General features: G+C 55.5%; 51 protein-coding genes (2 of these 51 cut by a window edge). 26 read left to right on the top strand and 25 right to left on the bottom strand.

Annotated elements, in window-relative coordinates; translation table 11 throughout:
* On the bottom strand, positions 1-219 hold the beginning of the coding sequence (gene araA, locus OMR58_RS18630) for an L-arabinose isomerase (RefSeq protein WP_264546646.1). 1,284 nt of this gene lie to the left of the window's left edge; the window shows 219 of its 1,503 coding nt (coding positions 1-219); its start codon is at positions 217-219; the stop codon falls past the left edge of the window.
* The gene (locus OMR58_RS18625; protein WP_264546645.1) at positions 216-1,913 is read right to left on the bottom strand and encodes a ribulokinase; all 1,698 of its coding nucleotides are present in this window, start codon (positions 1,911-1,913) and stop codon (positions 216-218) included. Before OMR58_RS18625 ends, araA begins: the two co-directional genes overlap by 4 nt.
* A gap of 359 nt (positions 1,914-2,272) precedes the next feature.
* Between OMR58_RS18625 and OMR58_RS18620 the strand changes: the two genes are divergently transcribed.
* The 5 genes from OMR58_RS18620 (at position 2,273) to OMR58_RS18600 (ending at position 7,953) form a co-directional block, all read left to right on the top strand.
* Positions 2,273-3,256: an arabinose ABC transporter substrate-binding protein gene (locus tag OMR58_RS18620; RefSeq protein ID WP_105595514.1), complete on the top strand. Its 984-nt coding sequence runs from the start codon at positions 2,273-2,275 to the stop codon at positions 3,254-3,256.
* 125 nt (positions 3,257-3,381) lie between these two features.
* The gene (gene araG / locus OMR58_RS18615) at positions 3,382-4,905 is read left to right on the top strand and encodes an L-arabinose ABC transporter ATP-binding protein AraG (protein WP_200544746.1); all 1,524 of its coding nucleotides are present in this window, start codon (positions 3,382-3,384) and stop codon (positions 4,903-4,905) included.
* Positions 4,906-4,921: 16 nt separating this feature from the next.
* A complete protein-coding gene (gene araH, locus OMR58_RS18610; protein WP_200544747.1) occupies positions 4,922-5,905 on the top strand; it encodes an L-arabinose ABC transporter permease AraH in 984 nt (327 codons plus the stop codon).
* Positions 5,906-5,919: 14 nt separating this feature from the next.
* A complete protein-coding gene (araC, locus tag OMR58_RS18605) occupies positions 5,920-6,837 on the top strand; it encodes an arabinose operon transcriptional regulator AraC (protein WP_105595511.1) in 918 nt (305 codons plus the stop codon).
* Between the two features lie 75 nt (positions 6,838-6,912).
* Positions 6,913-7,953: an oxidoreductase gene (locus OMR58_RS18600; protein WP_264546644.1), complete on the top strand. Its 1,041-nt coding sequence runs from the start codon at positions 6,913-6,915 to the stop codon at positions 7,951-7,953.
* A 337-nt stretch (positions 7,954-8,290) separates the two neighbouring features.
* On the opposite strand, the gene add is transcribed toward OMR58_RS18600, so the two are convergent.
* From add to manA, 3 genes are all read right to left on the bottom strand, one after another.
* Complete coding sequence (gene add, locus OMR58_RS18595; RefSeq protein ID WP_200558695.1) at positions 8,291-9,289, bottom strand: adenosine deaminase; 999 nt, start codon at positions 9,287-9,289, stop codon at positions 8,291-8,293.
* 801 nt (positions 9,290-10,090) lie between these two features.
* Positions 10,091-11,650, bottom strand: coding sequence for a YdgA family protein (locus OMR58_RS18590; RefSeq protein ID WP_264546643.1), 1,560 nt, complete (start codon positions 11,648-11,650; stop codon positions 10,091-10,093).
* 139 nt (positions 11,651-11,789) lie between these two features.
* Positions 11,790-12,974 carry a mannose-6-phosphate isomerase gene (gene manA / locus OMR58_RS18585; RefSeq protein ID WP_264546642.1) on the bottom strand — a complete coding sequence of 395 codons (1,185 nt, stop codon included), beginning with the start codon at positions 12,972-12,974 and terminating at the stop codon, positions 11,790-11,792.
* 234 nt (positions 12,975-13,208) lie between these two features.
* Here manA and fumC point away from each other — a divergent pair, with 234 nt between their 5' ends.
* Entirely contained in the window at positions 13,209-14,606 is a 1,398-nt protein-coding gene (fumC, locus tag OMR58_RS18580; RefSeq protein ID WP_264546641.1) for a class II fumarate hydratase, read from the top strand.
* Between the two features lie 73 nt (positions 14,607-14,679).
* On the opposite strand, the gene tus is transcribed toward fumC, so the two are convergent.
* Both tus and OMR58_RS18570 read right to left on the bottom strand, forming a co-directional pair.
* Positions 14,680-15,609: a DNA replication terminus site-binding protein gene (gene tus / locus OMR58_RS18575; RefSeq protein ID WP_264546640.1), complete on the bottom strand. Its 930-nt coding sequence runs from the start codon at positions 15,607-15,609 to the stop codon at positions 14,680-14,682.
* A 196-nt stretch (positions 15,610-15,805) separates the two neighbouring features.
* Positions 15,806-17,059, bottom strand: coding sequence for an MFS transporter (locus OMR58_RS18570; RefSeq protein WP_264546639.1), 1,254 nt, complete (start codon positions 17,057-17,059; stop codon positions 15,806-15,808).
* 104 nt (positions 17,060-17,163) lie between these two features.
* Between OMR58_RS18570 and OMR58_RS18565 the strand changes: the two genes are divergently transcribed.
* The 4 genes from OMR58_RS18565 to OMR58_RS18550 all read left to right on the top strand — a co-directional run bounded on the left by OMR58_RS18565 (position 17,164) and on the right by OMR58_RS18550 (position 21,906).
* A complete protein-coding gene (locus tag OMR58_RS18565; RefSeq protein ID WP_264546638.1) occupies positions 17,164-18,054 on the top strand; it encodes a LysR family transcriptional regulator in 891 nt (296 codons plus the stop codon).
* Between the two features lie 142 nt (positions 18,055-18,196).
* Positions 18,197-19,414 carry a sugar metabolism global transcriptional regulator Mlc gene (mlc, locus tag OMR58_RS18560; protein ID WP_200558708.1) on the top strand — a complete coding sequence of 406 codons (1,218 nt, stop codon included), beginning with the start codon at positions 18,197-18,199 and terminating at the stop codon, positions 19,412-19,414.
* Between the two features lie 119 nt (positions 19,415-19,533).
* Positions 19,534-20,199, top strand: coding sequence for a dethiobiotin synthase (bioD, locus tag OMR58_RS18555; RefSeq protein ID WP_264546637.1), 666 nt, complete (start codon positions 19,534-19,536; stop codon positions 20,197-20,199).
* A 252-nt stretch (positions 20,200-20,451) separates the two neighbouring features.
* A complete protein-coding gene (locus OMR58_RS18550) occupies positions 20,452-21,906 on the top strand; it encodes an MDR family MFS transporter (RefSeq protein ID WP_264546636.1) in 1,455 nt (484 codons plus the stop codon).
* 48 nt (positions 21,907-21,954) lie between these two features.
* On the opposite strand, the gene OMR58_RS18545 is transcribed toward OMR58_RS18550, so the two are convergent.
* The gene (locus tag OMR58_RS18545; RefSeq protein WP_370569394.1) at positions 21,955-22,254 is read right to left on the bottom strand and encodes a DUF1161 domain-containing protein; all 300 of its coding nucleotides are present in this window, start codon (positions 22,252-22,254) and stop codon (positions 21,955-21,957) included.
* 144 nt (positions 22,255-22,398) lie between these two features.
* The gene (locus OMR58_RS18540; RefSeq protein WP_105595497.1) at positions 22,399-22,746 is read right to left on the bottom strand and encodes a DUF1283 family protein; all 348 of its coding nucleotides are present in this window, start codon (positions 22,744-22,746) and stop codon (positions 22,399-22,401) included.
* Positions 22,747-22,881: 135 nt separating this feature from the next.
* Between OMR58_RS18540 and OMR58_RS18535 the strand changes: the two genes are divergently transcribed.
* Positions 22,882-23,211: a YnfA family protein gene (locus OMR58_RS18535; protein WP_105595496.1), complete on the top strand. Its 330-nt coding sequence runs from the start codon at positions 22,882-22,884 to the stop codon at positions 23,209-23,211.
* An 80-nt stretch (positions 23,212-23,291) separates the two neighbouring features.
* Here OMR58_RS18535 and ydfG read toward each other — a convergent pair whose 3' ends face one another.
* Positions 23,292-24,038 carry a bifunctional NADP-dependent 3-hydroxy acid dehydrogenase/3-hydroxypropionate dehydrogenase YdfG gene (ydfG, locus tag OMR58_RS18530; RefSeq protein ID WP_200544760.1) on the bottom strand — a complete coding sequence of 249 codons (747 nt, stop codon included), beginning with the start codon at positions 24,036-24,038 and terminating at the stop codon, positions 23,292-23,294.
* Between the two features lie 479 nt (positions 24,039-24,517).
* On the opposite strand from ydfG, the gene guaD reads away from it, so the two are divergent.
* From guaD to OMR58_RS18515, 3 genes are all read left to right on the top strand, one after another.
* Positions 24,518-25,849 (top strand): guanine deaminase, encoded by a 1,332-nt coding sequence (guaD, locus tag OMR58_RS18525; RefSeq protein ID WP_264546635.1) that lies wholly within the window; start codon positions 24,518-24,520, stop codon positions 25,847-25,849.
* Between the two features lie 105 nt (positions 25,850-25,954).
* On the top strand, positions 25,955-28,099 hold the full coding sequence (dcp, locus tag OMR58_RS18520) for a peptidyl-dipeptidase Dcp (protein ID WP_264546634.1): 2,145 nt from the start codon (positions 25,955-25,957) through the stop codon (positions 28,097-28,099).
* Positions 28,100-28,151: 52 nt separating this feature from the next.
* A complete protein-coding gene (locus OMR58_RS18515; RefSeq protein WP_200558712.1) occupies positions 28,152-28,784 on the top strand; it encodes a hypothetical protein in 633 nt (210 codons plus the stop codon).
* Here OMR58_RS18515 and OMR58_RS18510 read toward each other — a convergent pair whose 3' ends face one another.
* The 3 genes from OMR58_RS18510 to OMR58_RS18500 are packed head-to-tail and all read right to left on the bottom strand — an operon-like array spanning position 28,785 to position 32,943.
* The gene (locus OMR58_RS18510) at positions 28,785-29,972 is read right to left on the bottom strand and encodes an MFS transporter (protein WP_200558713.1); all 1,188 of its coding nucleotides are present in this window, start codon (positions 29,970-29,972) and stop codon (positions 28,785-28,787) included.
* Positions 29,969-30,976, bottom strand: a complete 1,008-nt coding sequence (locus OMR58_RS18505) for a methyltransferase domain-containing protein (protein ID WP_264546633.1) — start codon at positions 30,974-30,976, stop codon at positions 29,969-29,971. The genes OMR58_RS18510 and OMR58_RS18505 overlap by 4 nt, the downstream gene beginning before the upstream one ends.
* Positions 30,973-32,943, bottom strand: coding sequence for a TonB-dependent receptor (locus tag OMR58_RS18500; protein ID WP_264546632.1), 1,971 nt, complete (start codon positions 32,941-32,943; stop codon positions 30,973-30,975). Before OMR58_RS18500 ends, OMR58_RS18505 begins: the two co-directional genes overlap by 4 nt.
* Positions 32,944-33,063: 120 nt before the next feature.
* Between OMR58_RS18500 and OMR58_RS18495 the strand changes: the two genes are divergently transcribed.
* Together OMR58_RS18495 and OMR58_RS18490 are read left to right on the top strand one after the other, a co-directional pair.
* A complete protein-coding gene (locus OMR58_RS18495; RefSeq protein ID WP_200558718.1) occupies positions 33,064-33,990 on the top strand; it encodes an AraC family transcriptional regulator in 927 nt (308 codons plus the stop codon).
* A gap of 71 nt (positions 33,991-34,061) precedes the next feature.
* On the top strand, positions 34,062-34,508 hold the full coding sequence (locus OMR58_RS18490; RefSeq protein ID WP_200558720.1) for a DUF441 domain-containing protein: 447 nt from the start codon (positions 34,062-34,064) through the stop codon (positions 34,506-34,508).
* 20 nt (positions 34,509-34,528) lie between these two features.
* Here OMR58_RS18490 and catC read toward each other — a convergent pair whose 3' ends face one another.
* Positions 34,529-34,819 carry a muconolactone Delta-isomerase gene (gene catC, locus OMR58_RS18485; protein ID WP_200558722.1) on the bottom strand — a complete coding sequence of 97 codons (291 nt, stop codon included), beginning with the start codon at positions 34,817-34,819 and terminating at the stop codon, positions 34,529-34,531.
* Between the two features lie 208 nt (positions 34,820-35,027).
* Between catC and OMR58_RS18480 the strand changes: the two genes are divergently transcribed.
* Positions 35,028-35,447 (top strand): hypothetical protein, encoded by a 420-nt coding sequence (locus OMR58_RS18480; RefSeq protein ID WP_105595487.1) that lies wholly within the window; start codon positions 35,028-35,030, stop codon positions 35,445-35,447.
* A gap of 135 nt (positions 35,448-35,582) precedes the next feature.
* On the opposite strand, the gene OMR58_RS18475 is transcribed toward OMR58_RS18480, so the two are convergent.
* The 3 genes from OMR58_RS18475 to OMR58_RS18465 form a co-directional block, all read right to left on the bottom strand.
* A complete protein-coding gene (locus OMR58_RS18475; RefSeq protein WP_200544777.1) occupies positions 35,583-36,410 on the bottom strand; it encodes a sugar phosphate isomerase/epimerase family protein in 828 nt (275 codons plus the stop codon).
* Between the two features lie 269 nt (positions 36,411-36,679).
* Complete coding sequence (locus tag OMR58_RS18470; protein WP_200544778.1) at positions 36,680-37,705, bottom strand: LacI family DNA-binding transcriptional regulator; 1,026 nt, start codon at positions 37,703-37,705, stop codon at positions 36,680-36,682.
* 271 nt (positions 37,706-37,976) lie between these two features.
* Positions 37,977-39,251 (bottom strand): Glu/Leu/Phe/Val family dehydrogenase, encoded by a 1,275-nt coding sequence (locus OMR58_RS18465; protein ID WP_200544779.1) that lies wholly within the window; start codon positions 39,249-39,251, stop codon positions 37,977-37,979.
* 401 nt (positions 39,252-39,652) lie between these two features.
* On the opposite strand from OMR58_RS18465, the gene OMR58_RS18460 reads away from it, so the two are divergent.
* The 3 genes from OMR58_RS18460 to OMR58_RS18450 all read left to right on the top strand — a co-directional run bounded on the left by OMR58_RS18460 (position 39,653) and on the right by OMR58_RS18450 (position 43,046).
* Positions 39,653-40,993, top strand: coding sequence for a D-serine ammonia-lyase (locus OMR58_RS18460; RefSeq protein ID WP_264546631.1), 1,341 nt, complete (start codon positions 39,653-39,655; stop codon positions 40,991-40,993).
* A 113-nt stretch (positions 40,994-41,106) separates the two neighbouring features.
* Positions 41,107-42,306: an enoyl-ACP reductase FabV gene (fabV, locus tag OMR58_RS18455; protein WP_200558728.1), complete on the top strand. Its 1,200-nt coding sequence runs from the start codon at positions 41,107-41,109 to the stop codon at positions 42,304-42,306.
* Positions 42,307-42,668: 362 nt separating this feature from the next.
* Positions 42,669-43,046: a hypothetical protein gene (locus tag OMR58_RS18450; RefSeq protein ID WP_200558731.1), complete on the top strand. Its 378-nt coding sequence runs from the start codon at positions 42,669-42,671 to the stop codon at positions 43,044-43,046.
* A 34-nt stretch (positions 43,047-43,080) separates the two neighbouring features.
* On the opposite strand, the gene OMR58_RS18445 is transcribed toward OMR58_RS18450, so the two are convergent.
* Positions 43,081-44,100, bottom strand: coding sequence for a LacI family DNA-binding transcriptional regulator (locus OMR58_RS18445; protein WP_264546630.1), 1,020 nt, complete (start codon positions 44,098-44,100; stop codon positions 43,081-43,083).
* Positions 44,101-44,210: 110 nt separating this feature from the next.
* Between OMR58_RS18445 and OMR58_RS18440 the strand changes: the two genes are divergently transcribed.
* Positions 44,211-45,215 carry a Gfo/Idh/MocA family oxidoreductase gene (locus OMR58_RS18440; RefSeq protein ID WP_264546629.1) on the top strand — a complete coding sequence of 335 codons (1,005 nt, stop codon included), beginning with the start codon at positions 44,211-44,213 and terminating at the stop codon, positions 45,213-45,215.
* A 244-nt stretch (positions 45,216-45,459) separates the two neighbouring features.
* Here the strand turns inward: OMR58_RS18440 and OMR58_RS18435 are convergent, their stop codons facing one another.
* A complete protein-coding gene (locus OMR58_RS18435) occupies positions 45,460-46,494 on the bottom strand; it encodes a Gfo/Idh/MocA family protein (protein ID WP_264546628.1) in 1,035 nt (344 codons plus the stop codon).
* Positions 46,495-46,701: 207 nt separating this feature from the next.
* On the bottom strand, positions 46,702-47,616 hold the full coding sequence (locus OMR58_RS18430) for a bestrophin family protein (protein ID WP_200546355.1): 915 nt from the start codon (positions 47,614-47,616) through the stop codon (positions 46,702-46,704).
* A gap of 127 nt (positions 47,617-47,743) precedes the next feature.
* On the opposite strand from OMR58_RS18430, the gene OMR58_RS18425 reads away from it, so the two are divergent.
* On the top strand, positions 47,744-49,081 hold the full coding sequence (locus OMR58_RS18425; protein ID WP_264546627.1) for an LLM class flavin-dependent oxidoreductase: 1,338 nt from the start codon (positions 47,744-47,746) through the stop codon (positions 49,079-49,081).
* On the opposite strand, the gene OMR58_RS18420 is transcribed toward OMR58_RS18425, so the two are convergent.
* Entirely contained in the window at positions 49,069-50,004 is a 936-nt protein-coding gene (locus OMR58_RS18420; RefSeq protein WP_264546669.1) for a LysR family transcriptional regulator, read from the bottom strand. The genes OMR58_RS18425 and OMR58_RS18420 overlap by 13 nt on opposite strands.
* 82 nt (positions 50,005-50,086) lie before the next feature.
* Here OMR58_RS18420 and OMR58_RS18415 point away from each other — a divergent pair, with 82 nt between their 5' ends.
* From OMR58_RS18415 to OMR58_RS18405, 3 genes are all read left to right on the top strand, one after another.
* Positions 50,087-50,566: a GNAT family N-acetyltransferase gene (locus tag OMR58_RS18415; protein ID WP_264546626.1), complete on the top strand. Its 480-nt coding sequence runs from the start codon at positions 50,087-50,089 to the stop codon at positions 50,564-50,566.
* Between the two features lie 594 nt (positions 50,567-51,160).
* Positions 51,161-53,560, top strand: coding sequence for a TonB-dependent receptor domain-containing protein (locus tag OMR58_RS18410; protein ID WP_264546625.1), 2,400 nt, complete (start codon positions 51,161-51,163; stop codon positions 53,558-53,560).
* 315 nt (positions 53,561-53,875) lie between these two features.
* Positions 53,876-54,775, top strand: a complete 900-nt coding sequence (locus OMR58_RS18405; protein WP_264546624.1) for a tetratricopeptide repeat protein — start codon at positions 53,876-53,878, stop codon at positions 54,773-54,775.
* A 127-nt stretch (positions 54,776-54,902) separates the two neighbouring features.
* On the opposite strand, the gene OMR58_RS18400 is transcribed toward OMR58_RS18405, so the two are convergent.
* The gene (locus OMR58_RS18400; RefSeq protein ID WP_105595663.1) at positions 54,903-55,199 is read right to left on the bottom strand and encodes a SelT/SelW/SelH family protein; all 297 of its coding nucleotides are present in this window, start codon (positions 55,197-55,199) and stop codon (positions 54,903-54,905) included.
* Between the two features lie 163 nt (positions 55,200-55,362).
* On the opposite strand from OMR58_RS18400, the gene OMR58_RS18395 reads away from it, so the two are divergent.
* Entirely contained in the window at positions 55,363-55,932 is a 570-nt protein-coding gene (locus OMR58_RS18395; RefSeq protein ID WP_200558747.1) for a hypothetical protein, read from the top strand.
* Positions 55,933-55,968: 36 nt separating this feature from the next.
* On the opposite strand, the gene OMR58_RS18390 is transcribed toward OMR58_RS18395, so the two are convergent.
* From OMR58_RS18390 to OMR58_RS18380, 3 genes are all read right to left on the bottom strand, one after another.
* Positions 55,969-56,445, bottom strand: a complete 477-nt coding sequence (locus OMR58_RS18390) for a hypothetical protein (RefSeq protein ID WP_264546623.1) — start codon at positions 56,443-56,445, stop codon at positions 55,969-55,971.
* Between the two features lie 219 nt (positions 56,446-56,664).
* Entirely contained in the window at positions 56,665-57,147 is a 483-nt protein-coding gene (locus OMR58_RS18385; RefSeq protein WP_200558750.1) for an Hcp family type VI secretion system effector, read from the bottom strand.
* Between the two features lie 233 nt (positions 57,148-57,380).
* Positions 57,381-57,671, bottom strand: partial view of a hypothetical protein gene (locus OMR58_RS18380; protein ID WP_264546622.1) — the final stretch only. 402 nt of this gene lie beyond the right edge of the window; 291 of the gene's 693 nt are visible here — the last part of the coding sequence; the start codon falls outside the window, past its right edge — the gene reads right to left on this strand; the stop codon is at positions 57,381-57,383.

Here is a 57,671-nt window from a genome sequence, read left to right as displayed (position 1 = left end):
ACACTGCTGGTCGTGGTTGGCATCGCGGCACAGCGCCAGCGCCTCGTCCGGACTTTTGACCAGCGGCTTAAGCTGGAGCTGGAAGGGCAGTTTTCCTTCGCGGTTAAGCTGGTCGACGACCTCTTTGCCGTGCTGTTCAACCTGACGCAGAGTTTCCGCGCCGTACAGATGCTGGGTGCCAATCACAAACCATACGGTTGCGGTGTTTAACAGGGTCATAAAACCACTCCTTCACTGACGGATGACTGTTGTGGCGCAAACTGCGGTTCGGCAACTTCGCACCATTGAAGATAACGCTGATAAAGCTGTTGAAAACGGGCGACGCGGGCAGGATCGGGCTGTAGCGTCTGCTCCAGCGGGCTGGCCATCTGCTGCTGCGCGGCCGGAATATCGGCGTAGACGCCTGCGGCAACGGCGGCAAAAATGGCGGCACCCAGCGCGCAGCACTCGTCGGAAGCCACGATGTCCAGCGGGCGGTTCATCACATCGCAGCACACCTGCATGATGGCCGGAGACTTGCGTGCAATGCCGCCGAGCGTCAGGATCTGCTGTACCGGAATATCCTGATTTTCGAAGCATTCCATAATGGTTCTGGCCCCGAAGGCGGTGGCGGCAATAAATCCGCCGAACAGCGTAGGGGCATCGGTGCCCAGATTCAGGTCGGTAATCACCCCCTTCAGGCGCTGATTGGCAAACGGCGTACGGCGGCCGTTAAACCAGTCCAGCACCACCGGCAGATGATCGAGCTGCGGATCGCTGGCCCAGGCTCTGGTTAACTCCTCCAGCAGGGCGCGGCGGATCGGTTCCAGCTGGGTTTTCAGTTCCGGCTGCTGCTGCATCGCCTGCACCAGTGGCCAGCTGAGCAGGCGGCTGAACCAGGCATACATATCGCCAAACGCCGACTGACCGGCTTCAAAGCCGATCATCCCCGGCACTACGCTGCCGTCCACCTGGCCGCAGATGCCTTTAATCGCCCGATCGCCCACGCGCTCGGGATCGGCAATCAGAATGTCGCAGGTGGAGGTGCCGATGACTTTCACCAGCGTGTAGGGCTTCGCACCGGCCCCGACCGCGCCCATATGGCAGTCAAAGGCACCGCCGGAAATCACCACGCCGCTCGGCAGGCCAAAGCGTTCAGCCCATTCGGCGGTGAGCTCGCCCACCGGCAGGTCGGCGGTCCAGGTATCGGTAAACAGGGGAGAATCCAGCTCGCGGGTCAGCAGCGGATCGAGCGCATCGAGGAATGCCGCCTCAGGCAGACCCTGCCACAGCGGATGCCACAGGGATTTATGCCCGGCGGCGCAGCGCCCACGGCGCAGATCGGCCGGAGCGGTGGTGCCGCTGAGCAAAGCCGGAACCCAGTCGCACAGCTCAACCCACGAGGCAGCGGCGTCACGCACTGCGGCATCCTCACGGCTGACGTGCAGGATTTTGGCCCAGAACCATTCCGAGGAGTAAATCCCGCCGATATAGCGTGAATAGTCTTCGAATTCGCCGCTGTGGCACAGGCGGGTGATGGCTTCCGCCTCTTCAATGGCGGTGTGATCCTTCCACAGCACGAACATTGCATTGGGGTTATCGGCAAATTCCGGGCGCAGCGCCAGCACCCGACCTTCACGATCGATGGGCGCAGGGGTAGAGCCGGTTGAGTCGACGCCAATTCCTACCACGTTCTGGCTGTCGCTACCGAGCTGAGTGACAACGTCACGGATGGCCTGCTCCAGCGCTTCGATGTAGTCCTCAGGATGATGGCGGAACTGATTGCGGTTGGGCTGACAATAGCGGCCCTCCTGCCAGCGCGGATAGGCAACGACCTGCTTCGCCAGTTCACGTCCGCTGGCACATTCCACCGCCAGCGCCCGAACCGAGTCGCTGCCAAAATCCAGACCGAGGGTTATGGCACCCTTGTTCATAGTTGTTCTCCAGAGACGATAGTCAAGTCTCTCTATCCTGGGAACATGGCGCGGAAGCGGTTAGGTGTGAGTGGCTGCAAATATGCACTTTTCTGCCATCAGATGCGGTTATGTGATGCGCTTCAAATGTTACTTTCCGGTTAAATCAGCTGAATGCATGGACAAAACGCCTGTAATTCCAGTGTGTGATAGCGCTCTACAAATTTCCGTTTGTATGCGGGTAAAACTAATTAACCGCCGCCGCAAAAAACACGACGGTTTTATATAAGTTACTGTTTATACGATTTTAATTATTGCATCTTCCGATTGTTACCGTTTACACAACCCCGTCAAAAGCGGGCACTGAGCCGGAGAGCCTCATGCACAAATTTACTAAAGCACTGGCCGCAATCAGCCTTGCTGCCGTTATGTCACAATCCGCTATCGCAGAGACAATGAAACTCGGTTTTCTGGTGAAGCAGCCGGAAGAACCCTGGTTCCAGACCGAATGGAAGTTCGCTGACAAAGCAGGCCAGGAGCTGGGCTTTGAGGTGATCAAAATTGCCGTGCCGGACGGCGAGAAAACCCTTAACGCCATCGACAGTCTGGCAGCCAGCGGTGCCAAAGGCTTCGTTATCTGCACCCCGGACCCGAAACTGGGTTCCGCGATTATGGCGAAGGCACGCAGCTACAACCTGAAAGTGATTGCGGTGGATGACCAGTTCGTGACCGCCAAAGGCAAACCGATGGATACCGTGCCGCTGGTGATGATGGCCGCGACCAAAATCGGCGAGCGTCAGGGGCAGGAGCTGTATAAGGAGATGCAGAAGCGCGGCTGGGACGTGAAAGACACCGCAGTAATGGCGATTACCGCTAACGAGCTTGATACGGCGCGCCGCCGCACCGGTGGTTCAATGGACGCGCTGAAAGCGGCAGGATTCCCGGAAAAACAGATTTATCAGGTTCCCACCAAATCTAACGATATCCCCGGTGCGTTCGATGCCGGTAACTCGCTGCTGGTGCAGCATCCTGAAGTGAAAAACTGGCTGATCGTCGGCATGAATGACAACACCGTGCTCGGCGGCGTGCGCGCAACTGAAGGCCAGGGCTTCAAGGCGCCTAATGTTATCGGCATCGGTATCAACGGTGTGGACGCGGTCAGCGAACTGTCAAAAGGCCAGGCCACCGGCTTCTACGGCTCGCTGCTGCCAAGCCCGGACGTTCACGGCTACCGCAGTATCAAAATGCTGCATGACTGGGTGACCAACGGCGCGGAACCGGCGAAGTTTACCGAAGTGACCGACGTGGTGCTGATCACCCGCGACAACTTCAAGGCCGAGTTGGCCAAGAAAGGGCTGATGTAATGCGTTGTTAGTGACAATGTCACTTAATGTGGGTCGATCGCTGCAACGGTCGGCCCACGGTCTGATTATTTGTATTACGGGACGTATATCGCCGTTACCGTCCCACACCGTTTCAGGGGAGTGATATGACCAGAGAACCCGCTTATCTCAGCTTTCACGGCATTGGTAAAACCTTTCCCGGCGTGAAGGCACTGCAGGACATCAGCTTCGACTGCCATGCCGGAGAGGTCCATGCGTTGATGGGGGAAAATGGTGCCGGGAAATCAACGCTGTTGAAAATTCTCAGCGGCAGCTATCGCGCCAGCAGTGGAGAAATTCGCCTTAAGGGCCAGCCGGTCAACTTTCAGCACACCACCGATGCGCTGAATGCCGGAGTGGCGATTATTTATCAGGAACTGCATCTGATCCCGGAAATGACCGTGGCAGAGAATATTTTTCTGGGCCAGCTGCCGCAGCGCGGCGGGTTGGTCAATCATCGTCGCCTGCGTGCGGAGGCGGCAAAACAGTTGGCGGTGCTGGGGATGGATATCGACCCCGATATGCCGCTGAAATACCTCTCGCTGGGTCAGTGGCAGATGGTCGAAATCGCCAAGGCGCTGACCCGCAACGCGCAGGTGATTGCGTTTGATGAACCGACCAGCTCGCTTTCCGCTCGTGAAATCGATCAGCTGTTCCGCGTCATTCGCCAGCTGCGCGCCGATGGCCGCGTGGTGCTGTACGTTTCACACCGCATGGAGGAGATCTTTGCCCTCAGCGATGCGATTACCGTTTTCAAGGACGGTCGTTACGTGCGTACCTTCAGCGATATGAGCACCTGCGACAATGAACAGCTGGTGCAGGCGATGGTCGGGCGCGATATCGGCGATATCTACGGCTACAGCCCGCGTCCGTGCGGCGAAGTGCGTCTGCGTCTGGATAACGTGCAGGCGAAAGGCGTGCGCAGCCCGGTCTCATTCAGCGTCCGCGCCGGTGAAATCGTCGGACTGTTTGGCCTGGTGGGAGCCGGACGCAGCGAACTGATGAAGGGGCTGTTTGGTGCCACCCGGCTGACCGGCGGCGAGCTGTGGCTGGATGGCGAAAAACTCAACCTGCGCGAACCGGTTGAGGCGATCCGCGCCGGCATCATGCTCTGCCCGGAAGATCGCAAGGCCGACGGCATCATTCCGGTGCACTCGGTTCGCGACAACATCAACATCAGCGCCCGTCGCAATAACCTGACGGCAGGTTTTCTGATTGATAAAGCCTGGGAGTCGAAAAATGCCGGGCTGCATATCCGCTCGCTCAATATCAAAACCCCGACGGCGGACCAGCTGATTATGAATCTTTCCGGCGGCAACCAGCAGAAGGCGATCCTGGGCCGCTGGCTGTCGGAAGAGATGAAAGTGATCATGCTCGACGAGCCGACACGCGGTATTGACGTGGGTGCTAAAAACGAAATTTATCAGCTGATCTATGCGCTGGCCGAGCGCGGCATTGCCGTGCTGTTTGCCTCCAGCGATCTGCCGGAGGTGATGGGCCTTGCCGATCGCATTCTGGTGATGCGCGAAGGAGAGATTGCCGGCGAGCTGGCCCACGACGATGCCACCGAAGCGCTGACCCTCGGTCTGGCGATGCCTAAAACCGCTAAACCTGCCACCGCGGTGGCCTGATATGCAGGAGAAACCTATGTCTTCGACAACTTCAACGACCGCCCCGGCGGCACCGTCGCGCCTGAGCTTCGGACGTATCTGGGATAACTTCGGCATGCTGGTGGTGTTTGCCGCGCTGTTCCTCGCCTGTATGGTCTTTGTGCCTAATTTCGCCAGTATTATCAATATGAAAGGGCTGGGGCTGGCGATTTCGATGTCCGGAATGGTCGCGTGCGGCATGCTGTTCTGCCTGGCCTCCGGTGATTTCGACCTCTCCGTGGCGTCGGTGATTGCCTGTGCCGGAGTGACCTGTGCGGTAGTCATCAACCTCAGCGAAAGCCTGTGGATCGGCGTCGGCGCCGGTCTGCTGCTCGGCGTGGCCTGCGGCTTCGTGAACGGTTTCGTCATCGCTAAACTGAAAATCAACGCGCTGATTACCACCCTCGCGACCATGCAGATCGTACGCGGTCTGGCCTATATCTTCTCCGATGGTAAAGCGGTAGGCATCGAAGACGAGCGCTTCTTCGCGCTGGGCTACGCCAGTTGGCTGGGCGTACCGGCACCGGTGTGGTTAACCATTATCACTCTTGCGCTGTTTGCCTTCCTGCTGAATAAAACCACCTTTGGCCGCAACACGCTGGCTATCGGCGGTAACGAAGAAGCCGCGCGCTTAGCCGGTGTGCCGGTGGTGCGTACGCGGATTATCATCTTTATCCTCTCCGGCCTGGTGTCGGCGGCGGCGGGGATTATCCTTGCGTCGCGCATGACCAGCGGCCAGCCGATGACCTCAATCGGCTATGAGCTGATCGTGATCTCTGCCTGCGTGCTGGGCGGCGTATCGCTGAAGGGTGGCATCGGTAAAATTTCTTATGTGGTGGCGGGGGTTCTGATTCTGGGTACGGTGGAAAACGCCATGAACTTATTGAATATATCGCCTTTCTCACAGTACGTCGTTCGCGGTTTGATATTGTTAGCAGCAGTCATTTTTGACCGCTACAAACAGAAAAATAAAGCAGCCTGATAAGGGGACGCGTTATGTATCATCGCCTGGCACCGGTCACACAATCTAACCCGCTGTTACCTGGTTATCAGTTCGGTGCCTGGCTGGTGGCCGGGCTGACGCCGATTAACGCCGACGGGCCGCTCGATTTCTTCGTCGACCGGCCGCACGGCATGAAAGGTTACATCCTCAACCTGACGGTGAAAGGGCGCGGACGCATTTTCGACGGCGATGCGGCCTTTGACTGTGAAGAGGGCGATCTGCTGCTGTTCCAGCCGAAAACCCCGCACTATTACGGCCGCTCGCCCGATAGCGACGCCTGGCATCACCGCTGGGTCTATTTCCGCCCCCGCGCCTACTGGAGCGACTGGCTGTCGTTTCAGGACGAGGTGCAGGGCGTGGGACGGCTGCACCTACCCGAGGCGCTGCGCGGGGAGTTCGACCGCCTGTTTGCCAGCATTGAAAACACCCACAACTCCGGGAGGCGCTTCGCCGAAGAGCTGGCGATGAACCTGCTGGAGCGCCTGCTGCTGCGGGCGGTAGAAGAAGATCCGCGCAGCCATCAGCAGGTTCGCGACTCGCGGGTGATTGAAGCCTGCCAGTATGTCACCAGCAACCTGGCGGCTGAGGTAAAAATTGAGGAAGTGGCTAAACACGTTTGCCTGTCGCCTTCGCGGCTGGCACACCTGTTCCGCGAGCAGATGGGGGTTAATCTGCTGCGCTGGCGGGAAGATCAGCGGGTGATCCGCGCCAGACTGCTGCTGCAAACCACTCAGGAGCCGATTGCCAGCATTGGCCGGGAAGTGGGCTATGACGATCAGCTCTATTTCTCGCGGGTGTTCCGCAAACGGGTCGGCGTCAGCCCCAGCGATTTCCGCCGCCGCAGCCTGGATGCGCACGATGCGCTGGTCGCTCAGGAAACATGGTACGTACCACGGCGTGCTAATGAATAAGAATCAGAATGATTTCACCTTGTTCTCTCTGGGCCGATCGTCTTAAATCAATGGGTAACCAGAAGAGGGAAAGTGATGACTGATAAAATACGTGTAGGGCTGGTGGGCTATGGTTTCGCCAGTAAGACGTTTCATGCGCCGTTAATTGCCGGTACGGCAGAAATGGAGCTGGCCGCTGTTTCCAGCAGCGATGCCACAAAAGTCCACGCCGACTGGCCCTCGGTGCAGGTAGTTGCCGATCCTCAGGCGCTGTTTGACGATCCGACCATCCAGCTGATTGTGATCCCCACGCCGAACGATACCCACTTCCCGCTGGCGAAAGCCGCGCTGGATGCGGGTAAAAACGTGGTGGTGGATAAACCGTTTACCGTGACACTGTCACAGGCGCGCGAGCTGGACGCGCTGGCTAAAGCCAAAGGTTTACTGCTGTCGGTGTTCCATAACCGCCGCTGGGACAGTGACTTCCTGACCGTCAAGTCGCTGCTGTCCGACGGCACCCTGGGTGAAGTGCGCTATTTTGAGTCGCATTTTGACCGCTTCCGCCTGGAAGTGAAACAGCGCTGGCGCGAGCAGAAAGGCCCGGGCAGCGGCATCTGGTACGATCTGGGGCCGCATCTTATCGATCAGGCCCTGCAGCTGTTCGGTTCCCCGGTAGCGATTAACGTCGACACCACCGAGCTGCGCCCGGGTGCGCAAACCACCGACTACTTCCACGCTACGCTGATCTATCCGCAGCGCCGCGTCGTGCTACATGGCAGCATGCTGGTGGCGGCCGAGTCGCCGCGCTATCAGATCCACGGCACACAGGGCAGCTACGTGAAGTATGGCCTCGACCCGCAGGAAGATGCGCTGAAAGCGGGTGCCCGCCCGCCGCAGGAAGACTGGGGATACGATATGCGTGACGGCGTGGTGACGCTGGTTAACGGGGATGTGCTGGCCGAGAAGACTCTGCTGACCATTCCGGGCAACTATCCCGCGTACTATGCGGCGATCCGTGATGCGCTGAACGGCGTGGGTGAGAACCCGGTGAAAGCCGAAGAGGCGATTCAGGTGATGGAACTGATTGAACTGGGTTTGCAATCCGCAGAGAAGCGCCAGACTCTGTCGCTGAGATAATCTGATCGGCCCAGGTTACATCCAGTGACGGGGTTATTCTGGGAAGTTAACGTAAGATGTTGTCTCCGAGTAAATCTGGGCGGTCAACGTAAGATCCTGTCGCTGAGTTAATCCTGGCGGTTAGCGTGAGTTCCTGCTGCGGAGTTCATCTGGACGGTAAACGTAAGACCCTGCCGCAGTAATAATGCGCGGGGTCTTCGTAAGTCACTATCGCTTAGATGAGCCGCATCGTTAGAGACTCACTTGGGTCATTGAGTGTCGATCCACTGCCGCCGCCTGTCGGCTCGATTTCCGCAGCGCGGCAGCAGTTCTCTTCTTATTTTTCCTACCGAGTACATTAACCCGCGACGCGAGCCCGCACCGCGGCTTTTTCCGCCTCGCTCAGGAAGGCGATTTTCAGGCCGTTATCCTGCGCGGTACGCATCTGCTGCTGGCTCAGACCGGCTGCCGGCGCGGCAACCTCATATTCATGCCCAATTTCGATGCCCTGAACGGCCGGGTCGTCGGTATTGATGGTGGCCAGAATGCCGTGCTCCAGGAAGGCTTTCAGCGGATGGCTCGCCAGCGAGGCGACGGTGCTGGTCTGGATATTGGAGGTGAGGCAGGATTCAATACCGATGCCGTTCGCCGCCAGATAATCCATCAGTGCCCGATCTTCAATGGCCTTCACGCCGTGGCCGATACGCTCCGCACCCAGCTCGCGAATCGCCTGCCAGATGCTTTCAGCACCGGCGGCTTCCCCCGCGTGCACCGTGATGCGCAAACCGGCATCACGCGCGCGGTTGAAGTGGCTGAGGAACTGATTTCCCGGGAAGCCAAGTTCATCACCGGCCAGATCCAGCGCGGTAATGCCGTCGCGGTGTGCCAGCAGGGCATCCAGTTCGCGCAGGCAGGCCTGCTCGCCGAAGGTGCGGCTCATAATTCCGATCAGGCGGACGTCAATGTTGTGTGCGGCACAGCCTGCTTTCACACCGTCGATCACGGCTTCCACTACGCCTGCTACCGGCAGATTATGGGTCATCGCCATATAGCCCGGAGAGAAGCGCAGTTCGGCGTAGTGGATTCCGGCGCGCGCGGCATCTTCAACGTTTTCCTGCGCCACGCGGCGGCAGGCATCCAGCGAGCCGAGTACCTTCACGCCCCAGTCGAGTTTATTCAGGAAGCTGACCAGATTCGGTTCGGTTTCGATGACCTGTACGTGCGGGCGCAGGGTTTCCAGCGTGCTGGCGGGCAGGGTGAGGTTAAATTCACGGCCTAAGTCGAGGATAGTTTGCGCGCGAATGTTGCCATCAAGGTGGCGATGAATATCGGTAAGGGGAAGCTGGCGGTCGATCATAGTCGGCACTCTTGAGGTGATGTAAAAGTGCAGAGCATTATAAAAACTAATTGCGCAACAGTACCAGTTATTTGCGCAAATGGGTGATTGGTTGCTGGTTAATTGGGCGGAATGCCGATAGTTGAGCATTGGCGCTGCGTTGTTTGCAAAGCCGCGAGTTAGCGCTGGCTGGCAGTGCCCCCGTTCGGGCGGTCCTCGCGCCGCTTCGCGGTTCCCTCACTTCGTACGTCAGCCTGTCGGACCGTCACAGACGGGCCGTCCTGGCCCGACCGTGACTTTCGGCCGCGTCCATGCGGCCGAATCCTGGCTTCCTTTCTGCGTTCAGCGCTGCGGATTGCCCGCTCGGGGGCACGGCCAGCCTGCTCTCAGAGTTTGGTGTTGCCTGAGAATCAAAAATCAAAAAGCGATGAAATTGTCGGGAAGTGACAGCCTCTGCTGCTGCGTAAGGGCATCCGCAGCGCCGAGGTGGAGCCGTTGAGCCAGGAGACGACAGCAGGGACGCTGGCGTCAGGCCGGGTTTGAACAGGGATGTTCAATCCTGGCCGATCCGTCGGCGCAATGGCGTAACCGAGGGCACCGTGCCACGCACGGCGCGAGGACCGCCCCTGGAGCAGCAGCAGAGGCTGTACCCCTGCCTCCATTTCACACCCACTTCTTACTTTAAAAAGCAAAAAACGATGGAATTATCGAAGTGGGACCGCCCTGGAACAGCAGTAGAGGCTGAACCCTATCCACCAGACATAAAAAAAACCGCCATCACAAAGATAGCGGTTCTGGATCTCTACCGAATCACCGACTAAGTCAGTTCTGCGGAACAACCTGCGGCTGAACTTCAGGTGCAACCTGTTGCTGCTCTTCCGGCTGCGCCTGCGGTGCAATCTCATCTCCGCCGCCCAGCATATAGCGCGACAGGAACTGCTCCAGCGGCATCTTCTCACCGTTCATCGTTACCTGGCCGGTAGCGTACTGCAGCGTGGTGAGAATATTATTATCCTTCTGGGTAGTCAGCTTAAACATCTGGCCCATCGCAGCCAGACCCTTAACCTGCTGATCGGCAAGCTTGGCGGCCTGATCCTTATCATACCCCTCGGTCATCGCCACGTGAGTCATCATCTCCGTCGCCATATCCATTGAAATCTGCAACTTGCCGTCGAACGACTTCAGCACGTTATCCACCTGCTGGCCCACGGTCTGGGCTGGTGCCGTAGCTGCAGCCGGATCTTTAAACTGTACGGCAAGATTGAAGCTGCTCTCGCCTTTGTCATTGCTCCAGCTCAGTGGGGCAATACTCACCGACGGGTTACCTTTCAGCAGCAGCGGAAGATTCGCCGCCAGCAGCTCGCTGACGCGCTGCTGATAAAGCTCAGGATTGTTCTGGACGGTCGGATCGCCGGTTAGCGCCATCACATGATTATTGTACTGCGTGGAGAACTGTTTCATCGCCTTGCCGTCGAAGTCAGCCAGTTTGATCAGCAACTTCCCGTGACCGAAGTCCTGGCCCTGCAGCTTCAGGCTGTCAAGCGTGTAGTCGATCTGGCCGGAAACGTGGTTATCCTTCGAATCAAAAGTCGACTTGCCGTTAAGATTCTCCAGCGTCAGCGCTTCTTTATCACTCACCGTCGCGCTGAGTTTTTTCAGCGTCAGATCCTGATCCCCGATGCGCAGTCCTTCCGGGCTGAGGCGGCTGTTCGCATCAAGCTTGAGACCGTTAATGGTAAACAGCACCGGCATTTCCAGCTCATTTTTACTGGCAATGGAAACGCTGTCGATATTGCCGTCAAACTTGACCGCATCACCTTTGTCATCCGCTGAAATCGACAGCGTACCGCCGTTGAAGGCAAAACGTTCACCGGTCTGAACATTGCTGTAATCAGCCGGCAGCAGGCGCACATCGGAGTCCGTGCTGCCGCTGTAGCCAACGCGGGTTTCAACCTGAACGATGGACTGTCCCTTAGCAATTTCAAACAGCTTCTTCACCGGATCGGTGTTTTCCAGCTCGCTGTGAACGGAAGCCATGCTGGGTATGAGATTGAATTTTTTCAGCTGGGCAAGCGGGAAGGGACCGTGATCGATGGTCTCCTTCATGACGATGCTCTGGCCGGGTTTCAGAATTGAGTTGTCTTCGGTTTGTGAACTGGACTGAAGGATCAGACGCACGGTGCTGCTGAACAGGCCGCGCTGATAATCCTGGTAGCTAAGCTGCAGGCGGCTTTCCGGTGCCGTATCGCGAATCTGCGCGTTCGCTTGCTGTACCAGCTGATCCATGTTTTTTTCCAGCTGCTTACCGGTAAGCCAGGCACCCCCGGTCCAGATAACGCCAAGGGCAACTACTACGCCGACGGCAATCTTGGTTTTTTTCATCTGTAAGTCGTCCTTTTTTGATTCACGAACGCCGGTTAACCTCTTCAAACCCTGCAGGCAACATAATGGCGAATAAAAAACGCCTTACGGCGTTTTTGTGGAATAACTTCAATAATATTAGCAATTATGGCTGGATACGTCAGCCGCAATTAGCCAGATCGTTAAATGCCCGCGCAACGCGACCGCTTCCACTCAGGGTAATTGGCGATTCACTGGCGGCAATAAACGCTGACTCGCCCGGCTTCAGCGTCAACTGCTGTTTGCCGTTGTCCAGTACCGCTTCGCCTTCGATGCAGAAAATAATGGCCGCGCTCTGCTGCTCAACGCTCAGCGGTTCTGCGCTAAGGGTGTGGATGGCGAAAGCAAAATCTTCAACCGGAATAGGGAAGGTCTGCGTATTTCCCTGCTGAACCGGCACCGTCAGCAGCGTATCGGCAGGTTTTTCGACAAACTTCAGGTTGGCCAGCAGCTCGGGAATATCGATGTATTTCGGCGTTAAACCGGCACGAAGAACGTTATCGGAGTTAGCCATAATCTCCAGCGCTACGCCGTTGAGATAGGCGTGCGGCGTTTCAGCGAACAGGAACATCGCCTGGCCCGGCTGCAGTTCAATCACGTTCAACAGCAGCGGGGAAAACAATCCACTATCGTCGGGATACACTTCCGCGATGCTGCTGATGGTTTGCCACGGTTCGCCCGCGTTGGCGTTTAATTGCTCACGCAGAATATCCAGCGCCCGCGCCTTAACTTCACCTTCCATCGACAGCAGGCTGGCAAACAGGTCGGACAGATTAGCGGCGTCCGGTGCGTGGATAAATTTCTCAATTGCCGGGTGCGCAGCAGCGACCGGAAGCAGCAGGGCGGCAATTTCCTTCAGCGGACGGAAGCCGTTGATCGCCTGGAACGGGGTCAGCGCATAAACCAGTTCGGGCTTGTGGTTGTCATCTTTATAGTTGCGGTTTGCAGCATCGATCAGGATACCCGCCGCGTTTTCGCGGGCAAAGCCTTCAATTGCGGCGGATTTGCTTGGATGAACCTGAATGGACAGCGGCTGGTCGGCGCACAGCACCTTAAACAGGAAAGGCAGCTCATTAAAACGCCTGGTAACGGCTTCACCCAGCAGCCCGGTTTTATCCTCGGCGATGACATCGCGCAGCGAACGCGGGGCATTATCAACGATAATCTGTGAAGAACTCTTTGGATGGGCACCCATCCACAGCTCCGCCATCGGCTGCTGCGATGGGTTTTCGATACCGTACAGCTCCGTCAGCGCCGTTTTACTTCCCCAGGCATAATTTTGCAGCGAATTGATTAATTTTTGCATGATGTTTCCCTGTTAAACCCTGTTCAGGTAGCTAATTGCCGATAGTAATACCCAAAGAATACCCTGGAAGACAATCCGAAAAATCCTCTTTAAAACAATCGGAGTGCAATAAACGCGAATGAGTCGCATAATGTTAAATAGTTGTATGTAAATATATGGCCCGCAGTTACTGGCTACCGGTTTCCAAAAACGGGCCATTTAAAATCATATGTTTGTGCTAAAGGAGAGAGAGGAATGGCAGCCCACCGCATTGAAAAAGACTCAATGGGACCAATCGAAGTACCGGCTGATAAACTTTGGGGCGCGCAGACCCAACGTTCACTGGAACACTTTCGCATTTCAACGGAAAAAATGCCTGTCGAGCTGGTCTATGCTCTGGCGCTCACTAAGCGCGCCGCAGCCAAGGTAAACAGCGATCTCGGCCTGCTGCCGGGTGAACGTGCTGGCGCTATCATCAGCGCGGCGGATGAAGTGCTGGCCGACAAGCACGCGGCTGAATTCCCCCTCGCCATTTGGCAGACCGGTTCCGGTACGCAAACCAATATGAACATGAACGAAGTGCTCGCCAACCGTGCCAGTGAAATTCTTGGCGGTGAGCGCGGCATGTCACGTCTCGTGCACCCGAACGATGATGTTAATAAGAGCCAAAGCTCTAACGACGTCTTCCCGACGGCGATGCATGTGGCAGCGGTTGTTGCGGTGCAGGAACATCTGGTGCCGCAGCTGAAAGTGCTGCAAAAGACGCTGAATGATAAGGCTGAAGCCTATAAAGACATCGTCAAAATTGGCCGTACCCACCTGCAGGACGCCACGCCGCTGACGCTGGGCCAGGAAATTTCAGGCTGGGTTGCCATGCTGGCGCACAGCCTGAAGCATATCGAACAGAGTATCCCTCATGTGGCCGAGCTGGCGCTGGGCGGCACTGCCGTGGGCACCGGCCTGAATACCCACCCGGAATACGCGGTTCGCGTGGCGAAGGAACTGGCCGATTTGACTAAACAGCCGTTTGTGACTGCGCCAAACAAATTTGAATCGCTGGCAACCTGCGATGCGCTGGTACACGCGCACGGCGCGCTGAAGGGCCTGGCGGCTTCCCTGATGAAGATTGCTAACGACGTGCGCTGGCTCTCTTCCGGCCCGCGCTGTGGTATCGGCGAGATCGCTATTCCTGAAAACGAGCCGGGCAGTTCAATCATGCCGGGCAAAGTGAACCCGACCCAGTGTGAAGCGCTGACTATGCTGTGTTGCCAGGTGATGGGCAACGATGTGGCGCTGAATATCGGCGGCGCGTCCGGTAACTTCGAGCTTAACGTTTATCGTCCGATGGTGATCCATAACTTCCTGCAGTCGGTGCGCTTGCTGGCTGACGGCATGGACAGCTTCAATCACCACTGCGCGGTGGGTATTGAACCGAACCGTGACCGCATTACCCAACTGCTGAATGAGTCGCTGATGCTGGTTACCGCATTAAATACCCATATTGGCTACGATAAAGCGGCTGAAATCGCCAAGAAAGCGCATAAAGAAGGGCTGACGCTGAAAGGCTCTGCGCTGAAACTGGGCTATCTGACCGAGGAAGAGTTCGATGCCTGGGTGCGTCCGGAAGAGATGGTTGGCAGCATGAAAGTCTGATCCTTCCCGTGCTCCCTGAAGACTAAGCCAGGCTGATGCCTGGCTTTTTTTGTGCCTCAATCTGCTGTGGGTATCAGGCAAGCCGATCGGTATACAGGTGCAGCCGGGGGATCAGCATAAACAGCGGCTGCGCCAGCGGTTTGTGGCGATGATTCACGTTATCCGCGTCGTAGTTAAGCAATTCGCCCAGCACCGGCACACTGGCCGTATCCTTACACAACACGATTAAAGGCGAAGGGCAGGCCAGCTGGGTCTGCTTCTGGCTGCTGCTGTTCCAAACTCTGGCGATAGGCTGCACCTTGACCGGCCGTTTTATCTTCAGCCGCGCGGTATCGGGCAGGGATTTGATCGATTCGATCTCCTGTGCCACTTTTTCAGCCCACTGTTCGCGGCTCCACGGTGCCTGCGCCCGACCGGCATTGAGGCTTTTTTGCAGTTTCTCCAGTATTTCGTCCCGGCCGACGTTTTTAATAATATGCTTGTTGGCCCAGCCGAATCGCACCGAATCAGGATTATCCAGCAGCACCAGCGAGCGATAGGCGTTGAGGGTAATCAATCCACGCTGGTGGGTATGAACGAATTCGAATCGCTCTTCGCTCGGCAGCCCGGACTCGACGGTAATGATCTGCTCCAACTGCTTTTTTAGCGTGTTTATTCGTTCAACCTGCTGCTGGAGAAGGGGAGACTGCTCTTTGTCGACCTGCAGACAGATTGCGCCGGGCAGGCGAACGGCCGATTTGGTACTGATTTTTTCCGACTGGTGCTGCATAAATAGCCGTGAAAAATGCGCCAGAGCAAGTTGTAGTGCGGACTGGCCCACGCGTTGCTCAACGCTAATCTGCGTAAGCGGGTCACTCTCTTTGCCTTTCTCAACAGCAGGCAATTCAAATACCCTGGCTGCCAGCAGCCGCAGGGAAAGGATGTGCTGTTGCAGGATGTCGAGTTCAGACTCCAGCTCAGCGACGCAGTGGTGCAACCGATCTACGGCATGATAAAGGCTCATTCCATTCCCCATTAGTTACAACATACTAATAATAATGATTACCGGTGCTCAATTCAACATCAGTGTGCGTTTTATTCAAGCAGGAAGGAGCAAGGTAAATAACGTTTCGCACTGATTGGTTAAGCGATCTGTTCGCGCGATGTCTGGGAAAAAAAGCGGGCCACGCTGATTGCGTAGGCCCGAGAGGGTGAATAAATCAAAGTTTTTTATTGTGCAGTCGGCTACCTACCAGTATCGACAGCAGCAGCATTGCAGAAATAAATACGGTGATCCCGCTCCAGCCAAAACTATGCCAGAACACGCCGCCTAACGTGCCCGCGACGCTGGAACCAAGGTAGTAGCTGAACAGATAAAGCGATGAGGCCTGACCCTTGGCACGGCGTGCACGCATGCCAATCCATCCGCTGGCAACGGAGTGTGCCGCAAAGAATCCGGCGGTAAACAACATCATGCCGGGCAAGATCAGCCAGACGCTGCTGAATAATGTGATCAGCAGACCGCTCAGCATCACCAGTGTTGAAACTAACAGGACCGGTGACCGTCCATACTTCGCTGTCATCGCACCGGCTTTGGGCGAACTCCAGGAACCGGTGAGATACACTACGGATAGCAGACCAACAACCGCCTGGCTAAGTGAATAAGGGGGGGCCAACAGACGATAGCCAATGTAGTTAAACAGCGTGACGAAAGACCCCATCAGCAGAAAGCCTTCGGCAAATAACAGCGGCAAACCGCTGTCGCGCCAGTGAAGGCGGAAGTTAATGGCCAGACTGCGCGGTTTCAGCGACGCCGGGCGAAAATGGCGTGAGTCGGGCAGAATTTTCCAGAACATAACGGCGGAAGCCAGCGCAAAACAGCCGATGACGGCAACCGCCACGCGCCAGCTGCTGTAATCAGTGATCACACCGCTTAACAGACGGCCGCTCATGCCACCGATGGAATTACCGCTGATATAGAGGCCCATCGAAAAAGCGACAACCGCCGGGTTCATCTCTTCGCTCAAATAGGTCATTCCTACCGCTGCAACACCGCTTAATGACAGGCCGGTGAGCGCGCGCATCAGCAGAATTCCGTGCCAGCTGGTCATGGTGGACGAAAGCAGAGAGAAAATGGCCGCCAGCATCAGCGACGTGACCATCACTGATTTACGACCCAGCGCATCAGAGAGCGGGCCGGTAAACAACATGCCCAGCGCGAGGAAACCGGTAGAAATGGAGAGCGAAATACTGCTACTGGCAGGGGAAACGCCGAATTCATGCGACAGCACCGGCAGTATCGGCTGTACACAGTAGAGCAGGGCGAAGGTGGCCAGCCCGGCGGAAAACAGGGCCAGCGTGACACGCATAAACTGCGGCGATCCACGATTAATATACGCACTGGCATTGGAATAATCAGACAGGATGGGGTTAACGGGCTCTTCAAGCGTAACGGCGTGGGTTGAGCGATTCACTTCAGGTTCCTTAGCGGGGATGGCTTAGTCTCTCCATGGAAAAGTTAAGAAAAACCTATTATGATGTCTAATATATTAATAATCTCAAATGATATATTTAACATATGAATGTCGAGCTTCGTCATCTGCGTTACTTCATTGCCGTTGCTGAAGAACTGCACTTTGGCCGTGCGGCGCAGCGGCTGAATATCTCCCAGCCGCCGCTCAGTCAGCAGATTCAGATTCTGGAGCAGGAAATCGGCGCACGTCTGTTTGCCAGAACCAACCGCAGCGTGCGCCTGACGGCAGCCGGCCAGCAGTTTTTGCTGGATGCCCGCTTAATACTGCAAAACGTTGCTCAGGCCGCTGATAAAGCGGCGCGCTTGCATCGCGGTGATGAGGGTGAGCTGCGTATTGGTTTTACCTCTTCGGCCCCGTTTATCAGTGTGGTGTCCGATGCGTTGTTCACTTTTCGTCAGCGTTTTCCCGCCGTTCACCTGCAAATGCAGGAGATCAACACCCGTCAGCAGCTGGCACCGCTGATCGATGGTCGGCTCGATCTGGGGGTGATGCGCAATACCCCCTTACCGGAAACGCTGGATCATCAGCTGATCCTGGAGGAACCGATGTATGCGCTGGTTCATCGCGACCATCTGCTGGCCGGTAGACAGACCATCAGCGTTCGCGAACTGGCGAATGAGCCATTTGTTTTTTTCGATCCCCAGGTCGGAACGGCCCTCTATACGGAAATTTTAACCCTGCTGCATCACTACCAGATTGAGCCGAATATTGCCCAGGAAGTGGGGGAAGCGATGACCATTATTGGGCTGGTTTCGACCGGACTTGGTGTGTCCATTTTGCCTGCATCTTTCCGCCGGGTTCGGCTGGCGGATGTCGTTTGGATTCCCTTGCAGGAAGTGGATGCTCTGTCACAGGTCTGGCTGGTTTGGTCACGCCTGCGGGAGCGACCGGCCGTGATGTCAGCGATGATGTCGCTGCTGCTTCCGGCGCATTAAATCGTGGAAAACATGAGCGCTATTCTGCTGTTTATGTGCTGCGAATCACATATCGAATCAAATATTTGACCTTGTGTGCGAAGTGTTTCACCATGAGCAGTATGCTTTATTTTGAAGCGTGAAAATAAGCGGGAGCTGGGGTGTGATTGCGGACAATCAGCCTGGTCATATCGACCAGATTAAGCAGACCAATGCCGGTGCGGTCTATCGGCTTATCGACCGGTTTGGCCCTATTTCGCGTATCGAACTGTCCAAAAAAGCGCAGCTGGCTCCAGCCAGTATTACCAAGATTGTTCGTGAAATGCTGGAAGCGCACCTGGTTAAAGAAACTGAATTTCAGGAACCCGGTAGCCGGGGGCGTCCCGCCGTTGGCCTGGTGCTGGACACGGAAGCCTGGCATTTTCTCGCCGTTCGTATTGGCAACGGCGAGATAACCATCGCGCTGCGAGATCTAAGCAGCAAAATGGTGGTTGAACAGCAGTTTGCGCTGCCTCCCGCCGATCCCGAGCCGCTTCTTCAGCGCATTATTCAGCTGATCGATCAATTCTTTGTGATCCACCAGAGCCGTCTGGAGCGGCTGACGGCTATTGCTATTACCTTACCGGGCAGAGTTAACGGCCAGGCGGGCATCGTGCATCGCATGCCATTTTATCAGGTCGATGACATGCCGCTGGGGCCGGAACTGGAGCGTCGAACCGGGCTGCCGGTCTACATCCAGCATGATATCTGCGCCTGGACCATGGCTGAGTCACTGTTTGGGGCCTCGCGTGATGCCAGCGATGTTTTGCAAGTGGTTATCGACCATAACGTTGGTGCCGGGGTGATCACCGGCGGCAGACTGCTGCACGGCGGTGGCGCAACGCTCGTTGAGATAGGGCATACTCAGGTCGACCCCTGGGGCAAACTTTGCTACTGCGGCAATCACGGCTGTCTGGAAACCGTGGCCAGTACGGAAAGCATGCTCGAACTGGCCGCGCAGCGTATGCAGGCATCAATGAGCTCTTCGCTGCACAATCAGCCGCTTTCGATTGAAAACCTGTGCGATGCCGCACTGAGCGGCGATCAGCTGGCCTGCGACATTATCACCGGTGTTGGTGGCAGTATTGGGCGTATTCTGGCCATTATGGTCAACCTGTTCCATCCGCAAAAAGTGTTGATAGGTTCGCCGCTCAATCGCGCACACCCGATTTTATTCCCGGCGATTAATGCCTGTATTCAGCAACAGTCGTTACCTGACTATGGCGCAACGCTATCCGTGGAGCCGACCGAGTTCCAGAACCAGGGAACGATGCCCGGTGCGGCACTGGTGAAGGATGCGCTCTACAATGGCTCGCTGCTGATCAAATTACTGCAGGGATAACGAATCCACTAAATATTGCGCCAACGCAATCTTCACCACCAGGTGCTGCCCTACAATTTTCGCTCCATTACTTCCCAAAAGTTTATCTGTGGGCCAGACATGGCCTGCTGGAGCCGTTTATGTATAAACGTTTATTTGTTACCGGAACCGATACTGAAGTCGGTAAAACGGTGGTGTCACGAGGGTTGCTGCAAAAGCTGGCGGTGGGCGATAAGCATGCCGTTGGCTACAAGCCGGTAGCCAAAAGTAGTCAGCAAACCGAAGAGGGGCCGAGAAATAAAGATGCCCTGGTATTGCAGGCCTCTTCTTCACTTCAGCTGCCTTATCAGGCAATTAACCCGGTAACTCTGCTTGATGATGAAATCAGCACCAGCCTGCAGTCGTTTAGCTATGCCACATTAAGTAGCGGGCTGCATGCGCTGGATGAACAGGCCGATCATATTGTCATTGAGGGAACCGGCGGCTGGCGCAGTCTGATGAGCGACAGACGCCCGCTCTCGGATTGGGTGGTGCAGGAACAGATGCCCGTCGTTCTGGTGGTTGGTATCAAACTGGGCTGTATCAGCCACGCTTTACTGACCGCACAGGCGATACTGAACGACGGGCTACCTTTGCTGGGCTGGGTGGCTAACCGAATTAATCCAGGCCTTGCGCACTACGCAGAAATTATCAACGTCTTACAGGACAAGATCCCCGCACCGTTGTTGGGTGAGCTTCCTTATTTACCACGTGCAGAAACCCGCGATCTGTCGCGCTATTTCGATCTCTCTCCCCTGAACTTATAAGCCAGATAACGTGGGCGAACCGCTTAAAGAGTTCGCCCCGGCTATACTCTTCTTTGAATCCATGCCGCAAAAAGCCATTGTTTTCGTTTACTATCCTGGCGGGATGTTGTTTTAATTATCGTGATTTCGCGCGCTGAGCTAATCAAAACTCTGGAATTTATGTGACGTTGTCACCAGCTAAAGCGCACAATCCGAAAACTCCACGACAGGATTTGGTACACACTTAGCAGGGAAGCAACGAAAAGGAATCCCATGTCAGAAAATACAATTAACGCCGTAACCCGGCGTCACTGGGTGCTGATTGCCTGCATGCTGTCGATGTTTATGGCTGCCATTGAGGTCACCATTGTCGCCACGGCGATGCCCACGATCATCACTGAACTGGGTGGCTTTTCGCAGTTTGGCTGGGTTTTCTCTATTTATCTGCTGACCCAGGCGGTCACCGTACCTATCTATGGCCGTCTTGCCGATATGTGGGGCCGCAAGCGCGTGTTTTTTATCGGTGCCGGACTGTTTCTGGTGGGCTCGATACTCTGCGGATTTGCCAGCAGCATGGGCTGGCTGATCCTGTTCCGTGCCTTCCAGGGTCTGGGGGCCGGGGCTATTATGCCGCTGACCTCAACGATTATCGCCGACGTTTATCCACCAAAAGAGCGTGCAGGCGTGCAGGGCTGGCTTTCCAGCGTGTGGGGCGTAGCGGCGATTGTCGGGCCACTGACCGGTGCCTGGCTGGTGCAGCACTTTAACTGGGCGCTGGTTTTCTGGGTTAATGTGCCGATTGGTATCATTTCGATGCTGCTGCTGGTGCGTTTCTTCCCGGAAAGCCGGGAAAAAACCGATAGGCGTATCAATTTCACCGGCAGCTGTTGGTTGATGCTGACCGTTACCGCGCTATTAACCGCACTGTTACAGGCCGAGTCGCTTGGCTACTGGACACTGGTATTAAGCGCCGTTGCGCTGCTGGCCGGATGGGGACTGTTGCGCCACGAACGTTACTCTGGCGAGCCTCTGTTTCCACTGGCTATCTGGCGCACCCGAACGCTGCTGGCGGGTAACGTTGGCAACCTGCTGATCGGTGCGGCGATGATGGGGATCAGTGCATTCCTTCCCACCTGGATTCAGGGCGTTAACGGCGGTACACCGCTGCAGGCCGGGAGTGCGCTGGCGATGATGTCGATTGGCTGGCCGCTGGCCAGTACGCTAAGCGGCAGACTGATGCAGCACACCTCTTACCGATTTACCGCTCAGTTGGGTTCGCTGTTGCTGATCGCGGGTACGGCGATGCTACTGATTTTGCATCGCGAAAGCCCGGTATGGTATGCCGGATTATCCGCCTTCGTCATCGGTACGGGAATGGGGATGACCAGTACCACCTTCCTGATTGCGGTGCAGAACACGGCGCAGTTTGAGATCCGCGGGATTTGTACCGCTTCGGTGATGTTCAGCCGCATGTTAGGCTCAGCGCTGGGCACGGCGCTAATGGGGGCGGTGCTGAACTACAACCTGATGCTGCGCCTGCCGCAATATAGCGATCCGGTGCAGCAGGTGATGTCACCCGCCGGGCGCGAGCAGCTCAAACCCGCGAACCTGGATCTGATGCTGACGGAAATCGCCCACTCGCTGCACTGGGTGTTTGTGGTGTCACTGATTATTGCGTTTGGCAGTCTGCTGATGTCGCGGCTGGTGCCGGTACAAAAGCCACATTAGGAAGGGACCGCTGACCGGGCATAATGCCTCAGGTCAGCGGTAAAGAGATTACTGTGCAGGTGCGTCCTGGGAGGTTCCCGCGCTGGCCGGAACATTGTTATCGCTGTCGTTACCGTTGCGCTTATAGACGATTTTTTGCGTATCGCTCTCGCAGTGCCCAACAACCTGACCACCAGCCTGCTCGGCCTGATCGTTAGGGACGATATCCAGCGAGAAACCGGATTCTGGCACGCCGTTATTGATGATCTTCTGACTAATATCAGCCTTGACGCTTTCGCAAGATGCCTGAACGGCCAGCGGGCTGGCAACGAGCAGGGCGGTTAATATCCACTTAGAACCTTTCATCATTTCATCCTTTTGCGTGAGAACAGCGGTAATTATAAGCCAAAAATTGCCCATCAACGTGAAACACCGTCAGCCCCATAGCGATGCACTTTTAATGATGGGGCGTTTCTTACCACATTCAGTTGGCGAACAGAAAAATGACCAGGCTTACGGTGCAACCGGGCGTCCGGTACGACGATCCAGGCAGCGCAGCGTATTAGGTTCCCAGTAGGCGTTCACATTCAGGCTTTTTTCGCAGCCGTCGCGGGTGTCGAAGGCGCGATCGACTTTATCGAACTCTTTCTCAACGCGGTTGTTCACTTTGCCACGCAGGCGATGAGTATCATCCCACTGTTCTTTCTCCTGGCGAGCCTGTTCTTTACTCAACGAGTTATCGCCGTTTTCAATCACCAGACGGTCAGTGCGCGCCATTGCGCTGTGCTGCACGGAAAACAGTGCCGCCAGTAGAACCAGTGGTAGGGTGGTGCGGGTCAGACGTTGTTGTAGTGATTTCATCAAAGGTTTCCTTTCTTTACAGACGCGAAGCGAAGAGAACTGCTGCGCAGATATTGCCAATAAGTATATCATCAGCGCCGAAGTGCTCAACAGCGACCCGGTGTGTTCATTGAGGATTCGGAGAGATTTACACGTATGTTGACCACCACGTTACTGTTTTTTGCCACCGCGCTGGCTGAAATCATTGGCTGTTTCTTACCCTGGCTTTGGTTAAAAAAAGGCGGCTCCCCGTGGCTGCTGCTGCCCGCTGCGCTAAGTTTGATGATTTTCGTCTGGCTGTTAACTCTGCATCCGGAGGCGAGCGGGCGCGTCTATGCTGCCTACGGTGGCGTGTATGTTGTGACCGCGCTGGTCTGGCTGCGGGTGGTGGACGGTGTAAAGCTCAGTACATGGGACTGGGTTGGGGCCGCGGTGGCGTTCTGCGGAATGCTGATTATCGTGGCGGGATGGGGAAAAACCATTTAGCTGCATCTGAGAACGTTTAAATGCTTGAGGAATTGCGGATCTGCCCCCGCCGTAAGCGGGAGCAGGAGACGCGCAGCAAATTACGACTTATGCACGCGTAAACCGGCCTGGCTTTGACCCACCGGCATCATTTCCAGCGCGTTAATGTTCACATGCGCTGGCAGCGTGGCGACCCACCAGACCGCTTCGGTCACGTCTTCCGGCGTCAGCGGTACAGCGCCGTCATAAACGCCGTCGGCACGGGCATCATCGCCCTTAAAGCGCACGTTAGAAAACTCAGTGCCGCCCACCAGACCCGGCTCGATATCGGTCACGCGGAGTGCAGTGCCGTGCAGATCGGTACGCAGGTTGAAGCTGAACTGACGCACGAAGGCTTTAGTTGCGCCATAAACGTTGCCGCCAGGATACGGCCAGCTACCGGCAATCGAACCCAGATTGATGATATGACCGATGTTGCGTTCCACCATGCCCGGCAGGATGGCACGCGTCATGTACACCAGCCCTTTATTGTTGGTGTCGATCATATCTTCCCAGTCATCCAGGCTGGCGCGCTGCGCCGGTTCAATCCCCAGAGCCAGACCGGCGTTGTTGACCAGAACGTCAATGTTGCGCCATTCGGCGGGCAGGCTGGCAATCGCCTCATCGATGCCCGCGCGGTCGCGCACGTCAAGCTTCAGCGTATAGACATTCTCACCCAGCTCTTCCTTCAGTGCATCCAGGCGTTCCTGACGGCGGCCGGTTGCAATCACCTGATGACCCTGCGCGATAAAACGACGGGTAATGCTCTGACCAAAACCAGCGGTCGCGCCGGTAACAAATACGATCATCTCACTGTTCCTCAATACAAAATTGGGCGTCTTAACCCGGAAATTTCCACCATGCAGCGCCGATCACCATACCATCTCATGGCAGGTGTGATAAGAAGCGAATGGTTATGATTAATAAGAAAATGTCGCACCAGCATGGTGCGAAAGTGACGGACTTTGCGTTATTTCGGTGCCAGGAAGCAGACGAATAATGTCCGATAGATGAGCGTATTTATTATTAATGCCAGGCAACCGTTTGCGCATTAAATAGCAAACGGTTGCCTGTCGTTTTTATCATCCCAAAATATGATGTTTGCCGGAATTTAATTTATCTTACTGATAAATATGATTAATTTATTTATTCTCACTGGTACGGTTTTTGCAAAACAGCAGAGTATGTTTTTTCTGAAACAGAATGGTCACTCTGTTTGTTTATCTATAACCAGCACCTCTCCCGTGAATTGCGGGACGGATCTTCCGCCGTGCTTGAAGGAATAATTATGCCAGTAACCTGTAGCCACGCCATTCGCGGCAGTTTTTTCGATATTACCCGTACGGTGAGTACGCCGGATGAACTTTTAGACGCCGCGCGCTACATCGAAGATGGCCTGCTGTTGCTTAATGCAGGCAAAATTGTTTCCCTCAGCCCCTGGCAGGAGGAGAGTTCACAACTGCCACCGGGCTGCGAATTGGTGGATTATCGTGGCAAGCTGATCGTCCCGGGATTTGTCGACACGCATATTCACTATCCGCAAACCGAGATGATCGGGGCCTTTGGCGAGCAGTTGCTCGAGTGGCTGAATCAGTACACCTTTCCGGTGGAAAGTCAGTACCACTGCCCGCAGCACTCTGCGCAAATGTCGGCATTTTTCCTCCAGCAGCTACTAAGCAACGGCACCACCACCGCGCTGGTGTTTGGCACTGTCCACCCGGAATCGGTAGACGCGCTATTTTCGGCCGCGCACGGCCTGGGGATGCGGCTGATCGCCGGTAAAGTGATGATGGATCGCCACGCGCCGGAAGCGCTGACCGAAACGCCGGAACAAAGCTATCGGCAGACGCGCGAGCTGGTTGAACGCTGGCACAACGTTGGTCGCCTGAGCTATGCGCTGACGCCGCGTTTTGCCCCCACATCCTCACCGCAGCTGCTGGAAAAAGTCCGCCAGCTGCGTGAGGAGTTCCCGGATACCTGGCTGCATACACATCTGAGCGAAAACCCGCAGGAGGTCGCCTGGGTGAAGGCGCTGTTCCCTGAAAATAGCGGCTATCTTGATGTTTATCATCAGTATCAGCTGACCGGCCGCCGCAGCCTGTTTGCCCACTGCCTGCACCTTGAAGATGAAGAGTGGGACTGCCTGCACCACACCGATTCCGCTGTCGCCTTCTGCCCAACCTCTAATCTGTTCCTCGGCAGCGGATTGTTCGATCTGCAAACCTGCTGGCAGAAAGGGGTGAAAATGGGTGTGGGCACCGATGTTGGTGCAGGCACTACATTCAATATGCTGCAAACCCTCGGCGAGGCCTACAAGGTGGGGCAGCTTCAGCGCTACAAACTTTCAGCCTGTGAAGCCTTTTATCACGCCACTCTCGGCGGGGCGAAGGCGCTGGATCTGGACCGGCATATCGGCAGCTTTATGCCGGGTAAAGATGCGGATTTTGTGGCGATCGATCCGGCGGTGTCCGCGCTGCAAACCCTGCGCCACGGCAACAGCCTCGATATCTGGGAAAAGCTGTTTGTGTTGATGACCCTGGGTGATGACCGCAACATCGCCGCGACCTGGGTTGAGGGCCGCTGCGTGTGGCAGTGTGATAAATCCCGGCAGGCAGCATAAGTTAATCCGTAATTAGCAGGTTCAGGTGGGCAGTAAGGCATTGCGTCCTGCGTGATTCCACGTTTATTCTGGAAAGCGTGCAACAGGGAGCAGGAGAGCAGGGAAATGCGCAACAAATCCGCTATTTACGCCATAGTTGTGGCACTGAGCGCCAGCCTGTCATCGCTGCTGGCGGCAGAATCATTTAAGGAGAATCAGCCGATGTCCACCCGCCAGCTTAACCCGTTCAGCCAGGCCAGTACGCTGCCTTACCAGGCGCCACCTTTCGATCGCATTAGCGATGAGGATTATCGCACCGCGCTGGAGAGCGCTATCGAGCTGAAACGCACTGAGATCGCTGACATTGCCGCCAATCCGACACCGGCCGATTTTAATAACACTTATCTGGCGCTGGAAAATAGCGGTGAAAATCTGCGCCGGGTCTATAACGTATTCAGCGCGATGACCGCTGGCAACACCAGCGATGCACTACAGGCGCTGGACGAAGAGATTTCCCCAAAGCTGGCCGCGCTGGATGATGACATTCACCTCAATGCTGCGCTCTTTACCCGGCTGGATAGGGTGTATCAGCAGCGCCATCAGCTGTCGCTGGATGATGAATCGTTAAGGCTGGTTGAAGTGACCTGGCAGGCGTTTCAGCTGGCCGGGGCGCGGCTCAGCGATGGGGAAAAAACCGAGCTGAAAGCGCTGAATCAGGAGTCGGCAACGCTCAGCAGCCGCTTTACCCGTCGGCTGCTGGCCGCCACCAAAGCCGGAGGCCTGGCTGTAACCGATCGCCAGCAGCTTGCCGGACTGAACGAGGCGGAGATTGCCGTTGCCCGCGCAGCGGCAGAGGCCCGTGGTCTGTCGGCTCAGTGGCTGCTGGCGTTGCAAAACACCACGCAGCAGCCTGCGCTTCAGTCTATCGACGACCGCAGCACCCGCCAGGCGCTGTTTAACGCCGCCTGGACGCGGGCGGAGAAGGGTGACGAAAACGATACGCGCGAGGTCATTGCCCGGCTGGCGCAGGTGCGCGCCCGGCAGGCGAAGCTGCTGGGGTTCGACAGCTTTTCCGCCTGGAAAATGCAGGATCAGATGGCGAAAACCCCTCAGGCCGCGCTGGATTTCATGCGACAGATTGTGCCAGCGGCCAGCGCCCGGGCACAGCGTGAAGCCGACGACATCCAGCAAATTATTACCCGTCAGAACGGCGGTTTTAACCTGGCACCGTGGGACTGGCTGTTCTACGCCGAGCAGGTAAGGCGCGAACAGTACGATCTTGATGACGCTCAGCTCAATCCCTATTTTGAATTGAACAACGTGCTGGAAAACGGCGTGTTCTACGCGGCAACCCAGCTGTTCGGCATCACCTTTAAACCGCGCGCGGATATTCCGGTTTATCATCCCGACGTTAAAGTCTATGAGGTGCTGGATAAAGACGGCAGCCCGCTGGCACTGTTCTATACCGACTGGTTCCGCCGTGATAACAAGGGCGGCGGCGCGTGGATGGGCAACTTCGTTGAGCAGTCGACCCTGTTGGGCACTAAACCGGTGATTTACAACGTGGCAAACTACACCAGGCCTGCGGAAGGGCATCCGGCACTGCTTTCCTGGGATGATGTCATTACGCTGTTCCACGAATTCGGCCACGCGCTGCACGGCATCTTTGCCGAACAGCGCTATGCCAGCCTTTCCGGCACCAATACGCCGCGCGATTTCGTCGAGTTCCCGTCGCAGATCAACGAACACTGGGCCAGTAATAACCAGGTGTTTAACCACTATGCTCGCCACTATCAGACCGGTGAACCGATGCCAGCCGCCCTGCGCGAGCGGATGCAGGCCGCCAGTAAATTTAATAAAGGCTACGATATGACCGAGCTGCTGGCGGCGGCGCTGCTCGACCAGCACTGGCACCTGCTGGCTGCCGATGAACCGTTGCAGCAGGCTGACGTTATTGAGCAGCGGGCGCTACAGCAGGAAGGGCTGAATTTGCCTGCGGTGCCGCCGCGCTATCGCTCCAGCTATTTCCAGCACATTTGGGGCAACGGCTACGCCGCCGGTTACTATGCTTATTTGTGGACGCAGATGCTGGCGGACGATGGTTATGCCTGGTTTGAGCAGCACGGCGGGCTGACCGCTGAAAACGGGCAGCGTTTCCGCGAGATGATCCTCTCGCGCGGGAACAGCAGCGATTTGCAGCAGCTGTTCCACCGCTGGCTGGAGCGTGAACCGCAAATCGAACCGATGCTGCACAATCGTGGGCTGAAATAGCACCTGCAACGGCGGCGTGAAAAGCGCCGCCATACTCATCCTGGAGAGAATTATGGCCATCGTCGCCTGTCTGCATGCGGCCAGAAGCAATATTGACGTTTTTGAACAGGCTCTGCTGGCGCTGGATTACCCGGACGTTGAACTGCTGCACCGTGTAGAAAGCGAACTGTTTGAGCGCGCTGTCGCGCAAAATGAAGTGACGCCCGATATTACCCTGGCAACCCGGCAGGCCATCAGCGAACTGTGTGAACAGGCGGATGTGGTGATCGTCACCTGTACCACGCTCGGCGTGGCGGCATTTGAAACCGAGTTCAGCAAGCCGGTGCTGCGTATTGATGCCACGCTGGCTAAAGTGTCTTCACGCTATCACGGCACTATCCTGGTACTCTGTACCGCCAGTTCGACCCTTGAATCCACGACCCGCCTGTTCAGCGCCTTTATTCCGGGTGAACGTCTGGTGGTGGAGCTGATCCCGCGTGCGTGGGCGTGGTTTAATCAGGGGGATATCGCCGGTTATCATCAAGTTATCGCCGATTATATTCGCCAGCGGCCGGAATGCGCGCTCGGCTGCATTGTTCTGGCTCAGGCCTCCATGAGCGGCGCAGAAAAACTGATCCATACCACGCTGTCGGTATTGAGCGGCCCGCAGGTCAGCCTGCAGGCCGCAATCGACAGCCTCGCCTGATTACGACTGTACCAGCCTGGCCGCAATAGTCCGCCGTTGCAGCCAGGCATACAGCGCCACCGCCAGCGTGCAGAGTGCCAGCGTGGTCAGCATCACTCCGCCGCCAAAGCGGTCCAGCAACAGTCCGCTAAACAGCGGCACGCTCAGCCGCGACAGGGTAAACAGGCTGGCTTGGATACCATAATCAACCGCCCGGTTTTCCTCGCGGCTGAACGCCATCATCAGCATAAACATCAGTGCCGACAGCCCGCCAATGGCACAGGCCATTAGCGTGGAAATTGCCAGCAGCAGCTCTGCGGAAAGCTTTTGCGAGACTCCTGCCGCCAGCAGCAGCAGCGCAATCCCGGCAAACAGCAGCCAGCCCGGCAGCGCCGTGCTGGCATTGCCTCGGTTCAGCCAGCGTGCGCCAATCAGGCTGACCAGCGCACCGGTGACGCTGCCGCCAACGCCCACCCACATAATCACCTGCTGCATCGGCAGTCCGGCATCCAGCAGCAGCGGTTTCAGCCACAGCCAGCCGCTGCCGAGGAACGGAAAGGCCAGAATGCAGAGCGGATACCAGCCTTTTCCTCCCGGCTGCCGGAAAAAGCCAAGCATCTCGCTGCGGCGATATTCCCCGGCGGGCGGTTCCGGCAGCAGCCTCAGCAGCAGCGCGCAGAGCAGGGCCGCCGCGCTCATTAGCAGACAGGGCAGCGCCCAACCGTAGTGCTGCCAGAGCAGCAGCATAATGCCGCTGCCGCCCACCGCGCCGGTGAACAGCGCAGCGGCGCGAACGCTGCCGGCACGGGCCTGTTCGCCGTCGTGAAACAGCGCAATCGCCAGCGCATTGACCGGCACATCGCACCAGGCCAGCAACAGGCTGCAACACAGCAGCAGAGCAAACAGCAGGCTTTTATTCTGCTGCAAATCGAACTGGCTGAGCAGGGCAAACAGCAGTGCCAGCCCCAGCCAGAGCAGGCTTCCCCAGCTTTTATAGCGCTGGCGGAACAGCCTTCCCCGTTCCACCGGCAGCGCCAGCCACAGTTTGATCACCGCAGGCAGGGCCGCCAGCTGGAACAGCCCAAGCTGCTGGCCGCTCCAGCCCTGCTGATGCAGGATCAGCGGCAGGCCGAGCATCAGCCACGTGACCGGCAGCGTGAGGCTGACGTTAAACCAGAAAAACGTCAGTTGCAGCAGCGCCCGGCTCACGAGCGTTCTCCACGCCAGGCGCAGTGAATGTGCAGCGGTGCCATTGGAAACGGCTGTTCACCGCGATCCTCCACCCGAAAACCTGCTTCGGTCAGCATCTGCGTCAGCTGATGGCGGTGGAAGACGTGCTTACCACGCATCAGCAGCGGCAGGAAGAAGGGCAGAACCCGGCTAACCTGCTGCGGATCGTCTCCCAGGCGTGCGTGGGCACTGATTAAGACGCCTCCGGGATTCAGCCGTCGATACAGATCGGCGAGCGTCTGCGCCGGATCGGCCACGAAGTGCAGAAACGAGGAACACCAGATAATGTCGAAGCGGTCGCTGTCCACCAGTTCGCTGACCGCGCTGAAACGATCGCTCACACCGGCGGCAACGAGATTTCCCTGTGCCACCCTGGCGGTTAGCGGCAGATCCTGCACCACGCCGGTCAGCTGCGGATAACGCTGAGCCAGCGCCGCGCTGACCAGTCCCGGCCCGCCGCCCATATCGAGCATTCTGGCCGGATGGTTGAAACGTGTCACGGTGGCGGCGATCGCGCAGGCGGTATCGGCGGTGAGCGCCCGCTGCTCCTGCGCAATTTGTCCCCCAGCGGCAGCGGCCCAGGCGGCGTCATGCGGCAGCTGTTCGCTGTATTCGGGCAGCGGCTGCTTGAGCATCTCAGTCAGCTGCTGGCCAAATCCGCGCAGCGCCTGAAGGCGGTAGCGCCATGCATCACCCATATAGCGTTCGCCCTGCTGGCAGAGGTACGGAATGACAGCCGAAGCGGTGCGATAAAGAAGCGCTTCGCCTTGCTGCTGCTGTCGATCCAGCAGTTGGAAACTCCACAGCAGCTCCAGCAGATGCGCAGTGGGGTCGGCATGCCACTGCAACTTCTCCGCCAGCTGCCGCGCGCTGAGCGGGTTTTGCAAGTGGTCAAACAGATTGTTTTGCAGCGCCAGCTGCACGCTGTCAGCCAGCACGCTGTCGGCGGCCAGCCGGTCGATCATTGTGACGGGGAAGGTCATAGTTTGTAGCTCACTTTCAGGCCAAGTTCACGCGGCGGGCTGTAAATGCGTACGCTACCGTTGAGGTAGCCCACGGCGTCATACTCTTTATCGGTCAGGTTATCGACGAACAGCGAAACATCCAGGTCGCGCCAGGCATAACCGAGGGTCATGTCGACAACGCCGTAACCGGCCTGACGATACTGATTGCCCGCATCGAGGAAGCTATGGCTGGCTCCGTGCCACTGCAGCAGGCCGTAAGCACCGCTGGCATGTTCGTAACGCAGTCCGAGGCTGGCGGTGGCATCCGGCGCGAAGGTGTTGTGATTACCGGCATAGTCGTTGCTGCCGTCGCGATAGTTATCGAAACGGGTATGGTTGAGCCCGAGTGAACCCTGCAGGCGCAGTTCAGGCAGCAGCGCGTAGTCGGCCTCCAGCTCCCAGCCGGTAGATCGGGCTTTTGCTGCGTTGTTGATATACACCACACCGGCCTGGACCACCTGCTGAACCTGCATATCGTCGATATCCATCAGGTAGACTGAACTGCTGTAACGCAGGCGGCGATCGTCGGACAAACCCTTAACCCCCAGTTCCCAGGAGTGAACTTTTTCCGGGTTGTAACGGAAGTAGTCGGTCGCCGGTGAAAACAGATTATAGCCCCCGGAGCGATAGCCCTGGCTGTAGCTGGCGTAGCTTTGCAGATCGGGCTGCCACTGATACTGCACGGTAATTTTCGGCGAGACGTTGTGCCAGGTGGAGCTGCGTTTATCCATCCCCGTCGGGGACATTTCAATTTCGCTGCGCTCAATGCGCCCACCCAGCGTTACGCTCCACGGGCCGCCCAGCATCTGCGTCCATTCACCGAACAGCGCCTGCGTATTGCCGATCTGCGCGTTACGCATTTCGGTGGACATCATCGGCAGCTTTTGTACGAAGCGGTAATCGTTGTCGTCGCGATCGAAGTACAGCCCGGCCAGCCAGCGATGATCGCTGCCTTCGCCCTGAAGGCGGAATTCCTGAGAGAGGGTGGTGAACTGATTATCGCGCTGCATATGCAGCGTATCCGGCGCGGTGAAATCGGTATCCTGCTGAATACGGTCGAGAATTTCGGTACGGGCGCTGATGGAACGGAACTGCCAGCCGTTTGACAACAGGTGGCGATAGTCGAGGGAGACGACGCTGGCCTGTGAGTGGTTCCATGAATCGGTGCCGCTGGCGACTTTTCTGTCGCGGCTGGCCGCCGGTCCCCACTGCGAGCCGCCGTCATGATAGCGCTGCTGGCTGTAGCGCAGGCGGATATCGTCGGCATCGGTCGGCGTCCAGCGCAGCACGATCCGCGCGTTATTGCGTTCGCGATCGTCGGCTTTGCCGCCAGTGGTAGTGTTATCAACGTAACCGTTTTGCGATTTCCATTCGCCCGCTACGGCGGCATACAGCCGATCCTCAACCAGCGGAGTGCTGAAGCTACCGCGCAGCTGCTGCCGCTGGCGGCTACCGGCAATCGCCGTAATTTCACCGCGTTGTAGATTATCCGGCGTGCGGGTGACAACGTTGATGACCCCGACTTCGGCATTGCGGCCGTAGAGCGATGACTGCGGCCCGCGCAGGATCTCCACGCGATCGACGTCGAGGAAATTATTATCAAAACCCTGTCCGGCCAGCAGGGGCACGCCGTCTTCGCTGAGCAGCATGGCCGAGTTAAACCCGCTGCCGCTGCCGGTTACCCCACGTACCACCGCAAGGTTAGTGCCGGCCTGGCCCCAGGGCTGAAATGCCATACCGGGTGTCATTGCTGCCAGCTGGCTGACACTGTCTACCCGGCGTTCTTCAAGATCTTCACCGTAAAGAACGGAAAGCGATGCCGGTACTTGCACGACAGGCAGTTCCGTTTTGGTGGCGGTGACCACCATCTCATTATTCTGTACGTCGGCGGCGATTGCCGTCATGCCGGGGGCCGCCAGCAGCAGGCCCCAGTAAGATCGTGCCATTCTCATCCTCATCGTTTGTCGATAGCGCAAGGTCAGCAACTATGATATCTATAATGAGAATGCTTATTATCCTCGTTTATATGCGAGGCGGTGATTTTAGTCTGTGAAACGGTGAAGGTGATGATTCAGGCTTTCCAGGGGACACAAAGCTATCGGCTGACATCGGCGGATGCTGAACAGCAGGGCAACATTCGGTCACTGCCTGCCACGGTGGGGCACTGCCTTTCCCGTTTCAATCCGGTGGCAGAAGGCTTTACCGTCGTCTGTTCCAACTACCAGCCGGTGCGGCCTTTGATAGAGGAAACCTGCAACCCACACGATCGCCCAATGCTGGTGCTGACTTTTGGTCTGGCAGGAAACTCGCAGTTTTGCGGGCGCGACGGCAGCGAAACGCAGTTTACCGAGGGCCAGCTTACCGTCACCAGCTTTCACGGCAGCCAGGGAGAACGGCGCTATCGAGGCGGTGAACAGGTCAGCCAGCTGCGCCTGCTGCTGAGCGCCGACAGCGTCAGTCATTATCTTGGTGCGGCGGTCTGCGACAGGCTGTTTGCCACCGGTCGCGTGGTTAACCACGCCTTCACGCCTTACAGTCGGGCAACGGCCACGCTGTTAGAGCAGCTCAGGCAGGGCGGCAATGACGCTCTGATGCTACAGATCCACGCATTAAATTTACTGGCCCTGCAGCGGCATTTGGTGGAAGAGGTGAAGCATAAGCCGCTGCACCCCAGGGACGATCTCCAGCTGGAGCAGGCCCGTGACTGGATGCTGGCCCATCTGGATGAGCCGTTTTCGTTAAGTACGCTGGCGATGGCGGTGGGGCTGAGCGACTACAAATTGAAACAGGGTTTTCATCAGCGCTTTAACACCACCCCCGGTCAAATGCTATTACAGATGCGGATGGAAAAAGCCCATCGTCTGCTGGAACAGGGCTATCAGGTTGCGCAGGCCGGCTGGCAGGTGGGCTATCGCCACGCTAACAACTTCAGCGTGGCGTTTTATCGCTATTTTGGTCGCCAGGCCAGTGAGGTCACCGGGAAAAAAAAGTAGAGGATGTGAAAAAAATGTTTATGCTGGGATAACAATATGCTGCTACCGATTTTGTCGTCCGGGAATTAAACATGTTCGATCTGTCTTTAATGATTCTGCTGTTCCTTGCTGCCTTAAGTTATTTCAGTCATAACCTCACTGTCACGATTGCTCTTCTGGTGCTGGTCGCTATTCGACTGACTCCGCTGCAGCAGACTTTTCCATGGATTGAAAAGCAGGGCGTGACCGTTGGTATCATTATTCTGACCGTTGGGGTGATGGCGCCGATTGCCAGCGGTTCTCTGCCCTCCAGCACGCTGCTGCACTCCTTCCTGCACTGGAAATCCCTGCTGGCGATTGCGGTGGGAATTTTTGTTTCATGGGTCGGTGGGCGCGGCGTTTCGCTGATGAGCAGCCAGCCGACCATCGTCGGCGGACTGCTGATTGGCACCATTATTGGCGTTTCACTGTTTCGCGGCGTGCCGGTCGGGCCCCTGATTGCGGCCGGTCTGGTTTCGCTGCTGATTGGTAAGTTCTGAATCGGGTAGGCGTGCAATCGTTACCGATCGTCGTCATACACCGAAGAGGGATGGCGGCAGAGCGCCTGCACGTTCATTTGCATGTAGGAAAAGAGGGGCAGAGCGCTGAGCAGTTCGTGCAATTCTTCAGCATCCCTGACGTCAAATATGCTGATACTGGCCTGGCTGCCGACAATGCGCCAGAGATGGCGCCATTTTCCCTCTCGCTGTAGCCTGTGCGAATATTCCCGTTCGCGCTGTTTAATATCACTGGCTTCGGCCCTGGTCATTGACGCTGGCAAATTGACAGTCATTTCTACTTTAAACAACATACACAGCTCCTTTTTGCCTGGATCGAACCCTGCCTGGGTTCGCCTGATTTTTTAGGGGCAGCCTTTCTGCTGCCTGCTTTCTGCAATGCGCCTTCACCATAACATCCTTCAAAGGGGCGTTATCGGCCATTTCCTGCCGCATAATATCGGTTACGTTGTCGCGCTGTGCTATTCTGCGGCCCATCCCATTCCGCAAGCAGAGAATACCGTGAGTACAAAACAGGATAAGCGTAAAAAACGCGCGAAAGAAAAAGCGAAACAGGCCAACAAAAGCCGCGCGCACGGCCGCAAACTTGATGCAATTGGCCGCCAGAACTACGAAGCGACGCCGGAAATGGTTGAACTGTTTCACACGCTCCCTGCACTGGACGAAAGCGGTGATATGCCCTTCGTCAATGCCGTTTACGACTGGTCACTGGCCGAGTATCAGTTCGACGGTGAAAATGAGGAAGGAGAAGCATTGCAGGTTGCCGCGCTGTGCGTGATGTATATTCACTGGGTGACCAGCGGCGGTTCAACGACGCTGGTGCAGAACGAACTGATTGAAGCGGCGCTGCGCCTGGTGGAAGACAATGAAGCCTTTAAACAACGCTATCAGGCAGCGCAAGACGCGGCGAATAACGCCTAAAAAAAGGGCAGGTTCCGCATGGAATCTGCCAGTCATCTTGCCAACCCTACTTCATGATCCCTCCCTTCTTATCCGGGATAGCGGTGCAGGACTGCATCACGCCAGATAAGAGGGCGGTTTTGTTTATCTCTTACCTTACTTGCTGGTGTATGCCGTCAGGCTGTCCATTGAATCGCGGGCTATTTGCCACAGATCGTCTTCCCAGTGTGTCGGGCTGAGCAGCTCCGGGCACCATACGCCGCTGTAGCCGGTTTTATTCACCGCAGCCACCCAACGATCGATATCCACTTCACCTTCACCCGGCTGATAGTTACGCTGTACGCGCTCGTCCCACGCCTCTCCCGGGTGCAAACGGCGGCCATCGCAAAAATGCACGCCATAAATCAGATTAACATCAAGGGCTTCCACCTCTTCCGGGGTTGTATCACCACCGGCGTACAGGTGCCAGAAATCAATCACGACGCCGACATTATCGGCACCGACAGCATCGATAATCGCCTGGCCCTGTTTCAGGCTGTTAAACGGCGTAAAGGCAACCACCTCGATCTGGAATTTAATGCCGTACTGTGCGCCAATCGCCGCAATATCCCGGACGTTTTGCGTCAGAATCTCCGTACGCTCTGCTTCAGACAGCGCATCGATTTCATTCAGCGCCATAATCTGTACCACCGGGCAGCCCAGCGCCTGAGCGGCACGGCAAATTTTGTCCGCCTCATCCAGCATTTCGCGGCGTTCCTGCGGCTGATGACGGCCAATGCGCTTCAGCGCATTAATGCAGCTGATTTCAATATTGTAGTGCTGCATCAGCTGTTTATACTTTTCCAGCGTTCCGCCGTGCTCCAGGTAACGGAACAGGTGCTCCGGCAGCAGTTCCAGTGCATCAAAGCCCGTTTCATGGGCGATACGCAACTGAGTCACCGCGTTAGAATGTAAAACGGAAACGCCATGTAACGCTTTTTTCATCGGTCATCTCTCATTCTGATTGCTTCAATGCGCGACGAGACTGAATGATATCTATCAGAGTGAAATGATAGATTTGATAGTTTGATATCATTCATCACCTTCGATCATTATCTGACGTCTGGTGGCCTGCGAATGGAGACAGCCTAAGGTTAAAGGAATTTAAATTCCATTTAATATATAAATGAAATATAAATTCTTTGAAGTTGATCATGTTTTGCCATGACGTTATCGACCAAATGATAGATAATGATAGAAAAACATCATACTTTTCATCGATGACGACGATGCGAATCGCGTAGTTCAATCCTGCCGGGATAAAGCGCGTTGTGTTCCTCAATCCAGGGAGAGGTCAGACGACGCACCGCATCGGGCACCAGTTCGGAAAAGGGTTGGCCGCAGGTGGTCAGGCAATAGCTCTCCGATGCGGCCAGTTCAATCCCGTCAAAGCCAACAATTCCCATCAAACCTGAGGCATTTGCTGCCCGCAACGCTTCAATTGCCCCGATGGCCAGAACGTCATTTTCGCAAAACAGGGCGTCAATTCGACGGTCTGCACTGGTCTGATTTAAATAGTGAGCGAGGGTATGATAGCCGCTGGCTCGCTGATAATGATTGGCATGCAGCATGGTGATACGCGCTTCATCAACGCCCAGTGCCAGCAGACGGTCGCGGTAGCCGTCAAAGCGTAAGAGCTGGCTGGAGTCGGTATCCGGGCCTTTCATGTAGCCAAAGCGGCAGAAGCCTTCACCGTGCAGCAGATCGGCCATAGCAACGCCAGCCTGATATCCGTCAGTGGTGACCACCTGAATATAAGGATGAGTACTGCTGCGACCTATCTGTACCAGAGGGATGTGGTGAATATCCTGCGCCAGACGAATAATTTCTTCGCTGAGCAGCGTTCCCATAAACAGCAGTCCGTCAACCTGTAGCTGGTCTGCGAGGGTCAACAGCCCTTCATCGCGCTGGCTGATATTCAACAGCAGAGCAAGATATCCCCGTTGCTGCAGCTGCCGGGTCACTTCGTCCAGCAGCGGCATCAGGTTTGGATTGTGCAGCTCATCAACCACCACGCCGATGATGCGCGAGCTTTTTTTGGACAGACTGCGGGCCAGCAGGTTAGGGCGATAGCCCAGCGCACTGGCGGCGGCCTTCACGCGCTCCAGGGTCGCCGGTGAGATGGATGCACCGTCGGTGAACGCCCGGGATACCGTCCATTTTGATACGCCTGCTCTGTGAGCGACATCGCTGGCGGTCACTTTTCTCATCGGCGCTTTAGGTAAGTTTTTTTTCTGCATGGTGAGCCGTAACCCGCTGTTCTCAGTGTGGAAAAGAATCTGAACCCGAAAATTTTTCGACAGTATAGCAGGCCGGTAGCGATATCTGCACTCGGGTGCAAATATTCCGCTACAAGTGAAAAGGGGGCCAGACAGCAAGTCGGGAGCTAAAAATGGCGTGATTTGACAGAGGGAACGACGAGTCACTCATCGAAGGTAAAACGCCGGTGTCGTGGCTGAAATAGCACGCAAGGCACTGAACAGGGGCGGAAAACCGCCCCAATCAGACGGATTAGCCCGGATAGATACCGCGATCTTTACGCGCCATCAGAATACGTTCACAGGCCACAATATAGGCCGATGTACGCAGGCTGCACTCTTTCTCACGCGCTTTGTCCCAGACGTGGATCATCGCCTCGGTCATGATTTTATCCATGCGTTCGTTTATTTCGTCTTCGCTCCAGAAGAAACTGGCCATATCCTGAACCCACTCAAAGTAGCTGACGGTTACCCCACCGGCGTTGCAGATAACGTCAGGAACCACGGTAATGCCGCGTTCGGCCAGTACGTCATCCGCCTCCGGGAAGGTCGGGCCGTTGGCACCTTCAAGCACCAGGCGGCAGTGCAGCTTCTCGGCACGCTGGCGGGTGATTTGACCTTCCAGCGCGGCCGGGATCAGAATATCCATTTCCACGTCCCAGAAAGCGTCATCGCTAATCACGTCAGCCCCGGTGAAGCCGGCGATTTTTTTATGAGTGGCCTGCCATTCGGTGAGTGCTGCCAGATCGATACCCTGAGCGTTAAACAGCGTTGCGGTGTGATCCTGAATCGCGACCACGCGGCCACCGGCGCTGGCAAACAGGCGAGCGGCCTCGCTGCCAACGTTACCAAAGCCCTGTACGGCAACTCTGGCGCCTTCCAGCTCTATACCGCTGCGGCGTGCCACTTCACGGCCTGTAATAAATACGCCGCGCCCGGTGGCTTTTTCACGGCCCAGAGAGCCGCCAAGGTGGATCGGCTTACCGGTTACCACGCCGGTAATCGTGGTGCCGTGATTCATGGAATAAGTATCCATCATCCAGGCCATCACTTTGCCATTGGTGCCGACATCCGGTGCCGGAATATCTTTCTGTGGCCCAATAATCAGACCGATTTCGCTGGTGTAACGACGGGTCAGACGCTCCAGTTCGCCTTCCGACAGGGCGAAAGGATCGACGCGAATACCGCCTTTTGCGCCGCCGTAAGGCAGGTTTACCGCCGCGCATTTAATGGTCATCCAGGCGGAGAGTGCCATCACTTCATTCAGGTCGACGTTCGGGTGATAGCGCACACCGCCTTTACCCGGCCCGCGTGAAAGGTTGTGCTGCACGCGAAAGCCTTCGAAGTGACGAATAGTCCCGTCATCCATCTGGAGTGGAATATCAACAATCAGCGCACGTTTCGGATGGCGCAGTGTGTCGATCCAGCGCGACAGTTCGCCAAGATAGGGGGCCACGCGATCGATTTGCTGCAGGTAGGTTGACCAGGCTGTCTTGCTGCCTTCAGATACGTAAGATAGCTTTTCCATAACAAACCTTTATTTTATTAGCACCGCTTCGCCTGAGATGAGAATGCACCGGCGCGGGGTGCTTAGTTATAACTACTAATTACCGTGGATTGCTCAGGACATCTCACTGAGCTGCCATCAATTTAACACCAAAAAAAAGTTTCAAACTTATTAAATAATTGTAAATTGCTCCGTTTTGGTGCAAAAAAACCACCTGAAACTGCATAGTTACCCTCGGCATTCGGGCAGAGTTGCTTAACCGGCGGTTTTCAGCTGATAGTTATGCAGGTAAACTGCATATTGCCATTTTTATTATATTTTTCAGAAATTTGAATGCGATCATACTTTGGTGTTGATGCCCGCCGTGAGTGTTGAATCACATTGAATAAACATCATGCCGCCCAGATTCAGGAGAAGAAACTATGTTAACGGACGCTGAAAGCCTGAAGCAGAGCTTTCCACTGTTAAATGAGTTATGCGCACTACAACCCGTCACCTGGTTCAACCCTCGCTACACCAGCATGCAGGAAGGTTATCCTCACGTAGGGCTGAGTGCTGAACAGGTAGCCGATGCGGCCGCAAGGCTTGAACGTTTTGCTCCCTGGCTGGCCATCGCTTTTCCGGAAACTCAGGCCAGCGGCGGCATTATCGAATCGCCGATCTGTCCACTGCCCGAGCTGCAAGCGGTGTTAGATGCGCGTTATGGCCAGCAGTTGACGGGCGCTCTGTGGCTAAAAAAAGACAGCCATCTGCCGGTTTCCGGGTCAATTAAGGCGCGTGGCGGTATTTATGAAGTGCTGGCGCATGCCGAAAAGCTGGCAATTGAGGCTGGATTGCTCACACCGCAGGCTGACTACGTTCGCCTGGCAGAGCCTGAATTTCGCCAGTTCTTTGGCCAGCACCGTATCGCGGTAGGTTCCACCGGTAATCTCGGTCTGTCGATTGGTATTATCAGCGCCGCACTGGGATTTGACGTTACGGTACATATGTCCGCCGACGCCCGCGCCTGGAAAAAGCAAAAACTGCGCAGCCACGGCGTGACCGTGGTGGAGTACGAGCAGGATTACGGCGTTGCGGTGGCGGAAGGGCGGCGACAGGCCGCTTTGGACGAGCGCTGTTTCTTTATTGACGATGAAAATTCGCACAATCTCTTCATTGGCTACGCGGTTGCGGGCGATCGGCTTAAACAGCAGCTGGCCGAGCAGCAGATCGTTGTAGATGCGGAACATCCGCTGTTTGTCTATCTGCCGTGCGGCGTCGGTGGTGGCCCGGGTGGGGTGGCGTTTGGCCTCAAGCTGGCCTTTGGTGACAGCGTCCACTGCATTTTTGCAGAGCCAACTCATTCACCGTGCATGCTGCTTGGCGTACATACCGGTTTGCATGATGACATTTCAGTGCAGGACCTGGGCATTGATAACGTTACGGCGGCAGACGGGCTGGCCGTGGGGCGCGCTTCCGGCTTTGTTGGTCGGGCGATGGAACGGTTACTCAGCGCCTTTTATACACTGACTGACGAAGAGATGTATGCACTGCTGGGCCTGACCGAGCGGCATCAGCAGCTGGCGCTGGAACCGTCGGCGCTGGCCGGTATGGCTGGCCCGTGGCGGCTGACGGCGCAGAGTGAGCAACTGGAAAAACAGGGGATTTCCGCGCGGGCGCTGGCGGGCGCAACGCATCTGGTGTGGGCGACAGGTGGTGGCATGGTGCCGCCGGATGAGATGGCGAAGTACCGTGTGGCGGCCGCATTAGCGCTTAAAGAGTAAACAATCATCGTCTTCAGAGTAGTCGGTCGGGCGATAAGCGTGCATCCGTGCTTTGCCTGGAACGGAAGAAACGGTATTCTAGCGCCGAAAAAGTTTCCTAAATTGAGGTCGACATGATTATTAAACCACGCATTCGTGGCTTCATCTGTGTTACTGCCCACCCGGCGGGTTGTAAAGCTAACGTAGAAAAACAGATCGAGTACGTTACTGCTCAGGGCGAGATCGCTTCCGGCCCGAAAAAAGTTCTGGTCATCGGCGCCTCAACGGGTTACGGCCTCGCAGCGCGTATTTCCGCTGCATTCGGCTGCGGTGCCGACACGCTGGGCGTGTTCTTTGAACGCCCGGGCGAAGAGAGCAAACCAGCCACCGCCGGCTGGTATAACTCCGCAGCATTCGAAGAGTTCGCTACTGCTAAAGGTCTGTATGCGAAAAGCATCAACGGCGACGCTTATTCTGATGCCGTTAAGCAGAAAACAATTGAACTGATCAAACAGGACCTCGGTCAGGTTGATCTGGTGGTGTACAGCTTGGCCGCGCCGCGCCGTACCCATCCAAAAACCGGTGAAGTGTTCAACTCCACGCTGAAGCCAATCGGTAAATCACTGGTCACCCGTGGTCTGAATACCGATAAAGAAACCATCAATGATGTGGCGCTGGAACCGGCTTCACAGGAAGAGATCGAAGGCACCGTCGCGGTGATGGGCGGCGAAGACTGGCAGATGTGGATCGACGCACTGCTGGAAGCCGGCGTGCTGGCTGAAGGCGCAAAAACAACGGCCTTCACCTACCTGGGCGAGAAAATCACCCACGATATCTACTGGAACGGTTCTATCGGCGAAGCGAAAAAGGACCTGGACAAGCGCGTTCTGACCATTCGCGACACCCTGGCTGCTCACGGCAACGGCGACGCGCGCGTTTCCGTGCTGAAAGCGGTTGTCACTCAGGCCAGCTCCGCGATCCCGGTAATGCCGCTGTATCTGTCACTGCTGTTTAAAGTGATGAAAGAGAAAGGCACCCACGAAGGCTGTATCGAGCAGGTTTACGGTCTGTTCAAAGACAGCCTGTACAATGCATCACCAATTCTGGATGAAACCGGTCGTCTGCGCGCTGACTACAAAGAGCTGCAGCCGGAAGTACAGGAAGAAGTGACGCGCCTGTGGTCCGTTGTGACCGACGAGAACCTGAACGAGCTGACCGATTTCGCCGGCTATAAAGCTGAGTTTATGCACCTGTTCGGCTTCGGTCTGGAAGGCGTTGACTACGCGGCTGACGTTAATCCGGACGTGAAAATCAACAATCTGGTGCAGATGTAATTCCTGCCCGGATGAATGAACGGAGCAGCGACTGAGTTTTTAAGCGCGCTGCTTCATTCAGCGTGATCAACCGCCATCGGTAGCCGATGGCGGTTTTTTTTGCCCCATATAAAAGTATCGCCAGCCAGCGTATTAGCAATCAAAGATAGTGCGTATCAGAATTTATTAAAAATCCACGAGCTTTAAGGTGGTGTAAGTAGATAATTTGCGACATTTTTTGCTATTATCACTGCGCTTCCTTACAGATGAAAACTCGCAAAGTAAAACTAAGCCTGTTACGGGGCTTTAACTGTGTGCAACGGACGGATTTTGCACTGTTACCTCTTTCTCCTGCGCTAGCAGGAATGCAATCTGGTGATGATATGAATAAATTAGTTCCGGCGCTGATGATGGCTTTTTTAGTCACGGGTTGTGCTGTTCATCCGCAGCCTCGAATTGCCCCACCGCCTCCGCCACCACAGCCGGTTGTTGAAAAACCAACCCTGAGCGCATTCGATGCGCGCGTTGGGCAGTGCCGTGATGAGCTGGACGCACTCCAGTCCTATAACGTCTCGGTTTATCAGCAGTACCGTCAGCGTTTCGACCGCATCAACGGCCAGTTGAGCAAATATATGGAAATTCGTGGCAAAATTGGCAGCGACATTGACGATATCGCCTTACCAAAATATCAGTTCAATCTGCGCAATCTTTGCTTCGATATCCGCAGCGAACTGACTCGCCAGATTGTTAAAGAAGCCTGATAGTCGACGCGGCAGCATCATGCTGCCGCACTGCTTACTGGCTGTTCTCCCGCGTATAAAGCACAAATTCAATTTTGCCGTCGGCGTACTCGTGCGGTTCGTTTTGCTGCTCCAGATATTTCAGCATCAGCGTCATTGAGCGCTGCGCCATCTCCCGCGTGTTTTGATCGAGCGCCAGTGCCAGCGCATCCTGCGCCAGCAGCGAGCGTGTGGTGGGATACAGTTCATGGGTGATAAAGACCGTTTTATTTAGCAGCCGATAGCGCGCCAGCGCCTCGCCAATTTCGCGATTTCCCAAACCGGTATTGTAAACCCCGTGAATCGTTTTGCTCTCGTACAGCTGCTGCTCCAGCAAGCGGCTGACCTGCTGGCGGTCGTCCAGTGCCGCCAGCGCTTTATGCACCCGCAGATGCGGAAACTGACTGGCCAGTACTGCGCTGAATCCCTCCACCCGCTGCCGGTGCGCCAGGTAATCCATCCGCCCGCTGATGATAATCACCTCACCCGGTCCGGCGATCATTTTTCCAATCAGCAGCCCGGCGGTGCGCCCGGCCTGTAGCTGATTAATCCCGACGTGGCACAAACGCTTCGCCCCTGGCAGGTCGGTCGCCAGCGTGATCACCGGGACGTTGCGCTGGTAACAGTGCTCAAGTGCGGCATAGATCGCCGGATGCGCGTGGGCAAAAACAATAATGCCGTCGCGCTGCTCGCTGGCCTTGACGATCTGCGCCGCCAGCAGTTCGGGGTTATCTTCGGCGATCAGCGTGCGGTGCAACGTTACCTGACCGTAGCCGAGCTGACCGGCAAGATTGCTAAAGTCCTGGCTCAGCTGGCTGAAGAAAAAGGCATCGCTGCTGCTCAGCAGCAGGGCGATCTGCCACGGCTGGCGGTGTGCGTCCGGCAAAATACGCTTCAAACCCGCTTCTCGTGCCGCCTGCAGAACCCGGCGCGTCGTGGCCGGGGAAACTCCGCCGCGCTCGTTAAGTACCCGATCGACAGTAGCAACGCCCACGCCAATCTGCTTTGCCAGCTCCTCCAGCGTGATCTTTGTCACTTATTCCTCCGCATGATGGATTTCCATCAAAAAGTCGATTCAGCCAGTATATTCACTGGCGCTATCCTGGCAATCGAACACTGATGTTTAACCTATAAAGGCGTCGCAAAATGGTACAAAAACGTAAGTTTGCTCTGCTGGGCACCGGATTTATCGGCCAGGTTCATGCTAAAAACCTGGCGGCCCACCCGGATATTGAACTGGTCATGGTGGCCGATCAGGATCGCAGCCGCGCCGATGACATTGCCAGCCGCGACGGTGCGCGCGTGGGCAGCGTAACGGAGGCGATTAACAGTGATGCCATCGATACCATCCTGATTGCGACGTCAACGCCATCACACGCGGAGTTCCTGGCCGCATCGGCGGCAGCCGGGAAGGCGGTGTACTGTGAAAAACCTATTGACCTGTCGCTGGATAAAGCCCGCCGGGTTGTGGAAGAAGTCGCACGCCATCCGGTCCCGGTGACGGTCGGCTTCAACCGCCGCTTCGATCCCAGCCACAACCAGCTGAAACAGCATTTGCAGCAGGGGCTGATTGGGAAAGCGGAGCTGATCCAGATGGTCTGCCGTGCGTCTGAGCTGCCGCCGCTGAGCTATCTGCAAACCTCCGGCGGCCAGATGCGCGATCAGGCCATTCATTTCTTCGATCTGCTGCGCTGGCTGACCGAAGATGAAGTTGAAACCATCGGAGCCATGGGATCGGCGCTGGCGATGCCGGAAATTGCCAGTTTCGGCGATGTTGACACCTCGGTGCTGATGATGAAAATGCGCAGCGGCGCACTGGCACAGCTGGATAATACCCGTCGCACCGGTTACGGCTATGACGAGCGCATTACCGTACTGGGTTCGCAGGGGATGTCCGACTCCGCGGCACAAAGTCCGCAGGGTGCAACGCTTTACAGCACCTCCGGTATCAACCGACCACCGCTGTATGCCGACTGGTTCAACCGCGTGAAAGAAACCTATTATCTGCATCTGGATGCATTTGTCCGCTCGCTGAACGGCGAGGCAGTATCGGTGCCGGGTCTGCACGACGGGCTACAGGCGCAGGCGATTGCCGAAGCGGCGGTTAAATCGCTGGAAACCGGAACCTTCTGCAAGGTGGAGCAGCTGTAAAATATGGCCGCAGCCGATCGCCGCGGGCGGTCGGTTTCATCCTCTTGCTTTCATCGTACAGACCATTTTTCTCACGCGTAGCAGATCGAACAAAGAGTCACTCCTTTGCTATATGCTAATGACGATCGCTGCAAAGGGCATGTCATCAAAAAATACCCTTACGCAGTGAATCGGCCATTACCGGAATTGAAAAAGCCGCCAGAAACGAAGGCGGCTTTTTTTTGATGGCTGTCAGATGCTGAAACTACTTCTCTTCGTTAAACACCTGACCAATCTGCCGACGCACTTCATCCATTGCCGCCAGCGTATCAATAGACGCAGAGAGCGGGCGAACCGGCGACTCAGTTTTACCCTGTCCCACGCACCAGGCGAAGTGAACGGCTTCATGGAACAGCTGGTCGTAGCGATTACGCGGCTCATCGAAGTGCAGTACTTTTCCCCCCTGACTTGAGGTGAGGGTAAACGGCCCCGGCGCGTAGAAGGATGCGCCGCCGATCTCCAGCGTGGCATCACGTCCGGCAATCACCGCCGCGCACGGCGTATTACTGAACAGGGTGGTATTCAGCACAGAGTGCATGCCGTTGTTGTGGGTCAGCAGCATTGAGGTCTGACCGTTCACACCGCCCGGCACCTGCTGCCCGGTGGCGTGGATGGACACCGGCGCACCGGCGACTTTCACGCTGAAGCCGATCAGATAGCTGCCGAGATCCATCATCGGCCCGCCCGCTAAATCTGCGTTGAAGATACGGTGATCGGGGGTGAAAAATTCACCGTGGTCGGCAAGCAGGGTATGCAAATCCCCCAGCACACCATCCTCCAGCAGCTGGGTGATAATGTCGTATTTTGGCAGGAAGTCGCACCACATCGCTTCCATACACAGCAAACCTTTAGCTTTTGCCAATTCGGCCAGGCCACGCGCCTGCTGCGCGTTGAGCGCCAGCGGTTTTTCAATCAATACGTGCTTACCAGCGTTCAGCGCCTGTAGTCCGTCGGGGTAGTGATGGTTATGCGGTGTAGCGATGTACACCGCATCAATATCCGGTGAGGCCAGCAGCTCGGCGGCACTGCCAAAAGCCTGCGGAATGCCCATTTTGCTGGCGAAGGCGCTGGCCCTGTCCTGCGAACGGGAGGCTATCGCCACCAGCTGCTGCGAGGTGAACTCTTTCAGCGCGCGGGCAAAGCGTTCGGCAATCCAGCCCGGGCCGATAATGCCCCAGCGCAGCGAGGGAACGGCGTGGGGATCGAGCGTACGGGCCTTGGGTAATGAAGACGGAAACATGGCAGCTCCTGATTATTATGTGTAGGGCATCAAGCAGATTGAGTGGCCGCCGGGCGGCGCTATTTCACTATAGTCAGCGGATTTTACGGGGGAAACCGCTTTTATGATGGAAATCCATCAATTTGCTGAGGCAAGCCGCGATTAATAATCTTTAAGCAAAAACAGCGCATTGCGCGCTGTTTCGGGATGGGAAATGAACGGTTGAATTCAAATCAGATTGAATCGGTCATCAGGTTTAAGCGGTGGCGGTAGCGCTTCATTGTTCATATCGCGCAGGGTGCGTTCGATGGTATTACAAATGGCATTCAACGGCAGATCGTTGGAATCGACGCCAAACGGGTCTTCCAGCTCTTCCGCCAGCGATTCCAGCGACAGGAAGGTGTAGGAGATAAACATCGACACTACCGGCGTCATATAGTGCAGGTCGGTGACCAGCGCAAAGGGCAGCAGGGTACAGAACAGATACACCGTGCGCTGAAGTATCAGGCTGTAGGCAAACGGGATCGGCGTGTTGCTGATACGTTCGCAGCCGCCCAGCACCTGCGACAGGGTATTCAGATTATGGTCAATGCCGTTATATAGCAGGTCGGAGATCGCACCGCGATCGCGCTGCTGCGCCAGCCACTCGCCGAGGGCGAGCAGCAGCCGGTTAGCGCGAAACGGGCTGTTGAGCACCTCATTTTGCCAATCGGCAGGGAGCAGACGCCGGATATCGTCACTGCTGTCCGTGCCGCGCAGCTGATGTTTCAGCGCCCAGCTAAAGGCCAGCAGCAGGGCGGTAAATTCGGCCACCGCCGCCGGATCGCGACGCAGCGCGCCTTTAGCCTGACGCAGCAGCGAGCGGCTGGTAATCAATAGCGTTCCCCACAGCGTACGTGCCTCAACGAATCGGGCATAGCTGGCGCTGTTGCGAAAACCGAGGAAGATCGCAATCGCCACACCCAGCAGGCTGAACGGCGCGGTGGTCAGATGCACGCCCAGCGTTTCGTACCATTGCAGGCTGATTACCGCAATAATCGACATCAGCAGATTCAGGCCAAGGCGAAACATAATTTTGGACAGCACCGCGCCGCGCCAGGAAAACAGACGGCGGAACCAGTGCTGATGGGGACGAACGATCATGGCAATATTTCCAGTGAGTTAGACACAAAGCGGCAATGCAAAGCCAATATTGATATTTAAATCTGCGGCAATTTTATGGAAATCTGAAGGCATATCTTATTACCACGGATTACCACGGAGTTAGCTTATGAGCCAGATTGCACGCCGGATTAAACTCGGCCTGATGTTACAGGGAGCAGGTGGTCATATGAATGCCTGGCGGCACCATAACGTACCTGCTGACGCCAGCGTCAATGTTAACTGGTATCACCAGCTGGCGCATCAAGCAGAAGACGCCGGACTGGATTTTTTATTCGTTGCCGACGGTTTGCACATTAATGAGAAGTCGCTGCCGCACTTCCTTAACCGCTTCGAACCGATTGCGCTGCTCTCCTCGCTGGCCTCGGTCACGCACCGGATCGGCCTGGCCGGGACCATTTCCACTTCGTACAGCGATCCCTTCACCGTTGCACGGCAGGTAGCATCGCTCGATCTGCTCAGCGGCGGTCGAGCGGGCTGGAACGTGGTGACCTCGCCGCTGGAAGGATCGGGGCGCAACTTTGGCCGCGCACATCCGCAGCATTCAGAGCGCTATCGCATTGCCGAAGAGTATTTACAGGTGGTGCAGGGGCTGTGGGACTCGTGGGAGGATGACGCTTTTATTCGTGACAAGCAGAGCGGCGTGTTCTTTGATGCCTCAAAACTGCACGCGTTGAATCATAAAGGCGAATACTTCTCGGTGGCCGGGCCGCTGAACATTCAGCGTTCGCCGCAGGGACAGCCGGTCATTTTCCAGGCCGGTGCCTCCGATACCGGTATTGCTCTGGCGGCCAAAACCGCTGATGCGGTGTTTACTAACGCCCGCACTCTGGAAGAAGCGGAAAGCTATGCGCACAAGCTGGACGCTGAAGCTCGTGCTCAGCAGAAACCGACCCCGGGAATTTTCCCCGGCATCACGCCGATTGTCGGCAAAACGGAAGCCGAAGCGGAAGAAAAATACCGCTATCTGCTGTCGCTGCTGTCGCTGGACGATGCCCTCAGCTATCTGGGGCGCTTCTTCGATCATCATGACTTCAGCCAGTACGATCCTGACGGTCCGTTCCCGGAACTGGGCACGCTGGGAGAAAATACCTTCCGTTCAACCACCGATCAGATCAAGCGGCTGGCGAAAGAGGAACAGCTGACGGTGCGCGAAGTGGCCTATCGCACCACACTGCCGAAGGGGGAATTCTTTGGTACGCCGGAGCAGGTGGCGGACACCTTTATTCGCTGGGTGGAGCAGGGCGGAGCCAGCGGTTTCATCATCTGTGGTCCGGTACTGAACGAGGCGCTGGAAGACGTGACTCGTTATGTGCTGCCAATTCTGGCCGAACGCGGCTACTGGCAGCAGGACGATCGCACCACGCTGCGCGAGCGGCTGGATTTGCCGGTGCGCGAAAACCGTTATGCGGGAAGCGCTGAACAGCAGCTGACTCACGCAGGCTGATTTTTTAACCCGCGTAGCAGTTCAAGCAGCCAGCGGCAGGCATCGCGCTGGCTGTTTTTCTGCCAGCTGTAAATTTTGACCGTGTAGCGCGGAATGGCAAACGGCAGCGGATGGATTGCGTACTCCACGCTGTGCTGCAAACGCTCGGCGGCATAGCGCGGAATGGTCATCAGCAACGGGCTTTGCGCGATGATAAACGGTGCGCCGAGTACCGACGGCATCCGCAGAGCAATATGTCGTTCCAGCCCCAGCAGCGCCAGCTCGCTATCGATATACCCCGTTTCCTCATTCCACGGAGTGACCACCAGATGCCGGGCGGCAATATACTGCGCCAGGTCAACAGGCCGATCCGCAGGGAAAAAACGCGGCGAGGCGATCACCACGTATTCATCTTCCATCCAGTCCATTTCGTCAATGTCCGGCAGCCGGCGATCGTGGGTCTCGCTGAATCCTAATGCGAAGTCCACCCGCCCGGCCATCAGTTCGTGCAGCGCCACTTTCTGTTCGCTGTGAATCAACTGAAAGCGAATCCACGGTGCGAGCTGCTGGACTTTCGCCATCAGCGCGGGGAACAGACTGAAGGTGGTGAAGTCGGTGACCGCAAAGGTGAATTCGTGCTGGCTGGTTGCCGGATCGAAGCGGGGGCGTTTCTGCACGCTCTGGTTAAGCTGCGACAGGCTGTTATTTACCGATTCCGCCAGCGCGGTGGCAAAAAGGGTGGGCTGCATTTCGTGGCCCACCCGGTAAAACAGCTCATCGCCAAGATGGCGGCGGAGGCGGCTTAGCGCATGGCTCAGCGCCGAATTACTCAACGCCAGCTCCTCCGCCGCGCGAGCGACCGACTGGTGTCGCCAGACCGCGTCAAATACCAGCAGCAGATTGAGGTCGAGGTTACGTAAATTTGGATGCATAAAATTCACTATATACTGATAACAATGCACTTCATTCATCCGAGATTAGCGGGTATTCTGCCCGCCATCAACTCAATGTAAGACGGGAATATCCATGAAACTTGTTATCCGCCGCGCTGAACGCAGCGATGCCGCACTGATCCTCGCGATGATCGCCGAACTGGCCGAATACGAAAAAGCGCTGCATGAAGTGATTGCCACACAGCAGGATATTGAGCAGACGCTGTTTGCTGATGACAGTAAATCGGAAGGGCTGATTTGTGAGATCGATGGCGTCCCGGCGGGCTATGCGGTGTTCTTCACCAGCTACTCTACCTGGCTGGGGAAAAACGGTATTTACCTGGAAGATCTGTACGTTTCACCGTGTTTTCGCGGACAAAAGGCCGGGAAGCAGCTGCTGCGCCACATTGCCAAACTGGCGGTAGAACGGGGCTGCGGTCGTCTGGAGTGGAGCGTGCTGGACTGGAATCAGCCCGCCATCGATTTCTATAAAAGCATCGGTGCAGCACCGCAGGACGAGTGGGTGCGCTACCGCATGGAAGGCGCGGTGCTGACGGACTTCGCCGCCTCCTGATCGCCCGTTATTCCTGACTGGCTGGTTCGCGGCCTCAACCTTATTAAGCCAGCCGGCAACCAGTCACTCAGCTTAACAGCCCCGCCAGAAAGCCAGCCCGCTCTCTGGCTCAATCGTATCGATTCTCCGCAGATTCAATCGACTTAACGTACCCGCAGAGTGAGAAGCTTCAATAATTCAGCAAGTTTCGCTGTTTTTCCGTCACTTAACGCCGCTTTGCATCCTCCCGACGCTATCTTCATCACCCTGCGGTGAAGCCATTCTGTAATCGCGTATCGAACCCGGCCTCATATTTAAGTTAATTATCACTCATTCCTTTTTTATTCTTATTATCAATTGGTTGCCTGGTAATGACGGGCTGGCGCTTCTGCTCCATTGCACACTTCAATGACAACGCAACGTTTTTTGAGCGAAAAAGTTCCGCGACAAATTGTAAATAATTATTAATTTGAGATTGATAATGGTTATCATTTATATATGATGTCGCAAAATATAAAGATTCACCTGCAATACCCTTTTAGATTCGTTACACACCCGTTTGTACAGGAAGCCGATGCCGGGCAAATACCAATAAAATAGATCAGGGTATTTGACATGCTCAAATTTTCATCCCGCAGGGGATTGCTGCAGACGTCTCTCGTCATGGGAACGTTTTTTACCGCTGCCGTTAACGCCGCAGAAGCGCCTTCTGCGCAAAACGACGTGGCGACCAGCGCTAACACCAGCCAGAAACAGAATCTGGTCAAACCGGTTAAAAACAACGAACCGGTAATGACCGTGACCGCCCCGGAGATCAAAAAAGTCGCCGGGACTAAAACCACCATCACCGCTGACGAGCTGCAAAAGCGCGGCAGCAACGATTTCGGATCGGTGATGCGCAACCAGCTGGCGATTAGCGCCACCGGTTCCAGCGGCGGCTCTTCCGACGGTAAAAGCGGCTTCGACCGCGGCGGCTACACCGGCTACAACATTCGCGGCCTGGAAAGCAACCGCGTGGCGCTGGACGTTGACGGCATTCCACAGCCGGATGCGACCGGCCGCAGTTACGCCAGCCGTGCGGGCGTGAACACCTTCGGGATTGGCCGCGACTACATCGATCCTTATGTCTACGGGCAGATCGATATCGTTGCCGGTGCCACCGAAACCTCCTACGCCAACAACGCCATGGGCGGCTCCGTCTCCTTCCAGCCGAAATCTGCAGATGATTATCTGCAGCCGGGTAAAGATACCTATTTCGGCTATCAGAGCGACTACGATTCTTCCAGCCGCAGCTGGCACAACGGCATTACCGCTGCCGCAGGCGATCAGACCATGCGCGGCCTGATTGCCTACAGCCGCCGCGACGGTCAGCAGACCCGCAATAACAGCGGCGTGCATGATGCCTACCCGGCTAACTGGCACTCCGACGCGCTGTTAACCTCGGGCATCTGGCAGCCAAACGACGAGCACAAATTTACCGGCGTGCTGGATTTCTACAGCAAGGTTAAACACACCAACTACGACAGTTGGAACAGCAGCGGTTCTGCGATCCTCGGCCCGGCCAACCAGCAGAGTAATACCCGCCGCTGGGGTGCTTCGGTGAAGGATGAGTGGACGCCGTCGAGCCAGTGGGTTGACAGCCTGACCACCAAAGCGTACTGGCAGAAGACCGAAGCCCATGACAACACGCTGATGCCGGATGAAATGACCGGCAACATGCAGCGCGTGTACTCCGACTACAATGTGAAAACCTGGGGGCTGGAAACGCAGCTGGCGAAAACTCTGGGCCGTCATAACCTGAGCGCCGGTCTGAACGGTCGCATCAGCGATGCAGAACGCCCGTTCAGCCAGTCTCCGGCACCGGGTCCGTTCAGCGTGGTGATGAAGCCGCAGGGCGACAGCCGCACCACGGTACTGGGTGGCTTCGTGCAGGACGATATCCAGTTCGATCTCAGTGGCCACAACTTCTCGGTGGTGCCAGGCGTACGCGTGGCCCATCAGGAAACCAAACCGCAGAATCTGGATAATCTGACCGCCAACAGCACCGCGCTGAACGGCGCGTCGGTGGAAACGCTGTACGGTAAAACTAATAAAGATACTCAGGTGCTGCCGTCAATCAGCTTCAACTACGATCTGACGCCAACCCTGATGACCTATATCCAGTACAAGCGCGGCGCGCAGTTCCCGAACGCCAGCCAGCTGTACGGTTCGTGGAACCTGGGTTCAAGCTATGCCGGTCCGCAGCAATATGCATTGATTGGCAATACCGATCTGGATACGGAAACCAGCAACAACTTCGAGTGGGGCGTGAAGGGTGAAGCGGTTGAAGGCGTAACGCTGAACACCTCGCTGTACTACAACAGCTATAAGAACTTTATTGCCTATTCCCGCTACCGTCGTGCGGCGAACCCGGACAAGTTCGTTAACGTACCGTCTAATATCTACACCACCTATCAGGCTGAAAACCGCGATAAGGCTTATATCTGGGGCGGTGAGATCAGCACCAAAGTTAACTTTGGTACCTGGTTTGAAGAGGTTAACGGCCTGAGCGCTAACCTTGGCGTGGCATACAGCAAAGGTCAGTCGAAGTCGAGCTACAACGGCGACAAGTACATCGATCTTGAAAGCGTTGCACCAATGAAAGCGATTGTTGGCGTGGCGTGGGACGATCCGGCCCAGCGTTACGGTGCCGCAGTGACCGCCACCTTTGTTAAGGGCAAGCAGGCTGAAGCCACCAACCGCGAAAGTTACACCAACGTGGGTACGCCAATCACCGATTCCACCGCAGAATATATGCGCGTGCCGGGCTACGGTATGGTGGATATGACCGCATGGCTGCGCGTGAGCAAAAACGTGAAGCTGAGCGGCGGCGTATATAACCTGACCGATCGTAAATACTGGGATTATCTCAGCAGCCGTGAGCTGACGGAAAGCACCGCGCAGGATGGCTACGACAATGCACTGGCCGTTATGCCGGGCCGCAGCTTCCAGCTGGGTGTAAACGTCGATTTCTAATCGTTGTTAGTACCGCATTAATACTCAACCCCGCGTTTACACGCGGGGTTTCTTTTTGTGGGGAAAAAATAGAAATAGTTAATTGCGTGTCGTAATAAGATTTATTACTGATAGTTTCACCTGAACTTGATTTGTTCTTATATTAAGAACGTTCTTATTTCTATCTTTTATCGACAGGCTTTGACCGTGCGGATAATCTTAATTTTTTAAAAATCCTGTACAAGGCGGAATCCGGAGGGTAGTTTTTCATTTTTCACGGAGACGCTTACCTTCAGAGTCAATTCATCATCAGTCTCTGTCAATAAGGACTGAAAAATGAAGCCCCGATCAAAAATCACCCTCGCTATTTCTGCCGTTATTATTATTTCCGCCGCCTCAGTGCTCACCTACAAAATCAAAGCAGACAATAAGCAGCGCTATATTTTTCAACAGGCAGAATCCGGTGTATTGAAATATCAACTTGCGCTGGGGAATCGGTATTTAAACGACCATGATATGCAGCATTCAGCGTACTGGCTAAGCAAAGCCGCGAAGCAGGGAAGTCATGAGGCGATGGATCAATTGGGCATTATTGCCTATTACCTCAAGAGCAAGACCTATCCTTCAACGGAAGATAAGCAGCTTTTTACTGAAGTGGAACAGACGCTCAACGCCAGTCGTCGGCCGCAAACCATGCTGGACGTTTATCAGCAGCGGGCCGAAGAAGGCGATATGGAAGCGGTGCTCTCTCTCGGGCTTATGTATAAGCGCGGTAATGGCGCACCGGAAGACTATGCTCTGGCGCGAAAGTATTTCGAACGCTATGCGGCAGCGGATAACACCGCTAACCCCGGCAACGGTGAATATTACCTGGCTTCGATGTATCTGGCAGGGAGTGGTGTTGCGGTTGATGGCAAAAAGGCGCTGGCATTACTGCAAAAATCCTGCGATTTGAAATTCAAACTCTCCTGCTATGAACTCGGCGATCTCTATTATCAGGGCGGGGAGTCCTGGGCGAAAGATTATAAAAAAGGAACGGAACTGCTGGATGTTTACTCTGAGGGAAACAGCCCTGATTCCCGCGCTATGACTTACATTCAAAGTTTATTTACGATGTATCGCGAAGGGGGATATGGCATTAAGCCTAATCCACAGCGAATTCAAGCGATTAAAACCCAGCTGTGCCGCTCCGACGACCTTTACGGGGATGATTGTGAGGGGATAGCACAGCAGTAGAATTAACAGTGGCAGTGGCAGTGGCAGTGGCAGTGGCAGTGGCAGTGGCAGTGGCAGTAATTATGACGCAGGGTCGTCCGTAAAAGCCGGGTATTTATCTACCCGGCCGTGATGCCTCAGCGACGTATTATTCCGCAGGTTTGGCGTGCTGATCGATATGGCCGAGATCGCGTTCCGGGAAGCAGATAGCCCGCAGCCGACGCTTAATCTCGGCGGCATCCGGGAAGCCATTATCGGTTTTACGGTTCCAGATCACCTCATCGTTGACGGTAATCTCATAAATCCCACCGGTGCCCGGCACCAGAGTGACGGAGGCCAAATCGGTGCTGAAGGTGTGAAGCAGCTCCTGGGCCATCCAGCTGGCGCGCAGCATCCAGTTGCACTGGGAACAGTATTGAATTTTAACAGCGGGCAGGGTGCTCATGGTTGCGGGCCTTCCAGTCGGTAAGAAATAAGGTGAAGTGGTTACCGGCGTAATTTTATCCCGAAGCCTGGGTTTTGTCCTGCTGATTGTTATTTCAGACAGCTCTTAAATGGATTGAATAGAATTTTGGCTAACATCAAAAAAAATGTTCATGGAAAGAAAAATGAAAAAAATTAATCAATCACTGTTATTAATGTCCTGTCTGGCATTGGCCTCCTGCTCAACGTTTCATAAATATGCTACCGGTCGATATTATGAGATATACCGTGCGGAAGGCCTGGGTGCCTGTGAATTTAAAACTAAATTTAACGCCTGTGCAGATACCTATTCATTTGACGTAAAAATTTCGGATGATAACGACCGCATTGCCCTTGCCGAATACTTCAGCCCGTCTGACGATGCCAGCTATTTTGGTTTTATTCGCGACGACTATGCCAGAGAGACGCAGCCCATCCGCGATTTTATCATCTGGTCGAAGGCGAACAGCGCAGGCGGCAAGCGAGTGACCGTCAAACGCAAGGCGGGAAATGCTGTAGGTTACCTGTTTGAACACAGCGATGTGGTTTACGTTTTCGACTATATCCACTCGCGGGAAGATATACCGATGCTGATGCTGAATATTGAAGGCAGAGGGCGCTACTTTGGTTTTACCACTGAACAGGCGGAGAATCTGCTGCAGGTACTGGATGCCTGGTACGCCGGGAAATTCACCGGTGAAAAGCTCACCGGTTAAATGCTCACTTGTTAAAACCGGCGGCGCTGGCAAGGGTTAAAACTTCTGGAATCTGAAGCTACCGTCGTCGCAGTTTTTTAGCTGTAAATCGGTAACCGGTTTTTTATCGTAGTATCCTTTTTCGGTCTTATAGACTTCATAAACAAATACCTCGCCGGTTTTATACGATCCGGTCACGTAGTAATAAGAAGTCAGATTGGGCTTAAAGGAAACTGTATGGAAACTGCCGTTATCGGCAATCATACGGATAGCGATATTACCTTTGGCGCTGACCCAGAACTCGCGCCGCATCACTGGCGTTTCCGGGATCTCCGGGAAACCAAGCAGCTTGTTACTCAACTTCGTCTGGAAGCCAATCGCATTATTCGTATAGCCATTATCTGGGGAGTCAAGATTAATGCACTCGGCGGTATTTGGATATACGCGCATATAGTCGAGATTTCTGTTATCAAAACTTATTCCCACGCGATCGCCGGATTCAACGTCCTGCAGTTTGTGGCTATACGTCGCCACAGAACATCCGGTTAATGTGGTGAGTAACATTCCAGCCAGTAAGGTTTTTTTTATCATAACTATTCCGCTGTTATCGTAATCATGGGGTGAATAACAACGACAAAATTTGGTTAGTCGCCGTTATTAACTTCCAGAACAAAAGAATACATTTTCGATATTCTGGCAGCAGACAGCGGAGTCAAAAATAAGATATCTCTGATTACGAGATAATCATTAGCATCACCCCCCACAACAACGGTAATTCCATGAATCACGATAAATAATATTGCCATCAGTATACTTCCATGTAATCGCTTCATAGCGTAATTCGAGGGTCTCAAGATGAGTGCTACTCATCCCGTTAGGGGCAAGGTAGGGGGCAACGGTTGTGAATTTTACGTTTTCAAGGATGATATTGAAATACTCGGCCTCAATACCCGATTCAAGAATGCGATACATCTTGATTGTCGCTTTCTTCATAGTCCTTCCCTCACATACCGCGCGATACAAAAGAGGCGTAGTCTGATCGAATTCTTTTACTATGGTGATCGGGCGATGGATGCGCGTTCCAGTAAGTTTTCCCCAGTTTGGATCTACAGGAATAGTGACGCCGTGGGAAAATGATTTTAACTCGATAGAGCCCAGACGCAGTGGCATTAGACAACTGCCAACAATCGGAGATCCATTTTCATCATCAAGCCATAAATGTGCGGGAGTCGACATGTCATTTCCTTATTGTATTTTTGTATAAGATTAGTCATTTCATAATATTTCTTATGATTGTCATAAGAAAAATATCATGAAAAAGAAAAATACCGGAATTGGCCATAATGGTCCATCAGGGAAAAGTTGAAAAAAGATGATTGCAAACAACAGTGTTAACAATGCAGGGCCACAATAAGAAATAAAAGATGCTGATATTCGCCTGATAATTCTTTTGAGAAAATTCATCATGGTTACCGAATCATACGAGTGATGATATCTGCAATATTACTATCCGTTGCCCATTGTGCTTCAGTTGCGTTAGCGCGTTCAAACAAAGGTTCAATCAGGAAATACATCATTTCCAGTTCTTGAGCGTATAGTGCAGAGTAGTAAGAAGGGTAAGTAAAACACAGGCGCTGAGCGCTATCTGCGGCTTTCTGTACGATACCATACAGGCTGAATCCTACAAAAGCCTTTGTCGTCCGTGCTCCTGCTAACGCACTCATATCAAGACTAAGATTCATGCCAATAGCGACAGATGA

Source organism: Erwinia sp. INIA01 (assembly GCF_025947915.1).
Classification (GTDB): Bacteria; Pseudomonadota; Gammaproteobacteria; order Enterobacterales; family Enterobacteriaceae; genus Erwinia; species Erwinia coffeiphila.
This window is presented reverse-complemented; position numbering and strand designations above follow the sequence as displayed.

What these genes read in the sequence shown, in the direction of transcription:
- OMR58_RS18415 (WP_264546626.1), top strand. Translation starts at nt 50,087, where the DNA reads ATGAAACTTGTTATCCGCCGCGCTGAACGCAGCGATGCCGCACTGATC.
- araG (WP_200544746.1), top strand. Translation starts at nt 3,382, where the DNA reads ATGACCAGAGAACCCGCTTATCTCAGCTTTCACGGCATTGGTAAAACC.
- OMR58_RS18620 (WP_105595514.1), top strand. Translation starts at nt 2,273, where the DNA reads ATGCACAAATTTACTAAAGCACTGGCCGCAATCAGCCTTGCTGCCGTT.
- bioD (WP_264546637.1), top strand. Translation starts at nt 19,534, where the DNA reads ATGTATAAACGTTTATTTGTTACCGGAACCGATACTGAAGTCGGTAAA.
- OMR58_RS18450 (WP_200558731.1), top strand. Translation starts at nt 42,669, where the DNA reads ATGAATAAATTAGTTCCGGCGCTGATGATGGCTTTTTTAGTCACGGGT.
- OMR58_RS18405 (WP_264546624.1), top strand. Translation starts at nt 53,876, where the DNA reads ATGAAGCCCCGATCAAAAATCACCCTCGCTATTTCTGCCGTTATTATT.
- manA (WP_264546642.1), bottom strand. Translation starts at nt 12,974, where the DNA reads ATGCAAAAATTAATCAATTCGCTGCAAAATTATGCCTGGGGAAGTAAA.
- OMR58_RS18435 (WP_264546628.1), bottom strand. Translation starts at nt 46,494, where the DNA reads ATGTTTCCGTCTTCATTACCCAAGGCCCGTACGCTCGATCCCCACGCC.
- fabV (WP_200558728.1), top strand. Translation starts at nt 41,107, where the DNA reads ATGATTATTAAACCACGCATTCGTGGCTTCATCTGTGTTACTGCCCAC.
- OMR58_RS18535 (WP_105595496.1), top strand. Translation starts at nt 22,882, where the DNA reads ATGTTGACCACCACGTTACTGTTTTTTGCCACCGCGCTGGCTGAAATC.
- add (WP_200558695.1), bottom strand. Translation starts at nt 9,289, where the DNA reads ATGATCGACCGCCAGCTTCCCCTTACCGATATTCATCGCCACCTTGAT.
- OMR58_RS18500 (WP_264546632.1), bottom strand. Translation starts at nt 32,943, where the DNA reads ATGGCACGATCTTACTGGGGCCTGCTGCTGGCGGCCCCCGGCATGACG.
- catC (WP_200558722.1), bottom strand. Translation starts at nt 34,819, where the DNA reads ATGTTGTTTAAAGTAGAAATGACTGTCAATTTGCCAGCGTCAATGACC.
- OMR58_RS18600 (WP_264546644.1), top strand. Translation starts at nt 6,913, where the DNA reads ATGACTGATAAAATACGTGTAGGGCTGGTGGGCTATGGTTTCGCCAGT.
- OMR58_RS18545 (WP_370569394.1), bottom strand. Translation starts at nt 22,254, where the DNA reads ATGATGAAAGGTTCTAAGTGGATATTAACCGCCCTGCTCGTTGCCAGC.
- OMR58_RS18430 (WP_200546355.1), bottom strand. Translation starts at nt 47,616, where the DNA reads ATGATCGTTCGTCCCCATCAGCACTGGTTCCGCCGTCTGTTTTCCTGG.
- OMR58_RS18400 (WP_105595663.1), bottom strand. Translation starts at nt 55,199, where the DNA reads ATGAGCACCCTGCCCGCTGTTAAAATTCAATACTGTTCCCAGTGCAAC.
- OMR58_RS18385 (WP_200558750.1), bottom strand. Translation starts at nt 57,147, where the DNA reads ATGTCGACTCCCGCACATTTATGGCTTGATGATGAAAATGGATCTCCG.
- OMR58_RS18590 (WP_264546643.1), bottom strand. Translation starts at nt 11,650, where the DNA reads ATGAAAAAAACCAAGATTGCCGTCGGCGTAGTAGTTGCCCTTGGCGTT.
- OMR58_RS18505 (WP_264546633.1), bottom strand. Translation starts at nt 30,976, where the DNA reads ATGACCTTCCCCGTCACAATGATCGACCGGCTGGCCGCCGACAGCGTG.
- araC (WP_105595511.1), top strand. Translation starts at nt 5,920, where the DNA reads ATGTATCATCGCCTGGCACCGGTCACACAATCTAACCCGCTGTTACCT.
- OMR58_RS18475 (WP_200544777.1), bottom strand. Translation starts at nt 36,410, where the DNA reads ATGAAAAAAGCGTTACATGGCGTTTCCGTTTTACATTCTAACGCGGTG.
- OMR58_RS18470 (WP_200544778.1), bottom strand. Translation starts at nt 37,705, where the DNA reads ATGCAGAAAAAAAACTTACCTAAAGCGCCGATGAGAAAAGTGACCGCC.
- OMR58_RS18460 (WP_264546631.1), top strand. Translation starts at nt 39,653, where the DNA reads ATGTTAACGGACGCTGAAAGCCTGAAGCAGAGCTTTCCACTGTTAAAT.
- guaD (WP_264546635.1), top strand. Translation starts at nt 24,518, where the DNA reads ATGCCAGTAACCTGTAGCCACGCCATTCGCGGCAGTTTTTTCGATATT.
- OMR58_RS18565 (WP_264546638.1), top strand. Translation starts at nt 17,164, where the DNA reads ATGAATGTCGAGCTTCGTCATCTGCGTTACTTCATTGCCGTTGCTGAA.
- ydfG (WP_200544760.1), bottom strand. Translation starts at nt 24,038, where the DNA reads ATGATCGTATTTGTTACCGGCGCGACCGCTGGTTTTGGTCAGAGCATT.
- tus (WP_264546640.1), bottom strand. Translation starts at nt 15,609, where the DNA reads ATGAGCCTTTATCATGCCGTAGATCGGTTGCACCACTGCGTCGCTGAG.
- OMR58_RS18440 (WP_264546629.1), top strand. Translation starts at nt 44,211, where the DNA reads ATGGTACAAAAACGTAAGTTTGCTCTGCTGGGCACCGGATTTATCGGC.
- OMR58_RS18540 (WP_105595497.1), bottom strand. Translation starts at nt 22,746, where the DNA reads ATGAAATCACTACAACAACGTCTGACCCGCACCACCCTACCACTGGTT.
- OMR58_RS18425 (WP_264546627.1), top strand. Translation starts at nt 47,744, where the DNA reads ATGAGCCAGATTGCACGCCGGATTAAACTCGGCCTGATGTTACAGGGA.
- OMR58_RS18550 (WP_264546636.1), top strand. Translation starts at nt 20,452, where the DNA reads ATGTCAGAAAATACAATTAACGCCGTAACCCGGCGTCACTGGGTGCTG.
- OMR58_RS18395 (WP_200558747.1), top strand. Translation starts at nt 55,363, where the DNA reads ATGAAAAAAATTAATCAATCACTGTTATTAATGTCCTGTCTGGCATTG.
- OMR58_RS18625 (WP_264546645.1), bottom strand. Translation starts at nt 1,913, where the DNA reads ATGAACAAGGGTGCCATAACCCTCGGTCTGGATTTTGGCAGCGACTCG.
- araH (WP_200544747.1), top strand. Translation starts at nt 4,922, where the DNA reads ATGTCTTCGACAACTTCAACGACCGCCCCGGCGGCACCGTCGCGCCTG.
- OMR58_RS18515 (WP_200558712.1), top strand. Translation starts at nt 28,152, where the DNA reads ATGGCCATCGTCGCCTGTCTGCATGCGGCCAGAAGCAATATTGACGTT.
- OMR58_RS18465 (WP_200544779.1), bottom strand. Translation starts at nt 39,251, where the DNA reads ATGGAAAAGCTATCTTACGTATCTGAAGGCAGCAAGACAGCCTGGTCA.
- dcp (WP_264546634.1), top strand. Translation starts at nt 25,955, where the DNA reads ATGCGCAACAAATCCGCTATTTACGCCATAGTTGTGGCACTGAGCGCC.
- OMR58_RS18490 (WP_200558720.1), top strand. Translation starts at nt 34,062, where the DNA reads ATGTTCGATCTGTCTTTAATGATTCTGCTGTTCCTTGCTGCCTTAAGT.
- fumC (WP_264546641.1), top strand. Translation starts at nt 13,209, where the DNA reads ATGGCAGCCCACCGCATTGAAAAAGACTCAATGGGACCAATCGAAGTA.
- OMR58_RS18495 (WP_200558718.1), top strand. Translation starts at nt 33,064, where the DNA reads ATGATTCAGGCTTTCCAGGGGACACAAAGCTATCGGCTGACATCGGCG.
- OMR58_RS18410 (WP_264546625.1), top strand. Translation starts at nt 51,161, where the DNA reads ATGCTCAAATTTTCATCCCGCAGGGGATTGCTGCAGACGTCTCTCGTC.